Annotated in this window: 54 protein-coding genes and 1 riboswitch; of the genes, 36 read left to right on the top strand and 18 right to left on the bottom strand. The window is 56.0% G+C overall.

Features of this window, described 5'->3' with window-relative positions; all coding sequences use genetic code 11:
- The first annotated feature begins 203 nt into the window (after window positions 1–203).
- From ABLN94_RS22855 to ABLN94_RS22875, 5 genes are all read left to right on the top strand, one after another.
- A complete protein-coding gene (locus tag ABLN94_RS22855) occupies window positions 204–1,244 on the top strand; it encodes a YeiH family protein (protein WP_352996751.1) in 1,041 nt (346 codons plus the stop codon).
- A 72-nt stretch (window positions 1,245–1,316) separates the two neighbouring features.
- Window positions 1,317–1,421: riboswitch (TPP riboswitch) on the top strand.
- Window positions 1,422–1,453: 32 nt separating this feature from the next.
- Window positions 1,454–2,434 (top strand): thiamine ABC transporter substrate binding subunit, encoded by a 981-nt coding sequence (thiB, locus tag ABLN94_RS22860; RefSeq protein WP_352996753.1) that lies wholly within the window; start codon window positions 1,454–1,456, stop codon window positions 2,432–2,434.
- Complete coding sequence (locus tag ABLN94_RS22865) at window positions 2,410–3,957, top strand: thiamine/thiamine pyrophosphate ABC transporter permease ThiP (protein WP_352996754.1); 1,548 nt, start codon at window positions 2,410–2,412, stop codon at window positions 3,955–3,957. Before thiB ends, ABLN94_RS22865 begins: the two co-directional genes overlap by 25 nt.
- Window positions 3,944–4,636, top strand: coding sequence for an ATP-binding cassette domain-containing protein (locus ABLN94_RS22870; RefSeq protein WP_352996756.1), 693 nt, complete (start codon window positions 3,944–3,946; stop codon window positions 4,634–4,636). The genes ABLN94_RS22865 and ABLN94_RS22870 overlap by 14 nt, the downstream gene beginning before the upstream one ends.
- Before the next feature lie 98 nt (window positions 4,637–4,734).
- Window positions 4,735–5,373 carry a cupin domain-containing protein gene (locus ABLN94_RS22875; protein ID WP_352996757.1) on the top strand — a complete coding sequence of 213 codons (639 nt, stop codon included), beginning with the start codon at window positions 4,735–4,737 and terminating at the stop codon, window positions 5,371–5,373.
- A gap of 22 nt (window positions 5,374–5,395) precedes the next feature.
- Here the strand turns inward: ABLN94_RS22875 and ABLN94_RS22880 are convergent, their stop codons facing one another.
- Complete coding sequence (locus ABLN94_RS22880; protein ID WP_352996759.1) at window positions 5,396–6,601, bottom strand: aromatic ring-hydroxylating oxygenase subunit alpha; 1,206 nt, start codon at window positions 6,599–6,601, stop codon at window positions 5,396–5,398.
- 104 nt (window positions 6,602–6,705) lie between these two features.
- On the opposite strand from ABLN94_RS22880, the gene ABLN94_RS22885 reads away from it, so the two are divergent.
- The 4 genes from ABLN94_RS22885 to ABLN94_RS22900 are packed head-to-tail and all read left to right on the top strand — an operon-like array spanning window position 6,706 to window position 10,645.
- A complete protein-coding gene (locus ABLN94_RS22885; protein ID WP_352996761.1) occupies window positions 6,706–9,141 on the top strand; it encodes an FAD-dependent oxidoreductase in 2,436 nt (811 codons plus the stop codon).
- A gap of 17 nt (window positions 9,142–9,158) precedes the next feature.
- Window positions 9,159–10,268, top strand: coding sequence for an alcohol dehydrogenase family protein (locus ABLN94_RS22890; RefSeq protein WP_352996763.1), 1,110 nt, complete (start codon window positions 9,159–9,161; stop codon window positions 10,266–10,268).
- A 5-nt stretch (window positions 10,269–10,273) separates the two neighbouring features.
- Complete coding sequence (locus tag ABLN94_RS22895) at window positions 10,274–10,438, top strand: hypothetical protein (protein WP_352996765.1); 165 nt, start codon at window positions 10,274–10,276, stop codon at window positions 10,436–10,438.
- Window positions 10,439–10,474: 36 nt separating this feature from the next.
- Window positions 10,475–10,645 (top strand): hypothetical protein, encoded by a 171-nt coding sequence (locus ABLN94_RS22900; protein WP_352996767.1) that lies wholly within the window; start codon window positions 10,475–10,477, stop codon window positions 10,643–10,645.
- Between the two features lie 87 nt (window positions 10,646–10,732).
- On the opposite strand, the gene ABLN94_RS22905 is transcribed toward ABLN94_RS22900, so the two are convergent.
- A complete protein-coding gene (locus tag ABLN94_RS22905) occupies window positions 10,733–11,617 on the bottom strand; it encodes a LysR family transcriptional regulator (protein ID WP_352996769.1) in 885 nt (294 codons plus the stop codon).
- A gap of 162 nt (window positions 11,618–11,779) precedes the next feature.
- Here ABLN94_RS22905 and ABLN94_RS22910 point away from each other — a divergent pair, with 162 nt between their 5' ends.
- The 7 genes from ABLN94_RS22910 (at window position 11,780) to ABLN94_RS22940 (ending at window position 18,808) form a co-directional block, all read left to right on the top strand.
- Window positions 11,780–12,541 (top strand): sulfotransferase family protein, encoded by a 762-nt coding sequence (locus ABLN94_RS22910; RefSeq protein ID WP_352996771.1) that lies wholly within the window; start codon window positions 11,780–11,782, stop codon window positions 12,539–12,541.
- 147 nt (window positions 12,542–12,688) lie between these two features.
- Complete coding sequence (locus ABLN94_RS22915; protein ID WP_352996773.1) at window positions 12,689–13,525, top strand: hypothetical protein; 837 nt, start codon at window positions 12,689–12,691, stop codon at window positions 13,523–13,525.
- A gap of 3 nt (window positions 13,526–13,528) precedes the next feature.
- Complete coding sequence (locus ABLN94_RS22920) at window positions 13,529–14,287, top strand: sulfotransferase family protein (protein ID WP_352996775.1); 759 nt, start codon at window positions 13,529–13,531, stop codon at window positions 14,285–14,287.
- A 97-nt stretch (window positions 14,288–14,384) separates the two neighbouring features.
- Complete coding sequence (locus ABLN94_RS22925; RefSeq protein ID WP_352996777.1) at window positions 14,385–15,623, top strand: Coenzyme F420 hydrogenase/dehydrogenase, beta subunit C-terminal domain; 1,239 nt, start codon at window positions 14,385–14,387, stop codon at window positions 15,621–15,623.
- Between the two features lie 61 nt (window positions 15,624–15,684).
- Entirely contained in the window at window positions 15,685–16,650 is a 966-nt protein-coding gene (locus ABLN94_RS22930) for an ABC transporter substrate-binding protein (protein WP_352996779.1), read from the top strand.
- Window positions 16,651–16,716: 66 nt separating this feature from the next.
- Window positions 16,717–17,745, top strand: coding sequence for an ABC transporter permease (locus ABLN94_RS22935; RefSeq protein ID WP_352996781.1), 1,029 nt, complete (start codon window positions 16,717–16,719; stop codon window positions 17,743–17,745).
- Between the two features lie 13 nt (window positions 17,746–17,758).
- Entirely contained in the window at window positions 17,759–18,808 is a 1,050-nt protein-coding gene (locus ABLN94_RS22940; protein ID WP_352996783.1) for a quaternary amine ABC transporter ATP-binding protein, read from the top strand.
- Window positions 18,809–18,871: 63 nt separating this feature from the next.
- On the opposite strand, the gene speB is transcribed toward ABLN94_RS22940, so the two are convergent.
- The 4 genes from speB to dctP all read right to left on the bottom strand — a co-directional run bounded on the left by speB (window position 18,872) and on the right by dctP (window position 22,830).
- Window positions 18,872–19,837, bottom strand: a complete 966-nt coding sequence (gene speB, locus ABLN94_RS22945; RefSeq protein ID WP_352996785.1) for an agmatinase — start codon at window positions 19,835–19,837, stop codon at window positions 18,872–18,874.
- A gap of 21 nt (window positions 19,838–19,858) precedes the next feature.
- Window positions 19,859–21,139, bottom strand: a complete 1,281-nt coding sequence (locus ABLN94_RS22950; protein ID WP_352996787.1) for a TRAP transporter large permease — start codon at window positions 21,137–21,139, stop codon at window positions 19,859–19,861.
- Window positions 21,136–21,741, bottom strand: a complete 606-nt coding sequence (locus ABLN94_RS22955; RefSeq protein WP_352996789.1) for a TRAP transporter small permease — start codon at window positions 21,739–21,741, stop codon at window positions 21,136–21,138. The genes ABLN94_RS22950 and ABLN94_RS22955 overlap by 4 nt, the downstream gene beginning before the upstream one ends.
- Window positions 21,742–21,813: 72 nt before the next feature.
- Window positions 21,814–22,830 carry a TRAP transporter substrate-binding protein DctP gene (gene dctP, locus ABLN94_RS22960; protein ID WP_352996791.1) on the bottom strand — a complete coding sequence of 339 codons (1,017 nt, stop codon included), beginning with the start codon at window positions 22,828–22,830 and terminating at the stop codon, window positions 21,814–21,816.
- 146 nt (window positions 22,831–22,976) lie between these two features.
- On the opposite strand from dctP, the gene ABLN94_RS22965 reads away from it, so the two are divergent.
- The 4 genes from ABLN94_RS22965 (at window position 22,977) to ABLN94_RS22980 (ending at window position 28,036) form a co-directional block, all read left to right on the top strand.
- Entirely contained in the window at window positions 22,977–23,873 is an 897-nt protein-coding gene (locus ABLN94_RS22965; RefSeq protein WP_352996793.1) for a LysR family transcriptional regulator, read from the top strand.
- Between the two features lie 493 nt (window positions 23,874–24,366).
- Entirely contained in the window at window positions 24,367–25,053 is a 687-nt protein-coding gene (locus tag ABLN94_RS22970) for a hypothetical protein (protein ID WP_352996795.1), read from the top strand.
- A gap of 133 nt (window positions 25,054–25,186) precedes the next feature.
- Window positions 25,187–25,891: an IS6 family transposase gene (locus ABLN94_RS22975; protein WP_352996853.1), complete on the top strand. Its 705-nt coding sequence runs from the start codon at window positions 25,187–25,189 to the stop codon at window positions 25,889–25,891.
- A gap of 801 nt (window positions 25,892–26,692) precedes the next feature.
- Window positions 26,693–28,036: a lipopolysaccharide biosynthesis protein gene (locus ABLN94_RS22980; RefSeq protein ID WP_352996797.1), complete on the top strand. Its 1,344-nt coding sequence runs from the start codon at window positions 26,693–26,695 to the stop codon at window positions 28,034–28,036.
- On the opposite strand, the gene ABLN94_RS22985 is transcribed toward ABLN94_RS22980, so the two are convergent.
- On the bottom strand, window positions 28,019–28,756 hold the full coding sequence (locus tag ABLN94_RS22985; protein WP_352996799.1) for a class I SAM-dependent methyltransferase: 738 nt from the start codon (window positions 28,754–28,756) through the stop codon (window positions 28,019–28,021). The genes ABLN94_RS22980 and ABLN94_RS22985 overlap by 18 nt on opposite strands.
- Before the next feature lie 126 nt (window positions 28,757–28,882).
- Here ABLN94_RS22985 and ABLN94_RS22990 point away from each other — a divergent pair, with 126 nt between their 5' ends.
- Together ABLN94_RS22990 and ABLN94_RS22995 are read left to right on the top strand one after the other, a co-directional pair.
- Window positions 28,883–30,034 carry a hypothetical protein gene (locus ABLN94_RS22990; protein WP_352996801.1) on the top strand — a complete coding sequence of 384 codons (1,152 nt, stop codon included), beginning with the start codon at window positions 28,883–28,885 and terminating at the stop codon, window positions 30,032–30,034.
- Complete coding sequence (locus ABLN94_RS22995; RefSeq protein WP_352996803.1) at window positions 29,950–31,083, top strand: glycosyltransferase family 2 protein; 1,134 nt, start codon at window positions 29,950–29,952, stop codon at window positions 31,081–31,083. Before ABLN94_RS22990 ends, ABLN94_RS22995 begins: the two co-directional genes overlap by 85 nt.
- On the opposite strand, the gene ABLN94_RS23000 is transcribed toward ABLN94_RS22995, so the two are convergent.
- The 6 genes from ABLN94_RS23000 to bhcA form a co-directional block, all read right to left on the bottom strand.
- The gene (locus tag ABLN94_RS23000; protein ID WP_352996805.1) at window positions 31,080–32,174 is read right to left on the bottom strand and encodes a glycosyltransferase family 4 protein; all 1,095 of its coding nucleotides are present in this window, start codon (window positions 32,172–32,174) and stop codon (window positions 31,080–31,082) included. The two genes, ABLN94_RS22995 and ABLN94_RS23000, sit on opposite strands and share 4 nt — an antisense overlap.
- Window positions 32,175–33,314: 1,140 nt before the next feature.
- On the bottom strand, window positions 33,315–33,647 hold the full coding sequence (locus tag ABLN94_RS23005) for a hypothetical protein (protein WP_352996807.1): 333 nt from the start codon (window positions 33,645–33,647) through the stop codon (window positions 33,315–33,317).
- A gap of 475 nt (window positions 33,648–34,122) precedes the next feature.
- Complete coding sequence (gene bhcD / locus ABLN94_RS23010; RefSeq protein WP_352996809.1) at window positions 34,123–35,088, bottom strand: iminosuccinate reductase BhcD; 966 nt, start codon at window positions 35,086–35,088, stop codon at window positions 34,123–34,125.
- Between the two features lie 113 nt (window positions 35,089–35,201).
- Complete coding sequence (bhcC, locus tag ABLN94_RS23015) at window positions 35,202–36,365, bottom strand: 3-hydroxy-D-aspartate aldolase BhcC (RefSeq protein ID WP_352996811.1); 1,164 nt, start codon at window positions 36,363–36,365, stop codon at window positions 35,202–35,204.
- 42 nt (window positions 36,366–36,407) lie between these two features.
- Complete coding sequence (gene bhcB / locus ABLN94_RS23020) at window positions 36,408–37,376, bottom strand: beta-hydroxyaspartate dehydratase BhcB (protein ID WP_352996855.1); 969 nt, start codon at window positions 37,374–37,376, stop codon at window positions 36,408–36,410.
- Window positions 37,376–38,566 carry an L-aspartate--glyoxylate aminotransferase BhcA gene (gene bhcA, locus ABLN94_RS23025; protein WP_352996813.1) on the bottom strand — a complete coding sequence of 397 codons (1,191 nt, stop codon included), beginning with the start codon at window positions 38,564–38,566 and terminating at the stop codon, window positions 37,376–37,378. The genes bhcB and bhcA overlap by 1 nt, the downstream gene beginning before the upstream one ends.
- Window positions 38,567–38,735: 169 nt before the next feature.
- Here bhcA and bhcR point away from each other — a divergent pair, with 169 nt between their 5' ends.
- Window positions 38,736–39,584, top strand: coding sequence for an HTH-type transcriptional regulator BhcR (gene bhcR / locus ABLN94_RS23030; RefSeq protein ID WP_352996815.1), 849 nt, complete (start codon window positions 38,736–38,738; stop codon window positions 39,582–39,584).
- Here the strand turns inward: bhcR and ABLN94_RS23035 are convergent.
- From ABLN94_RS23035 to ABLN94_RS23045, 3 genes are all read right to left on the bottom strand, one after another.
- The gene (locus ABLN94_RS23035) at window positions 39,565–40,434 is read right to left on the bottom strand and encodes a bifunctional allantoicase/(S)-ureidoglycine aminohydrolase (protein ID WP_352996817.1); all 870 of its coding nucleotides are present in this window, start codon (window positions 40,432–40,434) and stop codon (window positions 39,565–39,567) included. The two genes, bhcR and ABLN94_RS23035, sit on opposite strands and share 20 nt — an antisense overlap.
- A 232-nt stretch (window positions 40,435–40,666) precedes the next feature.
- Complete coding sequence (locus ABLN94_RS23040; protein WP_352996819.1) at window positions 40,667–40,960, bottom strand: DUF1330 domain-containing protein; 294 nt, start codon at window positions 40,958–40,960, stop codon at window positions 40,667–40,669.
- On the bottom strand, window positions 40,953–41,645 hold the full coding sequence (locus ABLN94_RS23045; protein ID WP_352996821.1) for a GntR family transcriptional regulator: 693 nt from the start codon (window positions 41,643–41,645) through the stop codon (window positions 40,953–40,955). Before ABLN94_RS23045 ends, ABLN94_RS23040 begins: the two co-directional genes overlap by 8 nt.
- A gap of 102 nt (window positions 41,646–41,747) precedes the next feature.
- On the opposite strand from ABLN94_RS23045, the gene ABLN94_RS23050 reads away from it, so the two are divergent.
- From ABLN94_RS23050 to ABLN94_RS23080, 7 genes are all read left to right on the top strand, one after another.
- Window positions 41,748–42,350 carry an amino acid synthesis family protein gene (locus ABLN94_RS23050; RefSeq protein ID WP_352996823.1) on the top strand — a complete coding sequence of 201 codons (603 nt, stop codon included), beginning with the start codon at window positions 41,748–41,750 and terminating at the stop codon, window positions 42,348–42,350.
- Entirely contained in the window at window positions 42,322–43,149 is an 828-nt protein-coding gene (locus tag ABLN94_RS23055) for an alpha/beta fold hydrolase (protein WP_352996825.1), read from the top strand. Before ABLN94_RS23050 ends, ABLN94_RS23055 begins: the two co-directional genes overlap by 29 nt.
- Complete coding sequence (locus tag ABLN94_RS23060; RefSeq protein WP_352996827.1) at window positions 43,146–44,081, top strand: flavin reductase family protein; 936 nt, start codon at window positions 43,146–43,148, stop codon at window positions 44,079–44,081. Before ABLN94_RS23055 ends, ABLN94_RS23060 begins: the two co-directional genes overlap by 4 nt.
- A gap of 6 nt (window positions 44,082–44,087) precedes the next feature.
- Window positions 44,088–45,125: an LLM class flavin-dependent oxidoreductase gene (locus ABLN94_RS23065; protein WP_352996829.1), complete on the top strand. Its 1,038-nt coding sequence runs from the start codon at window positions 44,088–44,090 to the stop codon at window positions 45,123–45,125.
- Between the two features lie 14 nt (window positions 45,126–45,139).
- Window positions 45,140–46,603 carry an aldehyde dehydrogenase gene (locus tag ABLN94_RS23070; RefSeq protein ID WP_352996831.1) on the top strand — a complete coding sequence of 488 codons (1,464 nt, stop codon included), beginning with the start codon at window positions 45,140–45,142 and terminating at the stop codon, window positions 46,601–46,603.
- A gap of 66 nt (window positions 46,604–46,669) precedes the next feature.
- A complete protein-coding gene (locus tag ABLN94_RS23075; RefSeq protein ID WP_352996833.1) occupies window positions 46,670–48,337 on the top strand; it encodes a BCCT family transporter in 1,668 nt (555 codons plus the stop codon).
- A 68-nt stretch (window positions 48,338–48,405) separates the two neighbouring features.
- Complete coding sequence (locus tag ABLN94_RS23080; RefSeq protein WP_352996835.1) at window positions 48,406–49,854, top strand: NAD-dependent succinate-semialdehyde dehydrogenase; 1,449 nt, start codon at window positions 48,406–48,408, stop codon at window positions 49,852–49,854.
- A gap of 187 nt (window positions 49,855–50,041) precedes the next feature.
- Here ABLN94_RS23080 and ABLN94_RS23085 read toward each other — a convergent pair whose 3' ends face one another.
- Window positions 50,042–50,962, bottom strand: a complete 921-nt coding sequence (locus ABLN94_RS23085; protein ID WP_352996837.1) for a LysR family transcriptional regulator — start codon at window positions 50,960–50,962, stop codon at window positions 50,042–50,044.
- 113 nt (window positions 50,963–51,075) lie between these two features.
- On the opposite strand from ABLN94_RS23085, the gene ABLN94_RS23090 reads away from it, so the two are divergent.
- The 4 genes from ABLN94_RS23090 (at window position 51,076) to ABLN94_RS23105 (ending at window position 53,684) form a co-directional block, all read left to right on the top strand.
- A complete protein-coding gene (locus ABLN94_RS23090) occupies window positions 51,076–51,690 on the top strand; it encodes a nitroreductase family protein (RefSeq protein ID WP_352996839.1) in 615 nt (204 codons plus the stop codon).
- 8 nt (window positions 51,691–51,698) lie between these two features.
- Window positions 51,699–52,652 (top strand): DMT family transporter, encoded by a 954-nt coding sequence (locus ABLN94_RS23095; RefSeq protein WP_352996841.1) that lies wholly within the window; start codon window positions 51,699–51,701, stop codon window positions 52,650–52,652.
- 502 nt (window positions 52,653–53,154) lie between these two features.
- Complete coding sequence (locus tag ABLN94_RS23100; protein WP_352996843.1) at window positions 53,155–53,385, top strand: type II toxin-antitoxin system CcdA family antitoxin; 231 nt, start codon at window positions 53,155–53,157, stop codon at window positions 53,383–53,385.
- A complete protein-coding gene (locus ABLN94_RS23105; protein ID WP_352996845.1) occupies window positions 53,385–53,684 on the top strand; it encodes a CcdB family protein in 300 nt (99 codons plus the stop codon). Before ABLN94_RS23100 ends, ABLN94_RS23105 begins: the two co-directional genes overlap by 1 nt.
- Window positions 53,685–53,732: 48 nt before the next feature.
- Here ABLN94_RS23105 and ABLN94_RS23110 read toward each other — a convergent pair whose 3' ends face one another.
- The gene (locus ABLN94_RS23110; RefSeq protein WP_352996847.1) at window positions 53,733–53,879 is read right to left on the bottom strand and encodes a hypothetical protein; all 147 of its coding nucleotides are present in this window, start codon (window positions 53,877–53,879) and stop codon (window positions 53,733–53,735) included.
- A gap of 27 nt (window positions 53,880–53,906) precedes the next feature.
- On the opposite strand from ABLN94_RS23110, the gene ABLN94_RS23115 reads away from it, so the two are divergent.
- Window positions 53,907–54,356: a tetratricopeptide repeat protein gene (locus ABLN94_RS23115; protein ID WP_352996849.1), complete on the top strand. Its 450-nt coding sequence runs from the start codon at window positions 53,907–53,909 to the stop codon at window positions 54,354–54,356.
- A gap of 9 nt (window positions 54,357–54,365) precedes the next feature.
- Window positions 54,366–54,755 (top strand): hypothetical protein, encoded by a 390-nt coding sequence (locus ABLN94_RS23120; protein WP_352996851.1) that lies wholly within the window; start codon window positions 54,366–54,368, stop codon window positions 54,753–54,755.
- The last annotated feature ends 303 nt before the right edge of the window (window positions 54,756–55,058 follow it).

Here is a 55,058-nt window from a genome sequence, read left to right on the forward strand (position 1 = left end):
CGAAGCCCTGATCAACCAGGAACTCGGTGAGCCCTTCCGCCGCGACGCAATGAAAAAACCCGTCGCCGTCGCAGGCATCGACGCCGCAGACATGACACCTCAAACAGAGGCGTAAAGTACCTAACGGCCATCCGGGTCATAACGTGACCCGGATGGTTATGGACCAGGCCCGCAGGCCATCCGATTTAGACAAAGGAAACAAGATGCAAGCGTTGAGTGCATCCAAATCACCCTGGACCTGGGCGCGATCTTTCGTGCAGACAAACGGCCACGGAATCCTTGTATCCGTAGTTGTGGCGGTCGCCGCTAAATTTTTGTCCGAGCACTACGGCGCTCCGGCGATGCTGATGGCACTTTTGCTGGGTATTGCGTTCCATTTCCTTTCCGAGGACGACGCCGGTGGGTGCCGCGCTGGCATCGAATTCACCGCTCGTACCGTGCTGAGATTTGGCGTTGCCTTGCTGGGCGCTCGGATCTCGATTGAGCTGATGATGAATCTCGGCGCTGACCTGATCGTCGTTGTCATCGCAGGTGTGATCCTGACGATCCTGTTCGGCCTTCTGGGCGCACGGGTGCTTGGGCGAGGCTGGCGGTTCGGGGTGTTGACCGGCGGTTCGGTTGCGATTTGCGGAGCCTCTGCCGCGATGGCCTTGTCTGCCATTTTGCCAAAGAACGAACATTCCGAACGCAATCTGATCTTCACCGTGTTGTCGGTTACCGTTTTGTCGACCATCGCGATGATCGCCTATCCGATCCTGACCGAGGCCTTCAATTTCGATGACGACATCTCGGGCGTGTTCCTGGGCGGTACAATCCACGATGTGGCTCAGGTGGTAGGTGCGGGCTTCTCGGTCTCGGACCAGACGGGCGAGGTTGCCACGCTGGTTAAGCTGATCCGCGTTGCGATGCTGGCTCCGGTTGTTCTGGTGATCTCATTCGTGGTGCGTCGCCACGCAGAGTTTAACGAGGAAGGTGGAAAGCGCCCGCCTATCCTGCCGATGTTCGTGGTCGGTTTTCTGATTTTTGCGGCTATGAACTCGATGGGTCTGATCCCCGAGGTCGTCTCGACAGCTATGGCCAGCCTCAGCCGCTGGGCTCTGCTGATATCGATTGCCGCAGTGGGGATGAAGACTTCGCTCAAGCGGATTTTGGACGTGGGCGGTCAGGCCATTGCGTTGATCGTAGCCGAAACCGTCTTTATCGCCGTACTTGTACTGGTTGGCGTCTACCTCGTGCATTACTAAAGGCATCGGGCCTGATGTCAGGCCTGATGCTCGTTAATCCGGTTGTCTTTTGGTCCATTCCGACCTACTCACAACCTCACCTCGGGGTGCGTGGCCTGCCGCGCTGAGATGCCTTTGGCGAACCCGTTGAACCTGAACCGGCTAGAACCGGCGGAGGGAAAGGTAACGGTTTCATCCACCCTTGCCCTCTCGCCGCAATGGAGGATGACATGAAACATCTGATGATTGCTGCGGGACTTCTGAGCGCAACTGCGGCCGTTGCCGCCGACAAGCCTCAGCTGACCGTTTATACCTATGACAGTTTCGTTTCGGACTGGGGCCCTGGCCCAAAGGTTGAAGAGGCCTTTGAGGCGGTGTGCGACTGTGATTTGAACCTTGTCGGTGTCGAGGATGGTGCGGCTTTGTTGTCCCGCATCCGGCTTGAGGGTGAAAATTCGGACGCGGATGTAGTGCTTGGTCTGGACACGAATCTGATCACCGCAGCAAAAGAGACCGGTCTTTTTGCACCCAACTCGGTCAGCGCTGAATACGCGCTGCCGATTGAATGGTCGGATGACGTATTCGCCCCCTACGACTGGGGCTATTTCGCCTTTGTACAAAACGCGGAATCTGCTGCGCCTGCCAATTTCCGTGAACTGGCCGATAGTGAAACCAAGATCATCATTCAGGACCCGCGGTCATCAACACCCGGCCTTGGGCTTCTGTTGTGGGTCAAGGCAGCCTATGGTGACGAGGCGCCCGAAATCTGGGCAGGACTTGCCGACAACATCGTGACCGTCACCAAGGGTTGGTCCGAGGCGTATGGATTGTTTCTGGATGGTGAAGCAGACATGGTCCTCAGCTACACCACATCGCCTGCCTACCACCTGATCGCCGAGGATGACGCAAGCAAAGCAGCCGCCGCCTTTGACGAAGGTCACTATATGCAGGTTGAGGTTGCAGCAAAGCTGGCCGGGGCGGATCAGCCGGAGCTGGCAGATCAGTTTCTGGAGTTCATGGTCTCGGATGCCTTTCAGGAAATCATTCCGACGACAAACTGGATGTATCCGGCAGTGACCCCGGCTTCGGGTCTGCCCGAAGGGTTCGACACACTTATCACTCCGAAAAAATCCCTACTGTTTAGCCCGGAAGAGGCTGCAGAAGTGCGGGATCAGGCGCTTGCGGAATGGCTGGGCGCGCTCAGCCAGTAAGCCCTTGGCCGGGTGTTGGCGCGGCGGCTCTGGTCGCTGCGCTGATACTGGGTACACTGGCGGCAGTAGCTCTGCGTGCGGATGCTGCGGGCGGGTTCGGTCCAGCTGACTGGGCTGCCTTGCGCTTTACGCTGGTACAAGCGGTGCTGTCTGCGGTGTTTAGTGCTGCGCTTGCCATTCCGGTCGCGCGCGCACTTGCCCGGCGGCGGTTTCGCGGGCGCAGCGCTTTGATCGCGCTGTTGGGGGCGCCTTTCATCTTGCCGGTGATCGTCGCGATCCTTGGTCTGTTGCAGGTCTTTGGACGCGCCGGCTGGATTTCGGATGTGCTGGGCTTTTTCGGTTTGCCGCCGTTGCGCATCTACGGGTTGCACGGGGTTGTCCTGGCGCATGTCTTTTTCAACCTGCCGCTGGCCACCCGGTTGATCCTGCAGGCGTGGCAGGAAATCCCGGCCGAGCGGTTCCGTTTGGCCGCGCAGTTGGGTTGCGATGGCATGGCGATGTTTCGCCTGATCGAATGGCCCATGCTAAAGCGCATCCTGCCCGGTGTCCTGGCTGTGATCTTTGCGATCTGCCTCACCAGCTTTGCCGTTGCGTTGACCCTGGGTGGAGGACCACGCGCGACGACCATCGAACTCGCCATATATCAGGCCTTTACCTATGATTTTAATCTCGGCCGCGCGGCGTTGCTGTCGGCCCTGCAACTGGCCTTGACCGCCGCCGCCGCTTTGGCGGCTTTGAAATTCTCACGCGGAGACGGGTTCGGCGCCGGGTTGGACCGCGCCGTTCGTCGTTGGGATGGCGGCGCGCCCGCCCTTGATGCGTTTTGGATAATTGCTGCGGGGGCATTCCTATTGCTACCCTTGGCCGCGGTTGTGATTTCGGGCTTTGCCGGGTTGTTTGAGACGCCGTCTTTGGTGTTTCGCGCCGCGCTGACGTCGGTTCTGGTGGCTGCGGCCAGCACCGCGATCCTGCTGCTGCTTGCGCTACCCATGGCGACGGCTGTTGCGTCCGGTCGGTACGGCATTGTTGAACTCGGCGGCATTCTGGGACTGGCGGCATCGCCTTTGGTGATCGGCACCGGCCTGTTCATTCTGATCCGGCCAATCGCCAACCCGACAGTGTTGGCACTGCCGGTGACAGCATTGGTGAACGCGGTCATGGCATTGCCGTTTGCCCTGCGTATCCTTGTCCCTGCCGCCCGCGACGGGGTGGCCCGGCAGGGGAGGCTGGCGCTGTCGCTGGACATGGACAACAGAACCTTTTTTACCCGGATACTGCTGCCCCGCCTGCGGCCGCAAATTCGGTTCGCGGCGGGTCTGTCTGCTGCGTTGTCTATGGGCGATCTGGGTGTGATCGCGCTGTTTGCCGACCCGCAGATCGCGACTCTGCCACTGCAGATTTACCGTTTGATGGGGGCCTATCAAATGCAGGCCGCTGCGGGTGCGGCTCTGCTTTTGCTCGTGTTGTCGATGGGCGTATTCTGGCTGTTGGATCGGGGAGGGCGCCTGCATGCTGAAACTTGAAGGCTGTGTGGTCGAGAACGGGAGCTTCTCGTTGCGGGCCGATTTCACGGTTGAGACCGGCTCCAGCGTGGCCATCGTCGGCCCATCCGGAGCAGGTAAGTCGACGCTGCTTGAGGCGATTGCCGGGTTCCGTGATCTCACACAGGGGCAAATCCTTTGGAACGGCAAACGTATCTCTGACCTCACTCCGGGCAAACGCCCGCTGGCAATGCTGTTTCAGGACGGCAATTTGTTTCCTCATCTGACGGTCGAGCAAAACATCGCCCTGGGCCTGCACCCGACCGGGCGATTGTCGACCCAAGATCAAGCGGAAGTCCAAACTGCGCTAGACCGGGTCGCCCTGCCTGGTCTGGGCGACCGAAAGCCCGCGGAATTGTCCGGCGGTCAACAAAGCCGTGTGGCATTGGCACGGGTGCTGGTGCAACGCCGTCAGACATTGCTGTTGGACGAGCCGTTTGCGGCGTTGGGGCCGGCGCTGAAGGCAGAAATGCTTGACCTGGTTGCCGGGTTGTTGTCCGAGACCGGAACCACGCTGCTTATGGTCAGTCACGATCCGCAGGACGCGCGTCGCATAGCCGACCAGACAATTCTAGTGGCCGATGAACGCGCGCATCCGCCTGCGCCGACATCAAACTTGTTTGAAAACCCCCCGCCCAGCTTACGCAACTATTTGGGATAGGGACAGTAAACTGCTGAGCCTGCGCGGGCTTTTCGCAGCCAAAATGTTGCTGACACGGACCGCCCGGAATATACGTTGTCTGGTCAAGGAGATACACGATGGCTGGCAAGTCTGGAAAACAGGCACGTCCTGATAAAAAAGACGCCATATCGGGTGCCGCCGTCGGGCACGAAATCCGGGCCATGCGACGGGCAGTGGGAATGACGCTGAACGAATGCGCCACAGCCGCGTCCCTTTCAGTTGGATTTCTCAGTCTTGTCGAGAGGGGGCAGAAGCAACCCTCGTTAGAAGCGCTGCAAAGGATCAGCGCCGCGCTTGGGGTGGAAATTGGCTGGTTGTTTCCACCGTCGCCAAACGATGACCCAATAGAAAACAAATACGTCGTGCGCAAAGGCTTCCGACGGCGGATCGACTATTCAAGGTTATCGGGCACCGAGTATTTGGGGGAAACCGATTTCCTTTTGTCGCCCTCGGTCGACGGGCAACTGGCAATGTCGCTTATGCAATTCGCCCCGGGCGGTCATTCCGGGGATGATCCGCTGAGCCACGAAGGAGAAGAGGTGGGTTACGTGCTGGCGGGTCAGCTTACACTCGAAGTGGAAGGCCACACATTCGTATTGGAAGAGGGTGACAGTTTTGGTTTTTCAGGGGAAAAGCCGCACCGTTACATCAACGCGGGTCAGGTCACGCTGCAAATTATCCATACGAATACTCCAGTGATCATGAAACCTCGCTGAGACGGGGGTTCAGACGCGGCCTTTATTCGTCAGTGTAGTTGTCGCTTTCCGCCATAAACTCGATGATCTTCCGGGAATAGGCGAGTGTTGGACCCTCCCAATGGGGGGACAACCGGCCACCGTCGTAGCCAAAGCATCGACGGCCCTGCTGTAACCCTTTCAGCACCGAGATATCCTCGACATTCAGATCATCCCACATCTGTATCAAATCTTCGCGTTCTTTCCGGTATTTATCGCCGGTTGCGGCCTCATCGCCGATGACAAAAACATGCAGTTCTTCGCGACATCTGTCTGGGGCCTCGGGGTAGGCGACCAGTACAGTGAACTGGTCCGGATATACTTCGACTGCGAAATGCGGCATGGTCAGGAACCATTGACCCTTCATACTGTCTTCTTCGGAAATCCCCGGATAATGCGGTAACCCTACGCCTCGCCCTTCCTCCATCTTGGGAAACCGATAGCCGTTGACAAAGGTGCTGCCGCGCCACTCGCCGGACCAGCGTACATCCATCGGAGCAAAGTCGATCAATCGGGGATGCAGGGCAAAGACGTGATAGCCCTCCATGTAGTTTTCATAGACCAGTTTCCAGTTAGCCTCGATTTGAAAATCCCTCTTTCCAGCCCAACGAATGGCCGAGAGATCATAGCCGTTTAGCTGTTCCAGAACCGGTGCCATCCAGACGTCCAGCGGGTCCGCATCCCCTGAGACGTTTACAAATAGACAGCCAAAGAACTCTTCAACGCGAACCGGGATCAGGTTCAGCTTTTCTCCACCATCCCCTTTTATAACGCCGGATGCATTGGGGCCGTCGAAATGCGGACGGGATCGCAGCTTGCCGTCGAGACCATAGGCCCAGCGGTGATAGGGGCAGGTCAGGGTGGCTTTCTTGCATGGTTCGGTCACCAGTTGCATGCCTCTGTGGCGGCAAACATTCTGGAATCCTCGGATCATGCCGTCACGATCATGAACCAGCACAATCGGAGTGCCTGCGATCTCGATGGGCGTCATACTACCGGGTTCCGGCAACTCTGCTCGGGCCCCTGCGAAGACCCAAGAGCGGCGGAAGATCAGTTCTTGTTCCATCTCGAACCACTCTTCGGACCAGTATGCCGCGTTGGGCAGACCAGCGGCGTCGTCAATTGAGCGAAAGACCTGAGCATAGCCGTCTTCACCCAGAATACGCTGCATTCGGGCGCGATTGGATTCCCTGTGTCTGGTGCCGTCCATGGGGCCCTCCGAATCAGTGAGATAAGAAAAATATACCTATGGAAAAATATTGGACAAAAATTTTTCCTTCGGCAATGGTTCAGGTGGTAACCATGGAGTGTGCGATGATGGACTCGGCTCGGGTAGTTGTAATCGGTGGCGGCAATATGGGGGCCAGCGTCCTGTACCATCTGGCGAAAGAGGGTTGGACAGACATCGTTCTGATCGAAAAGGCGGAATTGACCTCGGGCGCGACTTGGCACGCGGCTGGACTGGTTAGCCGGATGACGCCTGGGCATGCACTGGGCATCTGCCATGACTATGCAGTGGATCTGTACAAGACCATTGAAGACGAAACAGAGCAAGGCGTCAGTTGGCACAATTGTGGCTCACTACGCGTCGCTGCGACCGAGGATCACCGATCCTGGCTGATGCATACCCGCGACGCCGTTTTGGCGCGGGGGCAGGAGTGCCAATGGCTCAGTCCGGCTGAGATCGCGAAGCTGAACCCGATCTATGACACATCGCATATCATCGGAGGTATTTATACGCCCGATGACGGCCATGTTGATCCGTCCGGCACCTGTCAGGCCATGGCCAAAGGCGCGCGCCTGCGAGGCGCAAGGATCATGCGGCGCAACCGGGTCACGAACGTGCAGCAATTGCCCTCGGGCGAGTGGAAAGTGATCACCGAGCAGGGCGATATAATCTGCGAACATGTGGTGAATGCAGGTGGTTATCACGCGAGGCAGATCGGTGCATTCAGCGGGCTCGACCTACCGATTATTCCGATGCAGCACCACTACGTCGTCACCGACAGCGTGCCGGAGTTCGCGGCGATGGATCACGAGATTCCGGTCACCCGTGACGACTATTACACCGGTTATCTGCGGCGCGAGCAGGGCGGGGCATTGATCGGGCTGTACGACACGCATGATGCGCTGGCCAAGTGGCGCGGCGGCTGCCCCTGGGACAGTGAGAATGAGCTGTTCGAGCCGGACTACGAACGGATCACGCCGTGGTTGGAGAAGTGTTTTGAACGCTATCCCAGCCTGATGAACCTGGGCATTAAACGCATCGTCAACGGAGCGATTACCTATACGCCGGACGGGCATCCTCTTGTGGGTCCGGCTCAGGGTCTAAAGAACTACTGGCTGGCCTGCGGTGCGACTGTTGGCATCGCGTGGGGGCCGGGTTTGGGCCGAGCACTGGCGCAGTGGATGGTGCACGGCACCGCCGAAATCTCGATGCGCGGCTTTGACCCGCGGCGATTTCATGGCTTGGTGGACGAGAATTTTACCTATCAGCGTGCGCGTGAAAATTACATGACACGCCTGTCGCTGCCATATCCACAGCTGCAATATGAAACCTGCCGAGAGCATCGTGTCTCGGGCGCGCATGACCGAACGAAAGCCTTGCATGCCGTGTTCGAAGAGGCCGGTGGCTGGGAACGTCCCCGCGTTTATGGTGACGCTGCATGGGGCGGCAAGGAGCCGCAAAGTTGGAAACGCGGGCCGTCATGGCAGGCCGCCGTGACCGAGGCGCGAGCTGTGCATAGTGGCGTTGGCCTGGGTGATTTTTCGGCCTTTTCCAAGTTTGAGATCACTGGGCCAGAGGCCGAGGCCTATCTGAATCGCCTCTGCGCCAACCGCATGCCCAGGAAGGTCGGTGGCACCTGTCTGACTCTGCTGTTGAACGAACGCGGCACGATCGAAGGCGAAGCCACTATTGCCCGGTTGGGTGAAAACCGGTTCTGGTTCGTTACCGGCGGTCCGTCAGAACGCCGGGTCTGGGATTGGATCACAATGCATCAGCGCGGCACCGAAGATGTTACCGTAAGCAATCTGTCTGACGATTGGGGCATCCTGACTGTGGCCGGTCCGAAAGCGCGCGATGTGCTGGCGCCCCTTACGGAGGCCTCGCTGGAAGACAGCGATTTCGGATGGTTGAAAGCGCGTGAAATCACAGTGGCCGGAGTGCCCGTTATTGCATTGCGACTGTCATTCTCGGGCGAACTCGCATGGGAACTGCACGCCCCAAATGCACAGCTTAGCGCGCTTTGGGATGCTATCTGGGCCAAGGGTCAGATCCACGGCATCGTGCCATTCGGTTCCAAAGCGTTGGAGTTGATGCGGATGGAGAAAGCCTATCGTGGCGGTCATGAACTGGCCAATGATGCTACGCCGATACACACCGATCAGATGCGCTTTGTGAAAATGGACAAAGAGTTTATCGGCAAACAGGCCCTGTCGCGGTTGGCCGCAACCGGCACAAGCTCGGTCATTGCTTATCTGGATATTGACATGGAGGGCACGGATGTTCTGGGCGGTGAGGCGGTGTATCGCAACGGGGACAAAGTTGGCTCAATTTCATCGGGCGGCTATGGACCGGTGTCAGGCCGCAATCTGGCCTTCGCCTTTGTGCAACCAGAGGCCGCGTTACCCGGCACAAAGCTGCAGGTGATGGTGTTCGGAAACCTCTATCCTGCAACCGTGTTGTTCGAGGCTGTTTTGGATCCGGAAAACCTTCGCCTGCGCGATGTCGCTGCGGCTTTCGCCTGAAACCCGAGGAGTGGATCATGACGTCAATTCCTGAGACGATGCGCGCGGTTGTTCTGGTTGGTCACGGCGGGCTGGACAAACTGGAATACCACGAGGACTGGCCCACCCCGACACCCGCACCCGGCGAAGTGCTGATCAAGGTCGGTGCCTGTGGGCTGAACAACACGGATATCAACACGCGCACCGCTTGGTATTCAAGAACCGTCACCGACGGCATCACGGATGCGGGCAGCATGTGCGGTTTCGACAGCGCAGACGAAGCGACGGGAAGTTGGTCGAACACGCCGCTGACTTTCCCGCGCATTCAGGGAGCAGATGTCGCTGGCCGCATTGTCGCGGTGGGTGAAAATGTAAGTTCCAGCCGGATCGGTCAACGGATTGTGATCGACCCTTGGCTGCATGGGCATGGCGATTGGCATTTGCCCGAGAACACCGGTTATTACGGATCGGAGTGTGATGGAGGATTTGCGGATTACACCACGGTCCGCGCGGACAACGCCGTTCCGGTCATCAGTGCGCTTTCGGATGCGGAACTGGCGAGCTTCCCCACCGTTCTGACGACCGCCGAACATCTGGTTTGGCGCACCGGCCTGCAACCCGGCGAATGGGTTGTGATCACCGGTGCCTCGGGTGGTGTCGGCACAACAGCGATCCAGCTATGTCTGGCGCGCGGGGCGCAGGTGATAGGTGTCGCGTCCGAAGCGAAAGCCCGGACTTTGTTGGATTTGGGTTGTGCGGCGGTGATAGATCGAAATGTCCCTGATCTTGAAAATCAGATCAGGGCTGTAGCCGGAGGGCCGGTCGATGTGGCGCTGGACGTGGTCGGAGGAGCAATGTTTATGCCGTTAATCAATGCCTTGCGGCAACGCGGACGCTATTCGACTTCGGGTGCAATTTCTGGACCCATGGTGGACTTCGATCTGCGCCAACTTGTTTACAAAGACATCCAGATGACCGGAGCAACCATCAGCCCGCCAAATCTGTTTCCACGTGCCGTTCGGATGATCTCATCAGGCGTTTTGAAACCTATGCTCGCAGCGTCTTACCCTCTGCGCGACCTAGCCAAAGCGCAAGAAGCCTTCATTGCCAAAAAGCACACAGGCAACATCGTTGTGACGATGGAATAGCCGAAATGCGCATCACCAAGATCGACGATACGGAGTTCATATCGAACTTTGTTGGGGACGGTTACGCAATGACCTACGGTCGGCAGGTGAAACTGTACCATCGCCTAGTTCGACTGGCTGATGAGGACGGAAACTCGGGTGTTGGAGAAATCGCGCGACCTGCGGTGTAGCCGCTTGATGTGATAATTGCGCTCGAGAACGAACTCTTGCCTAGTCTTCAAGGCCTGTCTCTGGGTGATCTGCCGGACCCGCTTGCAAAGTCGTGCAGTGGCAGCAAGCTAATGCAAGTTTTGGTGTTTGCAGTCGAGTTGGCACTGCGTGACTCTATGATGGCAACGGTCGATCTGACCGACCCAATCGACACGCTTACAACATGATTTGTGCTCATCTCCGGGCCGGATCGCACACGCACCGGGGCAGGCCTTGGTCCGGCACAGCCAGAACAGTTTGACGTCTATGAAAGGTCAACCGGAGTGGTTCTGCAGGTCCGTCAGAAACTGCATACAAATCTGGGCCGATTTCTTGTTTTGACCTTGCCGGGTACACCAAGCCCAAAGGTAGTTGTCGGTAGAGTACCAGTTGCCTCCTATGGTTTCGAGGGCGCCTATCTTTTGCAAACGTTCGAAAAACCCGCGCCAACCAAGCGCCACCCCTGACCCGGCAGCAGCGGCCTCCAGCAAGTAGACATAGTTGGTAAAGCGTTCCACTGATGAATGGGGCAGCACGACGTTGTGGTGTCCGAACCACCCATCCCAAGTCGCCCAGCCAACACGGCCCTGCGATACATCGAGGAAGCGTAGATTGATCCACCCCTTTACCGGCCCGCTCAGAACATCCTTATGTTTGGCGATATAGTCCGGTGATGCGATCGGGATCACGTCTTCGATAAGTATTCTCTGAGACCGGCTACCAGAACCGTGATATTCGTAACCTATAACGATATCCGCATTGGGCTCCTCGGGTGCGGCCATAGCCTCATAGTTAGAGGTCAGCACGTTTATGGTGACATCTTCGCCCAATAAGCCACGCAACCGGCTGTAATGTGGCATGATCAGCAGATGACTTACCGAATACGAGCACGCAATCGTCAGAGAGCGGTTGGACTGTGTCAATCGCTCTTCGGCGTCGCGCAATCCCCTCAACGCGGATGCGACGGCTTCGTGATAAGTGGCCCCTTCTGCTGTGAGTGAAATGCCCCGACCGTCACGGTGAAACAGCGCGAGCTTCATTCGTTCTTCGAGATTGCGGATGTGCCGACTAACTGCGGATTGCGACGTGTTGAGTTCGGACGCAGCCATGGTGACGCTGCCAAGACGCGCTGCCGCCTCGAATGCGATCAGGGGGCTCATGGATGGGACGCGGCGAAGAGAAGTCATATCTAAATTGATAACAATAATAAACGACAAAGCAATGGATTGCCGATGAGATCCGATGCAGGCTTCAATCAGGCGCAGGGTTTGGGCCCTTATCCCTGCGATCTGCTTTAACTGCTCGGACACATGAGGGACGAAATGAACAAGATTGTGGTTTTATGGTCCACTCCACGCACCACGTCGACAGCATTCGAATGGATGATGCGCATGCGGGGCGATATGGCCTGTTTTCATGAACCGTTCGGCGAAGCTTGGTACAAGGGCGACGATGCCGCCTGGCCGCGCCTGACAGCAGATAGTGAACGGGTCAAAGGCCTTTCCGTACAGAGCGTTCATGACTCGATGCTGGAAAAAGCCTTGGAAATGCCCGTCTTCTCCAAGGACATGCCCCATTTTCTTCCCCCGGACGCAAGCGATGGCTTCCTAGCACCGTTTACGCACAGTTTTCTCATTCGAAATCCGGCAAAATCGATCCCTTCTATCTATAAGAGGGGCTCAGATTGGGTTGTCGCCGAGTACGGGTTCGAGGAGCACCGTCGTTTGTTCGACCGGATCGCCGACCGTGATGGCGCGCCGCCTCCGGTCATAGACAGCGACGATCTGTTGGAAAACACCGAGGGTATCGTGTCGGCTTGGTGCCGCGCCGTCGGTATCGAGTACCTTCCCGGAGCTTTGTCGTGGGAGCCCGGTGCCCGCCCCGAAGTTGGCTGGTACGACAACGGATCGTGGCATGACAGCCTCAGCGCATCAGACGGTTTGAAGTCGCAACCGCGCACCTATGGCAGCATCGAAACCCAGCCCGATCACATCAAAGCGATCTACGATCAGGCATTGCCGCACTATGAGCATCTTTACCAGTACCGTATTGGGGCAGATCAGACCCAAGTCGCGATGGCTTAAGGCTGGCATAGATCGCCTCGCCACATGAATTTGCTTGGACTCTTGTCATTTTTGACAAGAGTCCATTCACAAAAAAGCAATGGATTTGTCACGCGGTTTTGCCTCAGATTTCAGATTGATGCACCCGCTTGAACAGGAGGGTAACCCATGAATAGTTTCGTAAAGCCTGCGCGCTGGACGGATCCAAAGCGCAAGTTGTTTCTTCAGCAAGTGGGCTTCACCTGTCCGCCATTCGATTATTGCGCGGCGCCGTCCGACTTTATCCGGATGGCGCCAGAAACGGTGGGGGTGCATGGCCGCATGCTGCATGTACCGGGGTATCAGCATGGGCTGGATCAACGAAAAAAGAACTTTGGTCTTCTCGAGGAATTTGTCGAATGCATGGCTCTCAACAATGCCGACGTCTGCGGTCAGGTTGGGTCGAACTGGGTGCATGCCAGCGGGTTGGGTGTTGAGGGAATTCGCCAGCATTGCGAAATGCTGAGCGACAAGTACGAAACACCCTTTCACATGGCGGGTTATGCGATGGTAGAAGCCTTGCGTGAAATAGGGGCCGAGAAAGTGGCGTTGAATGCCTGTTACCATCCTTCCGCATGGTATCAGGGAACGGTCGGCTTTCTGCAGGAGGCCGGATTTGATGTGGTCTGGGCTGGAAATTTCTATGATCAGGGATGGTTCAAAACACAGGAGGAGGTTGACGACTGTGTCTGGTGTTTCGATGAGGATCTGATCTGGAAGTCCTTCGACTACACCGCCGAAAAGGCGCCAAATGTGGATGCATATCTGATCAACGGCATGTCCAACTACCGCCGCCCCAGCGATGGGGTTGCGCGCCGCCCTGTACATCACACGGCCGAGCTCGAAAAACGTCTGGGCAAACCTGTCGTTGGGCACGATACGGCCCTGTATTGGCGTCTGTTCAAAACGTTGGGTCTGGCTCCGACCACTTATCACGGTCAACTGTTGGCGACGCTGGAGGCATAGCCCATGCATAAGATCATAGCACTTTGGGCTATTCCACGGTCCACTTCGACAGCGTTCGAGCACATGATGAAGCAACGGGGTGATCTCGATTGTCTACACGAACCCTTTGGTCAGGCTTGGTATCAAGGGGAAGAGCCCATGTGGCCACGCTTTCCTGAAGGCGGCGAGACCATCTCCGGCCTTTCATTGGAAAGCGTATGGGAAGACATCCAAGCACGTGCCGAAAAAGGGCCGGTCTTCATCAAGGATTTTCCGCATTATATCAACCATATGTGGGATGCGGAGTTTCTGTCGCATTTCACCCATGCATTCCTGATCCGCAATCCCGCCAAAACGATTACGTCGATGTACGACAAATGGCCGGATTTCGATGAGCTCGAAATCGGATTTCCCGAACAGCGTGCATTGTTCGACCTGCTGACCGCCATTCAAGGCAATACGCCTTTCGTTATCGACAGCGACGATCTATTGGAAAACCCCGCTGCTGTGACAAAGGCGTTCTGTGAGGCGGTCGACATCCCCTTTATCGAAGAAGCCCTAACTTGGGAGGCCCGGAACGACCCTTCTGCCCATAGTTGGTGCGAAGGTGGCGCATTCCACACCAACTTGGCGAAATCTACCGGTCTTCGACCCCAGAAACGCAAATATGTCAGCCTAGACAACACGCCACGCCGGGTGCAGCGCATCTATCACAGAATGATGCCGCATTATCTGCACGTGCATAAACACCGCCTACGGTTGCCACAATCTGAAATGGTTTAGGCGATATCTAACAGTGAAAGCTGGACAACAGGGGGGTAGTTCAAGAATATTTGTTGAGGTCTCTCACGACCCCTAAGAGGAAGACTTCAGAGGGTAAATGCCAAAGACAGATCCCCGGACCCGATTTGAGAAGATCCTTAAGGACGATCTGTGTGTTGGATGTGGTTTGTGCCAATCCCTACTAGGTACGGAAAAAATTCGTATCGACAAGGCTGTGGACGGTGACCTCAGACCTGTGGTGTGCAGTGAACTGGATGAGGCCGATGTCGATCTGGTGTATGACACTTGTCCGGGTACCCGATGTGAAGGGATCCCCAAGGCTGATATTTCCTCTGCCCCTTATCATAATCTTGTCTGGGGGCCGTACCACAGTTTGACCCTCGCATGGGCCAGCGAACCCGAAGTGCGGTTTGAGGGTTCAACAGGCGGCGTGTTGACGGCTCTGGCCCGGTTCCTGCTAAACTCCGGGCGGGTCGCCTTTATCCTGCATGTAAAAGCGTCCGAGGATGAACCGAGTTTTGGAGCAGCGACAATTTCCACAACGGTTGATGAGGTTCTGGCCGCGGCTGGGTCTCGCTATGGCCCAACTGCACCATTGATAAATCTGACCGCCGCTCTGGATCGTGACCAGCCTTTTGCCGTTGTTGCAAAGCCTTGCGATCTGAACGCTATCCGCAACCTTGCGCACCGGGATGCGCGGGTGAACCGACTGATCAAATACATGCTGACGCCAGTCTGTGGAGGCTTCATGCCCGATCAGGCGATGGGGCGATTTCTGTCCGACAATGGCATTGACCGGGATCAGGTCTCCGCCCTGCGTTATCGCGGGCGCGGCTGTCCGGGGCCCACGACCATTGAAATGGCAGATGGGACACGGCGAGATTTCCACTATCTCGATTTCTGGGGTGAAGATGAAAGCTGCTGGTCACTACCGTTTCGCTGTAAAATCTGCCCCGATGGTATCGGTGAAGGGGCCGATATAGCAGCGGCTGACACGTGGCCGGTTGCGACACCTGACCGAGAAACCTCAGCCACCGACCCAGGCACCAATTCGATCATCGCGCGAACAAATCGTGGGGTTGAGTTGTTGGAGGCTGCGATTGCTGCCGGATACTTGGACGATGGTGGGCCCGTCGACATAGAGTTCATGAACAACACGCAGCCCCATCAAATTACCAAGAAACGAAATATGCGTGCCCGGTTTAACGGCTTGAGGCGGGCGGGGCGATTGGTGCCAGAAACCTTTGGACTTCGTCTGGATGCGCTGTATCTTGAAAATTCGGCCCAGCAGAACCGGGAACAAGAAGAGGGGACCTTTGTAAGAGCCACAAGATGAACAATACCAAGCTCGAAGGGCCGCAAAGTGCCCGGGGCATGACCAACTAGGGAGAAAATCTATGAAACTGAAACTACTCGCGGCTAGTGCCGCGGTTTCTATTGGCGTTTCCGGCACGGCGCATGCTGATTGCGGGGACATCTCAATCACCGAGATGGATTGGGGTTCAGCAATTATCGTCACGCAAGTGAGCAAGTTCCTTTTGGAGCAGGGCTATGGCTGTTCTGTGACGGTCGTGCCGTCGGCAACGACGCCGGCGCTGGCTTCGGTGGCGGAAACCGGTGAACCGGATATTCTGACCGAGTTGTGGACTAATGGGGCGCCGGCCTATCCCGGCTTGATCGAAAGTGGCGCCATCATCGAACGCGCCAAGGTACTGTCCGATGGCGGGGTCGAGGCGTGGTGGATCCCCACCTATCTGGCCGAAGCGCATCCGGAACTGACCACGATGGAAGGCATCCTAGCCAACCCCGAACTGGTCGGTGGACGCTTCCACAATTGTCCGGTGGGCTGGACCTGTCAGCGGGTCAGCTCGAACATGGCAAAGGCGGCTGGATTTACCGATGCGGGGATCGAGGACTTTGTCCATGGCTCGGGCGAGACACTGGCCGCGTCCATCGCTTCGGCCTATGACGCGAAAGAGCCATGGTTCGGCTATTACTGGGCACCGACTTCGATTCTGGGCCGCTATCCGATGGTGCAGGTCGATGTGGGCCCGCATGTCCCGGAAGCGCATGAGTGCAACAGCCAGGAAGAGTGCGCCGAACCGGTGCTTGGGGCCTTCCCGGCCAGCGATGTGACCACGGTTGTGACCAACACCTTTGCGGACTCTCATCCCGAAGAGACGGCGCTGATGGAAAACGTCCAGTTCACCAATGAGATGATGAACGGTCTGTTGGCCTGGCAGGAAGAGAACAACGCCTCGGGCGAAGAGGCTGCGGTGTATTTTCTGACCAACTTCCAGGACACTTGGGGCGAATGGCTGAATGACGACGCGCGCGCGAAACTGTCGGCACTGCTGAAATAACAATAAACTCGCAAAATGGCCCGGGCGTCCCAATCGGGCGCCCGGGTTGGCAGGGAAGAGGATGACATGGCTTTTTACGACCGCATGTTCGATGCGTTGGGACTTCGGGAATGGTGTGACGCATCGGGCAGCGGTGCCAATTTATCAATGGCGGACCTGTTGGCACAGGCCAACGCAAAGAATGGCGACAACGGTCCGGCTTTTCCGTTTCCATCTCTTGATGCGCTGAATGAGGCCTGCCCGGCGATCCCGCAATCGCGGGATTTTGTCTCGGCGGTCGAGGATGGGTTTCTGGCCATCAAGGACGCTTTGAAATTCGTGCTGGACCCGCTGACGCAGCCGCTGTCATGGATGCTGGAATGGGCGCTCATTGCGGTGGATGCGGTGCCATGGTGGATCATGCTGCCGGCGCTGTTCGTGCTGACGTGGTATGTGTCGCGCTCGGCCATCGTGACCGGGTTCGTGATCTTCGTCTTCTTGTTTCTGGGCCTTATCGACCATCTGGAACCGGCAATGCAGACGCTGTCGATCGTGCTGGTATGTACCGGGCTCTGTATTCTGCTCGGGGTGCCCATAGGCATCGCCATGGCCAAGTCCGACAGTTTCCAGCGTATGATCCTGCCAGTGCTTGATCTGCTGCAAACGCTGCCGACCTTCGTCTATCTGATCCCGCTGATCTTCCTGTTCAGCGTCACCGAGCCAAAGCTCTACGGCATCGCCATCATCGTCTATGCCATCGTACCGGTGATCCGTCTGACCGATCTGGGCATCCGTCTGGTTGATAAGGATGTGGTCGAGGCCGCCAACGCCTTTGGCATGTCGCCGCGGCAGAAACTGTGGGGGGTAGAGCTGCCGCTGGCGCTGCCCAACATCATGGCGGGCGTGAACCAGACCATCATGATGAGCCTTGCGATGGTGGTGATTGCCTCGCTGGTCTCGGCGCCGGGTCTGGGCGTGCTGGTGCTGCGCGGCATCCGAAACCTGGAACTGGGCGTAGGCCTTATCGCCGGTCTGGGCATCGTGCTGCTGGCCATCGTGCTGGACCGGGTGTCCAAGGCGGCGCTGGCGCGCGTCTCGGCCGCGCAGAAACACTAAGGAGGGACTGGACATGAGTGCTGAACCAAAAATCTCGATCCGCAACCTCTATAAAATCTTCGGCGCGCACCCCAACCGCGCGATGGAGCATGTGCGCCAGGGGATGGGCAAGACCGATCTGCTGGAGAAAGAGGCCCATGTGTTGGGCCTGCAGGACATCAATGTCGACATGCAGGCCGGCGAGATTACGGTGATCATGGGCCTGTCGGGCTCGGGCAAATCGACCCTGATCCGACATCTGAATCGTCTGATCGAACCCACCGCGGGCGAGGTCTGGGTCAACGGCAAAAATGTGCTGGACTATGACACGCTGAAGCTGCGCGACATGCGGCTGAACACGATGTCGATGGTGTTCCAGAAGTTCGCCCTGCTGCCGCACAAGACGGTCGCCGAGAATGCCGGTATGGCGCTGGCGGTGCGCGGCAACAGCAAGGATGAGATCGTCGCTGCGGGCAAGAAGTGGCTCGCCCGTGTGGGTCTTGCGGGCTACGAGAATCACTATCCGCACCAGCTGTCGGGCGGCATGCAGCAGCGGGTGGGCATCGCGCGGGCGCTGGCCTCGGATTCCGAGATCATGCTGATGGACGAAGCGTTCTCGGCACTGGACCCGCTGATCCGCACCGACATGCAGGATCTGCTGCTGGAGCTTCAGAAAGACCTGCACAAGACGATCATCTTCATCACCCACGACCTGGACGAGGCGCTGAAACTGGCCGACCATCTGGTGATCCTGAAGGATGGCTACGTGGTACAACAGGGCGAGCCGCAGCATATCCTGCTGAACCCGAACGACCCCTACATCGAGGACTTTGTCAGCGACATCAACCGCGCCCGCGTGCTGCGCGTACGTTCGGTGATGAATGCAGATGGCACGCATGAGGGTGAATTCGACGGCGATGTGGACGCCAATGACAACCTTGAGCACCTGATCTCACTATCCGGTGGCGACACCTACAAGGTCTACCGGGTAATGAGCGACGGAAAACAGGTCGGCATTCTCAACATGAAAGAGCTCGTCCGCGCGCTCGTCCCGGCACATGTCGAACAAAGAACTGTGATGTGATCTGCGCATTCAGCCCGGCGCACACCCTTTGGGTTTGGCGCGCCGGACTGACGGGGAGGGGACTTATTTCCGGTTGTGGAATATGAAACCGATGAAGTTCAGCAGCAATTGGGCTGCCAAAATCTGAGTGCTTTCAGTCTGGTCATAAGCCGGGGCAACCTCGACAAGATCAATGCCAACGACGTCGCCGCGTTTGCTCAGACCTTGAACGATTTCCAGAACGTCGTAGTACTGGAAACCGCCGTGGCTGGGTGTGCCCGTCCCGGGTGCAATCGAGGGGCAGAACGCGTCGATGTCGATAGTCACGTAGTAGCGCGCACCTTCCGGAATGCGGTCCAATACGCCCTCGGTTCCCAGTTTGCGCACCTGCCGGACCGATAGGATATCCGATCCTCGAGCGCGTGCATCTTCATAGCCTTCTTTGGCTGTCGAAGACACATTGCGAATGCCCAATTGGGTCATGCCCGAGACGTAATCTTTTTCGATCGCCCGGCGCATTGGGTTGCCGTGACCTTCGGTGACACCTTTGCGTTCATCGACAAAATCCAGATGCGCGTCGATCTGGACCACGTGAATTGGGCCATTCTTTGCGCAATCTTCTTCAAAGGCGCGGATGCAGGGAATGTTGACCGAGTGGTCTCCGCCGATGGTCACGGGCAGAGCGCCCGCGTCCAGAATCTTTTTCACGCCGTATTCGATGTTGGCGTGACTTTCCTCGGTCTTGGTGTGGATAATGTCCGCATCGCCCAAATCAACGATGCGCACGTCACTTCCCAAATAGGTCGCGTCGTCCTCGTGATCATACGCACCGGCGTGTCCAAAGCTAAAAAGGGTCGAGGCCTCGCGCACAGCCCGTGGGCCAAACCGGGCACCGGACCGGAACTGGCAGCCGAAATCGAACGGTGCGCCGAGGACGGCAACATCGGCGTCGATCTTGTCCCAGTTCTCGACATAAGGTTTCTTGCCAAAGGTCGCGATGCCCACAAAAGGCAGGTTCAGACGACCAGATTCATAACCATGTCCCGACATGATTTCTCCGTTTCTTGTGGTTTAACGATAAGCCAGTTCCGGAAGGAACAGCGCGATTTGAGGGAAGGCTACCAGCAGGCCTGTCACAATCAAAAGGATGATTAGGAACGGGGGTACGCCGCGCACCACCTCGACAAAGGGACGGCGGAAGACGGCGATGGCTGTGAACAGGTTGCAGCCAAAGGGTGGCGTGGCCGCGCCAATGGCGACCTGTAGGGTGATCAGCACGCCGACCAGCACCGGATCAAGGCCGCTGGCCTTGATCATGGGGGCGAAGATCGGGACGAGGATCAGGATGACTACGATTGAGTCCACGAACATGCAGCCGACAAAAAAGGCGACGTTGATCGCAAGCAGCACCATCAGAGGGCTGGCCTGTTCCAAACCCAATGCAGCGATGATTGTTTGCGGGACCTGCGCAAAACTCAGTGTCCAGCTGAATGCTGCTCCTGCTGCGATCAGGATGAAGACAACCGAGGTGATCGCTCCGGTGGACAATGCGATATCGTACAGATCGTTCACCTTGATCGAGCGGAAAATCACTACCTCAAGAATGACAGCGTAGAGCACGCAGATTGCGGCTGCTTCGGTCGGGGAAAACACACCGCCATAGATGCCGCCGACAATAATCGCAGGGAAACCCATCGGCCAAAGTGCCTTGCGCAGGGCAGTGAAGCGTTGTCCCCAACCTTCGCGCGGCAACACGGGGATATCGTGGCGATAGGCGTAGACCATGCAGTAGGCCGAAAACAGCACCACGATCAGCAATCCCGGCAAGATGCCTGCGATGAAAAGTTGCGAAATCGACGTGCCCGAGACCACCCCGTAGATGATCATGCCGATCGAGGGAGGGATCAGATAGGCCAGATCGGCGGCGTTCACGATCAGACCGATCGAGAAGCTGTCACTGTAACCTGATTTCAGCATCCGAGGCCGCATCGCGCCGCCAATGGCGACCACGGTGGCCTGTGTCGAGCCGCAGACTGCACCGAACAGTGCACAGGCCGATGTGACGGAAATAGCGAGGCCGCCTTTGATATGGCCCATGAAGCTCATCACCAGATCGATCAGGCGATTGGCTGAGTGGCCGCGCGTGATGATGTCAGCGGCGAGAATAAACATCGGCACTGCAATCAGTGCGGCAGGTTTCACACCCCCGATCATCTGCTGGATCAGGATCTGCATATTCATGTCGGGGAAATAAACGAGGAACCCCAGCACCGCCGCCGAAATCAGTGGCATTTTCATCGGAAAGCCTGCAAGAAGCAGAACAATCATGACGACTAACATCAACTCGGTCATTTGTTTGCCTCCGTGGATTCTTCGTAGCGTTGGATCGCTGCAGCGGTTTCGGGGTCTTCGTAGCTATCGACTTCGAGGTAGGAGACGTAGACGTCTTCCTCAGAGAAGTTCAGATTGCGGATCGCTGTCAGCAGATACTGAAAGGACGCAAGGGTCAGGCCAATCACCACCCAGACGTAAGTCAGGTAAAGCGGTAATTGCAGCGCTGGGGTGATCCGGCCCCGTGACGCGACTTTCTGGACATATTCCAGCGCGTACCAAGCCAGAACCGCCATCACTAAGGCAGTAGTTGCTGCGATCACGACCATCAGGCCCTTGCGCAGTTTGATCGGCAGCGCGTCATAGATTGCGGACATGCGGATATGGATGCCCTTGCGGGTGGCGTAGCCCAGACCCATGAAGGTGACAATGACGATCAGGAACTCGTTTAGTTCCTCGGAAAAATAGATGGACTGGTCGAACACATAACGGCCAAAGACATTGGCAATGGTGTTCACGGCCATCAGGATGATCCCCCAGCCCAGGATCCAGATTTCGATCCGTCCGATGACGGCGTCGATCTTTCCCAAAAAGCCGAAAGGAGTGGAAGTCGTAGTCTGCATGATGTCCCCCCTTTTTTGAAAGCCCCACGCGCAATGCGCGTGGGGAAGTTTTGAGTGAGTGGTGGGGAGGGATCAGTTGCCCGCGAGTTCCGCTTGCAGCGCGTCCAATAGTTCCTGACCGCGCGCGCCGACGGTGTCGACATAAGCACTTGAGGTTTCGGTGCTGCGGGCGCGGAAGGCGTCACGTTCTTCTTCGGTCAGAACGACCAGACCGATATCGGGCTTGGCTTCTTTGATGATGTCCAGACGCTTCTGGTTAAAGTCGGTGACGACCCCATCAATGAAACCGGTCATGTCGGCCATGGTATCACGCACCAATTGCTGACGGTCAGGGCTGAGGGTTTCGAACCAATCAGAGCCAGCGACCACAGTTGTCACTAGTTCCTGCTCACCGGCCCAGACCAGGTGGCTGGTCACTTCGTAGAACTTCATCTCTTCGATGGTTGGGATCGGGTTGACTTGACCATCAACGGCGCCCAGTTGCAGCGCGCCGAATACTTCGCCGAACGGCAGCGGGGTGGGGCTGGCACCCATGTTCTTGTAGGTCTCAAGCAGGATTGGCGACACCATGACCCGCATCTTGAAGTTGTCGAAGTCTTCGGGCGTGCGGATTTCGCGATTTGTCGTCCAGACCTGCGGGCCTTCGGAATACATGGTCAGTACTTCCAGACCGCGCTTGCGGAAATCATCGTTCAGCGGACCGTAAATAGTTTCTGAAGTGCTCAGCACATCCGAGATCGCTGCGGGGTCAGATGGCAGCAGGTAGGGCAGGAGGAATACCTGACTTTCGGGTACAACGGTGCCGAGGTTGCCGATCGAAACATTGGTGAACTGGATGACACCGTCTGCAGCCTGCTCAACCGTTTCGGTTGGCGTGCCCAGCGTTCCCATTGGGTATACGGTTACGGTCACTTCGCCGTCGGTGGCGGCTTCGATCCGGGATTTGAACTCCTGTGCATACGCGTCCATGATCGAGCCCGGAATCTCTTCGATGGCGAATTTCCAGTCTTCTGCCAGAGCGGCAACCGGCGCCAGCCCGAGCAATGCAGCAGCGGCTGTGGTCTTTAGGTGTCGTAGGGTCAGTGTCATGTCGGTTTTCCCTGTTTTCTTTTTGGGTTTGGATTTCAAGGGAAAGGACACCACAGAAGTTTACACAAAAAAATATCATCTTGTTTATGTTTGCATGAATTACTTTTATGTTATACGTATGGCGAACTTGGAAAGGTGGTCAGGCATTGAAACTGCTCAGAAATACCCTGCTCGAGACTTTTGTGACCGTCGTGGAATGTGGTGGATTCACCGACGCGCAATATGCGTTGGGTATAACGCAATCTGCGATCAGCATCCGAATCCGTGATCTGGAGACGGCACTCGGATACCGAGTTTGCGAACGCGGGCGCGGCGGGTTTCGCCTGACTGAACGGGGTGAAATCGTATATCAGAGGGCTGGGGATATTCTGCGCAGCGCCCGCGATTTCGACGCGGAATTGCTGGAATTGCGTGGTACGGTTACCGGCGACCTGCGGATCGGGATCGTGGATGCCGTCAACACGCTTTCAGAACTGAACCTGAATCAGGCCTTCAAGCGGTTTCTGGACCGGCCCAACGAAGTTCAGCTTGAGGTCGTTGTCGCGTCGCCTACGGAACTGACGCAGAAACTGATCACCGGGGATCTGCATGTGGCAATTGCACCGTTCCGCAACCATGTCTCAGACCTGACGTATACTGAGCTGTGCCAGGAAGAGCATCGGCTGTACTGCGGACAAGACCATCCCTTATTTGATCTGCCTGATGATGAGATCGATCTGGATTTGATTTCGAAGCATCAAATTTGTCAGCGTTCCTACAACATGCTGGTGTCACCCGTACTTCAGACGACACAACCGAAAGCCGTTGTCGCGAACATGGAGGCGATGGCGATGATGATTGAAACTGGACACTATTTGGGCCCGCTGCCGGTTCACTTCATCGAGAACTGGGCGCGCCGATACCAGCTCAGAGAACTTGCCCCAGAGAAGCTGAATTGGAAATCGACGTTCTATCTGGCGACACGGCCCTCGCTTGCGCACAGAAGAGCGGTAGGGCTTCTGGTCCAAGATATTGTGGCATCCTGCGGACCCAGCGAAACTTAGTAGGACTTTTCCGCCTATGGAGTGCAGACAGAGCTGTGCAAACTCGTAAATCTTGAGATTCAAATCTGTTTTAAATCAATGGGCGGTAATCCAAAATTTTGAGACTCCCCAAAAAACGGGGTTGGGTTGGCTACCTCTAAGCGGCCCAAGCGGTGGCTTCAAATACTGGTCTGGGTGTTTCTCACCACCGCGAAACTGGCATTGTTCTTGTTCACTTCTCAAGAGACTAAGGTCTTTGCGAGCTTCTTGCGTCGGAAAAAAGTCGTCTCAGTTATTGAGCACGAAAGCCTGCACTATAAAGCGCGGGCCTCGGAAAGGGGGGAAAGCTTTCGCTCTACGCCTCACCGGCAACATGAGCAATGGAGAACCTTATGTCAATTCAATCAAGAAAGGCTACCGAGGTTCACTGAAAGACAGGTAAGCTTTACGTCTAAAGCGGTACAGACCTTATTTGCTAACGCGATGATAAAAAGCACTACGCACTGGCTACCTTATGAAGTTGGAGCCCTTTTTCGCGCCTACATCCCAGGCCGAAGGCAACGAAGGAACACTGTCCGATATGATAAACGCCGATACAGGCACAAACACGCTTGGCTGGTTCGAGAAGTACACCAACCGGATAGATGTTGAGGCCGGAGAAACCGGTCATGGCACCGACGGTTCGGACTACATGATCGGCGGCGAAGGCAGTGACACGACCAACCTTTATGGTGGGGCCGGAGATGATTTCATCATTGGTGGCGGTCCGTCGTTCACCACGATTGATGGCGGGGATGGCAATGACACCATCCTGATCCGGAAAGGCGCGTGGATCACCAATGCCCATGGTGGTGACGGCGATGACGTGATCATCCTGAATGCTGACCAGTCAACGGAAGCCGGTTTTGCAAACCTCTATGGCGGTGAAGGCAGCGATACTTTTGTCATCACCGGTCCGGGCAGTAAAGGCGCCGGTCAAGCTATCCGCGATTTCGACGCTGATGACTCGATCATCATTGATCTGGAAGGGTTCGGGATTTCCTCGTCGGACGAACTACGGTTCGAATGGATGGGAAGCACTCACTGGATTACGGCGAATGGCCACAAGGTCATTGCGATACAGGGCGTGGATGAAACCCACGACATCATGCAGCAAATCAGGGAGTTGACACCTCAGCAATCGCAAGGCTGGGGTCTCTGATCTGCATATACAATCAGACGCCCCAGCCGGTTTAAATCGGCTGGGGCTTTTTGTGACCTCGGCAGAACTGAAGGGTTTTGTCAGAAGAACTTGGATTGAGACGGGCAGGGTGCTCTCGTAGCCTTCGCGTAAGATTACACAATCGCCATTCAAGTTCTTCAAGACCAGTCCCGAGGTCATTCGTCTGGCAGTGATGTTGTACGTTCGGTTCCCATTGTCGCTTCGAAACGTGGAAGACCTATTGCACGAACGCGGAATTGAGGTGAGCCACGAAACCGTCCGATATTGGTGGAACAGGTTCGGCCCGATGTTTGCCTCCGAGATCAGACGAAAGCGAGTCCAGCAACTGCGCGCATTCTCGAAATGGAAGTGGCACGTGGATGAGGTTTTTGTGAATGTGAATGGTAAGAGGCACTACCTCTGGCGGGCCGTAGATCATGAGGGCGAAGTGCTGGAAGCAGTCGTCACCAAACGCCGAAACAAGCAGGCGGCATTGAAATTTCTTAAGAAATTGATGAAGCGGCACGGCAAAGCTGAAGAAGTAGTCACCGATCGCTTCGCTTCTTACAGGGCGGCACTCAGAGATTTGGGTGCTCTCGAAAAACAAAGGACGGGCAGGTGGCTCAACAACCGCGTCGAGAATTCGCACCTCCCGTTTCGACGACGCGAACGCGCGATGCAACGTTTCAGTCACATGCGAAGTTTACAGAAATTCGCCTCCGTCCATTCCTCCGTCAACAACCACTTCAACCAGAAAAGATCGCTGGCCAGCAGAGATACCTTCAAGCTGGCAGGCACCGCCGCTCTCGCCGAGTGGTGCGAACTTGGTGCGGCATAAAGGACAGCCCTAATGGCCTAACTGAGACTGGTTCGAATTTGTCTGACAGCTGTGAAAACTCGTAAATTTTGAGATTCAAATCTGTATAAAACCAATGGGCGGTTGTCTAAAATAACGAGACTCCCAAAAAGGGAAAGGATTGGCTACCTCTAAGCGGCCCAAGCGGTAACTTCAAATACTGGTCTGGGTGTTTCTCACTACCGTGAAATTGGCATTGTTCTTGTTCACTTCTCTAGTGACTAAGGCACTTTGCAAGTGCTTGCGTCGGAAAAGGGTCCTCTCAGTTACTGAACACGAAAGCCCGCGCAATAAAGCGAGGGCCTCGGAAAGAGGGTAAAGCTCTCGCTCTACGCCTCACCCGACAACTTGGGTGTCGGAAAGACTTATGTCAATTCAGTCATGAAAGGCGACGGAAGTTAACTGAGAGATAGGAAACTCTACCTCCAAAGCGTACAGCCATAAGTCCTTACCGCCGTCACCGATTAATTTGTCCGCTGCGATTGCATTCGTCGGGTTTCGGTCGATTGCAGAACTTGGCGGTTTGATTGGTGAACTCACAGGTTGCGGACAAAGCCGACGTAAGCAATTGTTGGAGAAATGTGTGCTGAGAACAGTTGAGGTGCCAAATACGCCTGCTTCTGTAGCGCAGAAATTTATACGAAGCGGCCATCGACTGGCAAACCTAGCCGAAGCTCGAAATCCAAGTGTCGCGAGGTGCGTATCTGAATATTTAGCATACGTTGAGGGTCGGCTCTTTCGTCATCCGATGCTGGAGTTCAGCAGAGTCTTTCCGATCCGGACATGACAGACAAATTAGAATTGGCTAAGACGTTTGTCATGAATCGTAATCTGCTTTCCGGCTGGGCGAAGCTCGTAACAAGCAATGCAGCCGCAGGCGCATTGACCCTGGTCGGTATCGCCATCGCCGCACGAGCGCTGGACGTCGAAGAATTCGGGATCATCGTGATCCTTCAGGCCTACGTACGTGTCATCGATGGGTTGTTTAACTTTCAATCCGTCAACGTCCTTACCCGTTTTCTCGCCGAAGCCGAACATGGTGAAGAGACGGCGCGATTTAGAGGACTGGTAAAGGCGGGTATATTGGTGGACGGACTAACCGCGGTGGTTGCCACGCTCGTCGCCGTCTTGATCCTGCCGCTGATCGGAACGTATTTGGGCATTCCGTCAGAATGGACTTCGGTTGCAATGCTATACAGCCTTGTGATCCTTACCCGAATATTCGGCGTTTCAGAGGCGGTACTTCGCTGCTTCAATCTTTTTTGGACGATCGGTTTGCGGGGCACATTGAGCGCACTTTTGGTAGTGCTTTGCTCCCTTGGTGCTTGGTGGGTGGAAGCGGGAGCAGCGACGTTTCTGGCAATATGGTTGTTGGCGGAGGCTATAGCGAACATTGCCTTCCTGATTTGGACTTTCATTGCGCTGCGGCGTCAGGGCGTCAACGACATCTGGGGCGCTAAAGCATGGGAGGCAATCAACCAATCCAATGGATTCTGGGGGATGCTTTGGCAGACGAACGTAACGTTCGGGATAAGAATTCTGAGTCAGGATGCCGATGTCGTCGTAGCGGGAGCCGTTCTGGGACCGACTGCTGCCAGTTTGCTCCGTGCCGCAAAGTCGGTAGCGGGGCTAGTTAGCCAGCTTGGCCGACCACTGCAACAGGTTGTAAGCGCACCAGTATCCCGGCTGTCGGCACAGGGGGAATTCTCACGCATGTTGCGCTACAGTGCCCGAACCTCCGTGTTGGCCGGGATGGCAGGGCTACTGTTGACGCTTTTAATGGCCTTCTTTGCCGACTGGGTGCTGCAGCTGTTTTTCGGGCGATCTTACGTTGGGGCCGACACGATTACGGTGATTCTGGTTTTGGCACGTACTATCTATCTCACTGGTGTAACGATGATGCCAACAATGCTTGCTATAAATATGGGCAAAGAGTTTTTGTATAGCGTCGTGGTTGGAACCGCAGCGTTCTTCTTCGTAATGGCGGTAGCCATTGGGCCGTTAGGACTGCTTGGCATCGTCATCGCTCACGTCGCATTCGAAGCGGTGTGGTCGGCCACAGGGTGGCTTTGGACTTATCGCCGCGTTTCTGATTTGAATGCGAAGCAGCTATCGACTGCCACCTAAAAACTGGCCTGCAAGTCGTTTTAATGCGCGGGCGGGTTGTCGCTTTTCAGCGTGCATGAACAAATCTGGATGAACCACATCGACATAGCTGGCCGTGCTCAAACCGGTCGAGAAAAGCTTTGCGGCGACCGAGGTTTCCCTCCGCACATAGAGTAACATGTTCTGCCGGTACCACCATGGAATGCTTTTATCGTTCCAGATCAACGGCCGGATTGCATCGATGGCATCGAACCCTTGCTCGTCGAACAGGCCAGCCCAGTAGCTCTGCCAGCGCTCGTTCTTGTGTCCGGTCCCGCCCTGATGAAGGATCGCAGCAGAGAAAAGTACGAGATCACTCAAGTTGCACAGCTCCGCGACTAGGCTAGGTCCGCGAGTTGGTGTGAGATGTTCGGCAACTTCCAGGGACATAACGAGATCAAAACGCATATCCACCTGGATCGGCTGCTCTAGATCCTGTTGCTTCACGATCAAAGGATCAACCTCCATCTGTGACGCAGCAACCCATGGCCCCTCGAAGCCTAGTACTGACTCCGCTCCAAGCTCCTGGGCCGCAGAAAGCCACGTTCCAACGCCGCAACCAACGTCGCAGACACTTTTGATCTGGCATATGTTGAATAGATGCGAGAGAATGATGCGGGCAGTCGGCCGAGTTTGCGAGTCGCGCTCTGCATGAAACGCGGTTCCGTATGACCTTGCGGAAGAATTCGAAGAGAGTGGCATTGCGATTGTGAGCCATCGGTAGAGTTGAACAACGTGATCGTGAATATCGCAAGATTGCTGCCTAGGCCAGTGCGACGTTTTATAAAGGCGCGCGTGCTGCCTCCTTTGTTCCGCAGTATTCGTCAATTGACCGATTCGAAAGTAAGTCGACCGCCAATCGTCAGGCTTGGCGTTGCAGGCAAGGAATGTTTCGTAGGCTATTACGATGTGCAACCCGTATCATCCGACGGCGAAGCGATCCTTGCGCACGTAACAGGCGTTTCCCTGCGAACGGCACAATCCGACGATACCGTGTCCGTGGGGTACTTTCGGCGCGACGGCGGAGATTTCGTCAATCTTGCGACCACGACACTATGGTGCTGGCAGCTTGGTGCGCGGTTGCGCTGGTGGCCGTCGGAACGGCGCGCGCTTGCTTTCAACGCGATTGTCGGGGGTGTTCCATCATTCTGTGTTGTGCGCGAGGGGGCAGAGCCCGTTAGGCTGTGCGACCGTCCGCTATTCGATGTAACAGCCGATGGCCAGATGGGTATCGCGCTGAACTTTGGCCGGCTGGCCTGGGCCCGCCCAGGCTACGGATATCCGGCGCTAAAGGATCCTTTCGCAGACGAGGCGCTGCCCCAACGCGACGGCGTTACAATTGTAGATATGCAGAGCGGACTTGCGGAACTGGTTTACCCGATGGTCGATTTTGCGCGGCTTCTGACCGACGGCGACCGAGACGCGTTTCACTATCTTAACGCAGCGTCTTTCAGCCCGACGGGCAAGCGTTTCAGCGTTCTTTACAAGCGTATCCCGTCCGAGAGCGACATACATAACTGGCAAGTCGATGCCGTCATAGGTGAATCAAATGGGTCAGGGATACGGCGTGTTCCGCTTCCTGGGCGCGCCTCGCACTATTGGTGGCTAGATGACGATCACATCGTCTACACGGCGATATCGGGCTGGCGCGGTTCTTACTGCCTTTTCGATCTCCGCGATGGCAGCATTAAGGCGCTTCACCCTGAAGCGCCGGGTGTGGATGGCCACCCCAGTCTGCATCCCAAAACAGGCCGCTGGATCACCGACACATATCCCGATCTGTTCGGAGAACAAGTCCTGCGTGCTCTAGAGCCCGACGGATCTTCAAAGATCGTCGATCGCTTTCCTGCGAATCCTTCGTACCGCGATGAATGGCGTTGTGACCTGCACCCCCGATGGTCGCGGGATGGTCGATCGGTTGTTATCGACTCGACTCACAATGGCCCGCGCGCGCTCTACGTTGTGGATCTGACGGAGTGACCGATGCTCCGGACATCTCAGTTGTCATGGCCGTATACAATGGCGAACATTTTTTGCCTGAGACGCTTCAAAGCGTTTTGAAACAAAGCCACGCGGGCTTCGAGTTCCTGATTGTCGACGATGCGTCAGATGATATGACACCCGATCTCTTGGCACAGGCAGCCGCAACGGATGGCCGAATTCGGTTGATCCGAAATGAACGCAATCTGGGTCTCACGGTCTCATTGAATGTTGGCTTGCGCGCCGCCTCTGGGAAGTACATTGCACGGATTGATGCCGATGATGTCTGCCTTCCGGATCGCCTGGCGCAGCAGTTAGCGTTCATGGAGGCGAATCCGGATCACTCCGCGGTCGCATGCGGCCATCACGTCATCGATGCGTCCGGCCTAACAATGCGCACAGTTAGCGGCGGGCTTGATGATTGGCAGATAAGGTGGCTCGGCGGTTTCAATCCGCCCGCGCCTCATCCGACCTATTTCTTTCGGCGCAGCTGTTATGACGGCTCAACAAACCTCTATGATGAAGCGTTTCGGACCGCGCAGGATTTCGAACTTTGGTCCCGCCTTGCACTGCAGGGGAAGACGCAAGTCCTGCCTGATGTCCTCGTCAAATATCGGCGCCATGCCAATGCAATCACAGTGCTAAAGCGGCGGGAGCAAGCCACCAGTTGCGCTATTATTGGCCGTTCCAACCTTGGGCGGCGGCTGCCAGCCGATATCGTATCCCAACTTGAACCGCTTATCTCCTTGTTTTCCTATCAATCCGAAGCCGACCGATCGACGATTATCGCGGCCGTTACCGGCTGCGACGCGATGCTTGCTCATGACCTCGGCTCAGCCCCGACAGCACGTCACCGCAGATGGGTGCGTCGGATGACGGCCGGATTGTTGGCAGAGACAATTCTGTCCCGGGCCGGTGGGCTCAGAAGCATTTCAAAGACGTTGATGTTCCTCTTTTATGCCCGTCGGTATTTGCCCGGTCTTTTCGGAGCGGTAACTTCAGACCCAATGATGGCATTGAAATCGCTTAAAAATATCGCCCGCTACTAAGACGCTTTAGATCGAGGCGCGTCGCCGTATGCCGCAAATGTCTCCTCGGCGACACGCGACCACGAATATTTCGTCCTGCATTCTGCAATCGAGCGTTCAATGAAAGCTGCACGCCTATTTGGCTGCCACCCGCTGATCTCACTGATTTTTTGCGCCCATGGACCGGGCTCACCTGGTGGCAAGTGAAATCCTGTAACTCCATCGACGATCGCTTCATGAAGTCCCTGGCACTTCGCCGCAAGCGACACACCACCGGACGCGGCGGCTTCTGTCGCAACAAGCCCGAATCCTTCGAATTCGCCATTTGCAAGGACAATGTTTGGCGTAACCACGCAAAGCGCGCGAGCGTAGAGATCGGCCATATCGCCGGGATCCTGCGGCCCGAGATAGTCGACCCGCGGAAGGTTGAGGGCATCGGCTTCGCTCTCAGACCAAATTGTGCCTGCAACCTTTAAGGTGATATCTTCGGGTAAGAGTGGAAGCACGTTCAAAATGAACCATGAGCAGCCTTTCCTTTCGACCAGTCGGCCGGCGAAAAGTATGAAGTTCTCGGGCTTGCGAACGCTATGGACCGGCCGGGAATCGGTCGCAAGCGGCACGACGACAAGATCCTTAAACCCGTGTCCGGACGCACATTTCGAAGTGGCCACAGAGTTGGAAATCACGCGCGCAGATTTAAGACATCGCGCGCCAAGCCAGAGATAAGCTCCATAGAGCCTGCCCTGGACCCCACCGCGCAGAGAATAGCTGACATCAGTGCCATGCGCCGACAGCACGATGCGCCAGCGCCGCGAGCGGATGCGTGCAGCGAAAGCTAAAGGCCATGATGCAATGTCAGCGACATGGACTACGCCCGTCGGTTTTCTTGTGAACAGAATTCTTAAGAATGTTAAAATGCCAAATTTAAGCAAAGCCGTAGCTGTCGGCGGATCCCCGTTGTCTCGCCCCGGCAGCGCTACGATCTCCACCGGTGCGTACCTCGCAAGCGCGGCAGAGAGCTTTACGGAATAGGTTTCCATTCCGCCGATCGCTGGTAACCATTTGCGTGTCACGAATAGCGTGGGTGCGCACTTTGATTGATGATCGTTCATAGTTTCCCAAGCCTACCGTCGAAGTCCAATGCTGTTGTGTCGGAGAGCGCATGTCTTGTAGTCTCCAAGAATTTGGTAATGCATCACATGCATATAATACATCGGAAATGCGTTTGTTGAGTTTGATGCCCTGTCCTGTCTCCATAAAACTGTGCCAACGTCTGCATAGCTTTACAGGCAGGATTTATCGCCACTGACCGGCGCTTTGCCTCAAGACATAGCGAACTCCTAATAATCGTTAAACTTTGTTTTTACTATATTTTTCGGGTTTATCTCTAGCGTTTTCGCAGATGTTATTTTCATGATGCATGCATCGGGATGCCCGCCTCCTGGTTTCACCCAAAACGTTTCGGTGTTTAACGTTCTCCCGTCTTCCGATATCCTAGTGTCCTTTGCGGCCACCAGCATCCTAATTTTTGCCTTTGGTTTGTTCATCTCAACTCCTGCCTTATTTTCTTTCGCTCGATCACGTTGGAGCCATTGGTTTCAAAGTGAGTACGAAAATCTCTAGCTCTCCTACCCGCGGCGAAGACGACTTAAGATGAACTCAAACCATTTGAGCACGCGGGACCTTCTGCGAAGGCAAGATTATGTTGGCATCCTATGTCTGCTTTTCGGTCAAGTAGTCAGCAACTCACCGTCGACCTCGCCAAGCATGACAGCGATGCCTTGAATTTGGCCGAACCTCTTGATACTTATTTTGGTCGTTTCTGGCGGACATCATACAATGTCCGAAGAAAGGTATATCGTGAAGGTCCAAAAAGTCTTCGGCATCGTCGGCGGTCGCGTCTCGGGTCCGGGTCTAGGCACCCATTGGAACAATTCCTATGTGAGTTTCTGCGACAGCACAATCGGTCACTTTGGGCTCATAGCCGACATTTTCTGCAGCGCGTCATCGTGCGAATCTGCGGCTCAATGCCAGTTTCATTGCAAAGGGAGTGTTCGGCCAGGTACACCATCTGATGTGGAGCGATCAGCTCACTCCAGGTTACACTATGACGGTTGGGTCAGGCTCGTGTGACGTACATCAACAAACGTTTGTTTTGATAAAGAGTTTGCACTTCGGTTGTGAATCCAACCGGCTACAAACAAAGACCTACATAAGCAATATTATGGTCCATAAGCATAATGCCGGCTAAATCAGTCGGCACCCAAATCGGGATCGTCGTAACGGAGCTGTCTGACGAAGCCACAGAAGAAGTTTCTGGTGGAATGGCCGGTCATGGCCTTGGATCCATTAGACATGACAATCACGTCAGATGGGTGTAGTCGATACGCCGAGTGTCCCCACCCAAAGAAAGAAAGCGGAGCGCTATCGCGCACCGCTTTTGCTTTTTTTAAGGTTACCTCCGGCGTGGGCGCGATTTCAGCCCGACCGAATGGTTTGGTTTCGAATAGAATTTTCTGTTGGCCGAAGGTCGAAACATCCGCGCCCGCTAACGCCGCGAAATTGACCAGACCATATGGCGTCACTCCCAGGGCATGCTATGGGTGAACTTGCCCATACCGATCAATGCCGGGTCAACCTGACGACCTTCCGCGGCACACGTTAGGTGTATTCCGGCTGTCCTCTTCCGCATCCGTATCGGCATAGATCAGAAAACTTGCGCTCCCGGTTACGCAACTAGTTGGCGACAGTCTCTCTGACTTCACGATGATACAGTGTGACCTGAGTTGATAGTCCAAGCATTCGATCAGCACTCGTCTCGTAGGGCTCCTGGTAATGGTAACGATACCTTGAGAACAAGGTGTAATTCCCTTGGCACCCGGGGTTACACTTACCCCCGAATTTCCGGGCTGCCCGCAGGGCTGGTGCACGGAATGGCGTAAACAAAGGGGCAACCTGTCAGCGGCGAAAAGGAGAAATCGCTTCCATCCGTCGCGATGAGCGTCAAATTGGAAAGGCAATAACCGACAAATCGCCGAGGCAGGTTACACTCGTTTGCCTTCAGAAATCGACCTTGATTGCGATCCCTTTCTGAACGGCCAGATCCACCACGGACGCAGCGACTGCGAGATCCTGAAGGCCCACCCCTGTGCCATCGAACAGCGTGATCTGATCATCCGATATCCGGCCCGGGTTTGTGCCGTTGATGACCGCGCCAAGCTGTGCCACGTCGCTTTCTGCGATCAGCCCTTGGGCGACGGCATGTTGCGCTTCACCGATGGTGATGGATTGAGCAACTTCGTCGGTGAAAACACTCGCCTTGGCCAGCAGAGCCGCTTCCACTTCTTGCTTGCCCTTAGTATCAGTGCCCATACAAGCGACATGCGTTCCGGGAGCGACATGATCCGCCATCAGCGACGGTGCAAACGCCGAGGTGATCGAGATGATCACATCCGCCTCCGCCATGCCATTCAGCTCGACGGCTCCAAACGCTACACCGGCATCATTGGCGACTTTCTCGATATTTGGAAGCATCTCGGGGTGGTAATTCCAGCCAATGACCTTTTCAAAGACGCGCTGTTCCAATGCCGCTCGCAACTGGAATGCTGCTTGGTGGCCAGCGCCGATCATGCCGATAACCTTGGCGTCCTTGCGAGCGAGGTGTTTGATCGACACCGAAGACGCCGCCGCGGTACGCAAGGCTGTCAGAAGGTTGCCGCCCACCATAGCCGACGGTTTTCCGGTGTCAGGGTCAAAGAGGAAAACAGTAGACTGGTGGTTGATCAGCCCGCGTTTTTCCAAGTTGTTTGGCCAGTATCCGCCCGCTTTCAAGCCAAGCGTCAGCCCCGCTCGATCAAACCCACCCTTGAAGCCATAAAGTGCATCTTCGTGCCCGATGGCTTCGCGCACGACCGGGAAGTTATAGGCGTCGCCAGACGCCATTGCTGCAAAGACCTTTTCCACGGCATCAAAGGCCACTTCGCGGGTCATGAGGTCAGCAATTTCACACTCGGGTATGATCAACATGTCTTTCTCCGTTCAGAATTCGTGCGCCCGCGTGCTTTTTCCGAAGGGGGAATGCACACGGGCGGCTATCTGGCTACATCCGAGCCAGACCTTCCGGCCTTAAAAAGTCCGGTTCAATAAGCGCGACCGCGGGCGGATACAGGCCAAACGCATTCCACTTTGCCGTTCCGAACGCCAACGTACCAATCGTGCACGTTTGCGGTCGGGTCACAGTGCCCGGGCACCAGCTTGAGCTTGTCGTTGACTTTCAGCACCCCATTCGGGTCCATGACAACGCCATGTTCGTCCGAGCACTTGATGTACTCGACATCGTTGCGCCCGAAGACGACCGGCAGACCGCTGTCAACCGATTGGGCCTTAAGACCTGCATCGACGATTGCTTTGTCCGCTTTGGCGTGGCTCATGACGCTGGTCAAGATGAAGAAGGCATTTTCCCACTCGCCCTGATCAATGCGGTTACCCTCTTTGTCCAGGATGCGGCCGTAATCGGCGTCCATGAATGCGTAAGACCCGCATTGTAGTTCATTGTACACGCCCGAGTTGGACTCGAAGTAGTATGAACCGGTGCCGCCGCCCGAGACCAGCTCGCACTCGATGCCTTCGGCTTTGAGGCCTTCGACAGCGTCTTTCACCATCGCGATTGCGGTGTCGAGCTTCTCCTTGCGCGCCTCATAGCTGTCGAGGTGCTGCATCGCGCCCTGATAGGCTTGAATGCCGGTGAACTTAAGGTTGTCGGCGGCTTCTACCGCTTTGGCAATTTCGATCACTTCCGGTGTCGTTGTCACACCGCAACGTCCGGCGCCACAGTCGATTTCGACGAATACCTCCAGTTGTGTTCCATGATCGACCGCCGCGCCCGAAAGATCCGCGACATTGTCCAAATCATCGACGCAAACGATGATACGGCTACCCAGCTTTGGCAGGCTGGCAAGGCGGTCGATTTTGGCAGGGTCGCGCACCTGGTTCGACACCAGTACGTCCTTGATACCGCCGCGAACGAAAACTTCCGCTTCAGAAACCTTCTGACAGCAGACGCCAACGGCTCCACCGATTTTTTCCTGCAGCTTCGCCACGTCCACCGACTTGTGCATTTTGCCGTGCACGCGATGGCGCATGCCGTGGGCTTTGGCATAGTCGCCCATCTTCTTGATGTTGCCTTCAAGCGCGTCGAGATCCAGTACGAGGCTGGGGGTCTGGATATCTGCTTCATCCATTCCAGGCTTGGCCGGAATGTCATAGCCTACTTCGAATTGGTCGAGATTGGTCATATCTTTCATTTCCGTATTCCTATGTCGGGGCTGATGTCTGTTGGGTTGCGGTCAGGCATTGAGCCAAGGCAGCTTGTCCAGATCGACATTGCCCCCGGTTATGATCAGGCCGACACGCTTGCCTTTGAAAGCGTCCGGGTTCTTAAGGATCGTGGCCAGCGGAACGGCCGAGGATGGCTCCATCACGATCCGCAGGTGCTTCCACGTCAGTTTCATCGCATCGATGATCTCTTGCTCTGAAGCCGTGTAGATTTCAGAGACATGGTTAGACACGAAGTGCCAGGTGAGGTCCTTCAGCGGAACCAGCAGTCCGTCGGCAATCGTTTTTGGGGCATCATCGGCGATGATGTGACCGGCCTTGAAGCTGCGATAGGCATCGTCGGCTTGTTCGGGCTCTGCCGCGATGATTGCAGTTTCAGGAGCAAGGGTAGACAGGGTCAGGCAAGTACCTGACACCATGCCGCCGCCTCCGATGGGCGCGACCACTGCATCCAGACCATCGGTCTGCTCGATGAACTCGCGCGAACAGGTGCCCTGTCCGGCAATCACTCGCGGATCGTTGTAGGGATGGACAAAATCCCCTCCCGTGGCCGCCTGAACCTCGGCAAACGTCGCCTCGCGAGACGAGGTGGAGGGTTCGCACTCAGTGATCTTTCCACCATAGCGACGAACTGTGTCTTTCTTTGCCTGCGGCGCGGTGCGTGGCATAACCACGTTGCAGGGGATGCCCCGCTTCATAGCCGCATAGGACAGGCACGAGGCGTGGTTGCCCGATGAATGGGTTGCGACGCCTTTTCGCGCCTGTTCCTCGTCCAGTCCGAACACCGCATTCGTGGCGCCTCGTACCTTGAAGGCGCCGGGCTCCTGAAAGTTCTCGCACTTGAAGAACAATTGCGCCCCGGTCAGTTCGTTCAGGTAGTCCGAAGTCCGGACCGGAGTGCGGCGGATATAGGGTTTGATCCGTTCATGCGCGACGAGCATGTCCTCATAGGTCGGGATGTACATGTTACAATCCTTCATCATGCAGCGTCCTTCTGAGCGGCAGCTGGATGACCACGGTAATATTCCTGTGCAGCCGCTACGCCGGAGCCCAGTTCGATGTTCAGGCCCAGATCGGCCATGCACATTTCAGCAGTGGCGATGCCGGACAGGGCCATGACATCCGTCAGGCTTCCCAAATGCCCGATGCGGAATACCTTGCCGGCGACTTCCCCAAGCCCCACACCAAAAGCAACGCCGTATTTGTCGGCAGCATGGGTGACGATATCCGTGGCGTTGAAACCGTTCGGCGTACGGATCGCGCTTACAGTGTCAGAATACACCGACGGGTTCGCTGCGCAAAGCTCCAGTCCCCAGGCGCCCACGGCGGCGCGAACACCTTCGGCAATGCGGTGATGGCGGGCAAAGACGTTTTCCAGACCTTCACTCAGCAGCATGTCGCAGGCCTGGTTGAGGCCGTTCATCAAACCAACTGCGGGCGTGTAAGGATAGGCGTTGTTGGCATAGCCCTTTGCCATGTCGTGCACATCAAAGAACGTGCGGGGCAGGGTGCCAGTCTTGGTCGCCTCCATTGCCTTCTGGCTAAAGCCAACAATGGCCAGACCCGCGGTCAGCATGAACCCTTTTTGCGAACCCGTGACGGCAACATCGACACCCCATTCGTCAAAACGGAAATCCATGGAAGCGATAGAGGACACGCCGTCAACAAACAGGAGGGCCGGGTGCCGGGCCGCATTCAGCGCCTTGCGCACGGCGGCAATATCCGATTTCACACCAGTTGCCGTTTCGTTATGCGTGGCAAGAACAACTTTGATTTCGTGGTTCGTGTCTGCGGTCAGAATTTCTTCGTAACGGTCGGCCGGCAGACCTTCGCCCCAAGGTGTTTCAACGATTTCGACATTCAGCTCGTGACGCTGGCACATGTCGATCCAGCGGTGGCTGAACATACCGTTGCGCGCCGCCAGAACCTTGTCACCAGCGGACAGGGTATTGGTCAAGGCCGTTTCCCAGCCGCCAGTCCCAGTAGACGGGAAGATGAAGACCTCGGCGCTGTCGCTTTTCAGAACTTTACGTACACCTTCGCGTGCAGGGTGCAGGATCTGCCCGAACAGCGGCGAGCGGTGGTCGATCGTGGGCATATCGCACGCCTTGCGCAGGCTTTCAGGGATATTGGTCGGACCCGGGATGAAAACGGGGTTTTGAAAGCTCATGGATGGTCTCCTTCCGTCGTTAACGACACAATAAGACCCCGGCGTTCGACCCGATATATTTTTGAAAAAACCTTTCAAAACACATAAGGCGCAATTTAATTTATAGTTGTCAGTATGTTGTATTTTTCATATGGTGAATTAGTCTTTCACAAATGATCAGATGGTTTTTATGGATTCTCAAGATAATGGTTCCGGACCCCGTCGAAAAGCCAGGGGAAGGCCGCGGGGATGGGATGACAAGACAGCGCAGAATACGATCAAATCCTTGGATCGGGCGATGGAGGTTTTTGAGTATCTGAGCGAGGAACAAGGCAAAGCTTTATCTACGCTGTCCGAGGAAATGAGTCAGTCTCCGGCTACCGTTTATCGTATTCTCGTGACGCTTGAAGGCAGGGGATTGGTTGAATTCGATCACGACGAGCAGGTCTGGCATATTGGCCCCAAAGCGTTTGTCATTGGTTCACGCTTCTTACGACGCACCAGCCTCGTAGATCGGGCCAGGCCGGTTATGCGCAAGCTGATGGAAGCCACGGGCGAGACCGCCAATCTGGGTGTTGAAAAAGAAGGCTCTGTGCTTTTCCTGAGCCAAGTGGAAACGCATGCCAGCATTCGCGCATTCTTTCCGCCCGGCACGCTGTCGCCGATGCACGCATCGGGGATCGGGAAAGCGTTGCTGGCTCATATGGATGAAGACAGGTTGGACCGACTTTTGGCCGCGGTGGATTTACAGGCCTTCACGGACCGGTCGATTACCAGCGCTGAGACGCTGAAAAAGGACCTCGCATCTATCAGAGCGCAAGGCTTCTCGGTGGACAACGAGGAAAAGAACACGGGTATGCGATGCATTGCAGCTCCGGTCTTTGACATCAATCGCGAGGCGATTGCCGGTATCTCGGTGTCCGGACCCACCAGCCGGGTGAGCGAGGCCGAGATTGAACGGCTAAGCCGCCCCGTTATCGAGGCGGCTCATCAGTTGACTCTGGCCATCGGCGGGACAGTTACTCTGCCGCGGTCCTAAGGCGTTGATTTTGCGGATATGCGGCAGGTCCCGGTCGCAGTGCCATGTGCCGGTTTACATCCTTGTAGAGCAGATAGCGAAACTTGCCCGGTCCACCCGCGTAGCATGCCTGCGGGCAGAATGCGCGTAGCCACATGTAATCGCCGGCCTCCACTTCGACCCAGTCATTGTTCAACCTGTAAACTGCTTTTCCTTCCAGAACATACAGACCGTGTTCCATCACATGGGTTTCCAGAAATGGGATGACGGCGCCTGGCTCGAACGTCACTATGGTTACATGCATGTCGTGACGCAAATCGCTTGGGTCCACAAACCGTGTCGTGGCCCATTTGCCATCTGTCCCCGCCATGGGCGTTGGTTCGATGTCGTTTTCGTTGAGGATCAGAACATCAGGCTTATCCAGCCCTTCGACCGCTTCGTAAGCTTTCCGAATCCAGTGGAACCTCAGTGTTTCCTCGGCACGGTTGTGTAAGGTCCATTCACTTGCAGGAGGCAGATAAGCATAGCCGCCCGGGGTCAGTTCATGGGTCTCGCCCTGAACACTCAGGGTCGCTGTGCCTCCGACGACGAACAGAACCCCCTCGGCTTCGGGGTCGGTTTCGGGTCGATCGGAACCACCGCCGGGTTGAACTTCCATAATATACTGCGAAAATGTTTCGGCGAACCCACTCAGCGGACGTGAAATGACCCACAGGCGTGTGCCTTCCCAAAATGGCAGAAAACTGGTCACAATATCCCGCATTGTGCCCTTAGGAATCACGGCATAAGCGTCAGTAAAAGCAGCCCGATCAGTTAACAGTTGTTCCTGTCCGGGATGCCCTCCGTGCGGTGCAAAATACTTGGTGCTCATGTATGCTCCTGAAGATATACTACTTGCCCTAAATATGGTCCGGGCTAAGAGCATGAACCACCCGCAAAAATGCAACAGCTCTATTCAGGAAGATTTGAAAAATCCGCACTTCGCAAGCGACAAGACGTACGTGGAATGGTCCTCCGCATTCGCAGAGAAAGGCGTCCAGTAGATACCGGTTGCAGTGAGAGCGATTTCCAAAACGACTACACCGTACATGAAAGGGCTCCACTCAAAGGCCTTCGATCAATGCGATATCTGCCATACACGCGGCTTCGCGTTTCGCGCGGGCGGCGCGATATTCATCTGAGGCGTAGCAGGCACGGGCAACCTCAATGCTATCAAACTCAATAATGACACGTCGCTGCCAGACTTGGCCTTCGAGGGTTTCCGCTTCGCCGCGCGCCAGAAACCGGGCTCCGAATTTGCTGAACGCCTCGGGCGCAAGAGCCTGATACCCCTGGTATGCGTCAGGGTCGGTAACTGTGACGTTTGCTATCCAGTACCCTTTACGTGGCTCAGTCATCTTTTGCGCTTTCTTCTGAGGCGAACAGGCGTTCGGCAATTGCTGTGGTGTCACTCAGGTGGCGTTCAACCGCGGCGCGGGCGGCGGCAGGGTCGCCGGAGGTGATCGCGTCACAGATGTCTTCCATATAGGTAATACCGGGGCGTTCGCGGTCAGCTGACGACAGTGTCATCATTCTCAGGCGGCTGATCCGGCCATTCAGTCGCTGAACAACGTCCCAAGCGATGTAGTGGCCCGCGCCATCGAAAATCTCTGAATAGAAGTCGGATGTCGCACGAAACAAGGCGCCGGGAGTTTTGTCGGAAAATCCGCGTCTGAGGTTTTCCAACGCTTTGCGTAGACCACGCGCCCGATCCGGAGTGATATTGCGGGCGCAGTTCTCCGCCGCCGCCGTCTCTAACATGCGACGGATATCGTAGATTTGGCGCGCATCCTCCCAACTCATGACCGCCACGATCGGGCCACGGCCGGGAAGAATTTCGACCAACCCTTCGGCCTCAAGATACCGGATAGTCTCGCGGATCACGGTTCTGCTGACGCCCAGTTGATCGCACAACGGACGTTCGACAAGCCGTTGTCCTGGCTGGAAAATACCTTCGATGATCGCCTCTCGCATACGTTCCTGCACCATGTCGCGCAGGGTCGCAGGCGGGTGATCTATTTTTGTCAGTTTTGGTGCACTCATGTTGGGCAAGTTATCGGACCGTTCAATTTCCTACAAGGTATGATTGACAGGTGATATGATGGTATACCATATTCCGACCTATCGAATCGCAAGGAAAGAATCATGCCCGCTGAAATCCGCAAAACACTGCTGCATGTCGAAAACACCCTGATCGAAGGGGGTAAGATCGCTGAGACACCGCTGAAGATGATTGCTGCGGTTGCGGTGATCCGGAACCCGTGGGCAGGGCAGGGTTTTGTTGAAGATCTGAAACCCGCGATCCACGATTGCGCACCCGGCCTGGGTTCGATGCTGACCGACATGGTGCTTGAGGCCGCTGGCGGTGGAGGCAAGGTCGAAGGTTACGGCAAAGCCGCCATCGTGGGTGTGAACGGTGAAGTAGAGCATGGCTCGGCCCTGATCCACACTCTGCGCTTTGGAAATTTCTACCGCGAAGCAGTGGGTGCAAAATCGTATCTGGCCTTCACCAATACCCGTGGCCCGGCAAATGCCTCGATGCAAATCCCGCTGATGGATAAGAACGATGGCGGTCGTCGCAGCCACTATCTGACCATTCAGCTGCAAGTGGCAGATGCACCCGCACCGGATGAGATCATGATTGCTCTGGGTGCATCCATCGGTGGCCGTCCGCATCACCGCATTGGTGACCGGTATCAGGATCTCAAGGAACTGGGTCATGACGTCGACAACCCTGCAGCTGTCTGAGCCATTCGGTCAGATCGCATACCGCGAGGCCGGGCTTTCCCATTCAGGGAAGGCCGCGCCGGTGGTTCTGATCCACGGCGTTGGCATGCAATCCGCGGCGTGGGGCCCTCAGATCGAGGCGTTTTCGAAGACGCACCACGTCATTGCGCTGGACATGCCGGGGCATGGGGGAAGTGACCGGATTCCATCTGGCTCTGACCTGCCGGTGTTTCTGGATTGGCTACTGGCCGTTCTGGATGCCCTCAAGCTTGAGCGGGTCAGTCTGGCCGGACATTCCATGGGCGCGCTGATCGCAGGCGGGTTTGCCGTGTGCCATCCGGAGCGGGTTGCTCGCGTGGCCCTGTTGAACGGCGTGTTCTGTCGGGACGAGGCCGCAAGCAGATCCGTCGTCGCACGGGCCGAACTGATCGGAACCGGGTCTTTCGATCTGGAAACGCCTCTGCGTCGCTGGTTTGGCGATACGCCGATCGAACAAGCCGCACGCGATGAGGTCGCTAACTGGCTGTCCGAGGTGAACATTGACGGCTATGCTACTGCCTACGGGGCCTTCGCACGCGGCGATGCGCTATATTCAGACGGGTTCAGCAAGATCAGATGCCCGCTGCTGGCGTTGACCGGAGATGACGATCCGAACTCGACCCCAGCCATGTCGCAAGCGATGGCCGACGCCGCCCCCTACGGACGCGCTATTATTATCGAAGACCACAGGCATATGGTGAACATGACGGCTCCGAACGTGGTCAATGCCGCGCTGACGGACTGGTTGCACACGCCATCTGAACAGGGTGAACTGACATGATCGAATTCGACCCAACAACACTGCAAAACCCACGCGCCCTGCGCAGTGCCTTTGGCTCATTCATGACCGGGGTAACGGTTGTGACGTCACATGACGACGCGGGCAACCCGCTGGGATTTACCGCAAACTCTTTCACCTCGGTGTCGCTGGATCCACCTTTGGTTCTGGTTTGCCTAGCGAATACCTCCAGCAATTACGAGACCTTCGCAAAAACCTCGAAGTATGCCATCAACATCCTGTCCGAGGCACAGATCGAGGTGTCGAACACCTTCGCCCGCCCGGTCGAAGACCGTTTCGCAACTGTCGAGTGGCAACCCGGCCCGCATGGCTCACCCATTCTGGATGACGTGTCTGCGTGGTTCGATTGCGCCGTGCACAAGACCGTGGATGCAGGCGATCACCTGATCCTGATTGGTGAAGTCAAAGCTTTCAATCAGGACATCGCGCCGGGTCTGGGCTATGCCCGCGGCGCCTATGTTACCCCGGCGGCTGAGGCTAAGGCGCTCAGCAAACGCTCGGATACGGTTGTCTCGGCTCTTATCGCACGGGACGGCAAGGTTCTGCTGCAGGACGATGGCGGTGGCCACCTGACAATTCCGAAAACCGACAACGTCTCAGAAGGCGCGAACGCCGCGCTGGCAAATCTGATCAGCGAGAGCGGTGTGACGGCAGAACCGGGATTTATCTACTCTGTTTTTCAGGATGAAGCGCGCAAACATCAACACATCTCATTCCTGTGTCAGGCTGACGAAGGCGAACCGGCAAACGGTGTTTTTACTGAAATCACCGAGTCCACTTTGATGGATGTTGCCGATCCGGCCATCTGTACGATGCTGGAACGGTTCGCGGCCGAAAGCCACATGGGGAATTTCGGGGTGTATTACGGCAACGAGGTGAGTGGCGAGGTCAAACCGCTCACCGCTGGGAGTTAAGTTGACATGAAATTCTCACTCTTTGCGCATATGGAACGGATCTCGGACGATCAGGACCAGAAGCAGTTGTATGACGAGTTCATCCAATTGTGCAAAATCGCTGATGACGGCGGTATGCACGCGGTTTGGACTGGTGAACACCACGGGATGAACTTTACTATCGCGCCGAACCCGTTCCTGAACCTGATCGACGTGGCACGCCACACCAAGAACGTGCGTCTGGGCACCGGCACTGTAATCGCGCCGTTCTGGCATCCGATCCGTCTGGCGGGTGAAGCGGCGATGACCGACATCATCACCGAGGGCCGTCTGGACCTGGGCATCGCGCGCGGTGCGTATAGCTTTGAGTACGAGCGCCTGATGCCCGGCATGGACGCCTGGGAAGCTGGTCAGCGTATGCGCGAACTGATTCCCGCAGTGAAAGGACTGTGGGAAGGCGACTATGAGCATGATGGTGAATTCCACAAATTCCCCAAAACCACTTCGGCCCCGCAACCGGTGCAGGAAGATGGCCCGCCGATGTGGGTGGCAGCGCGTGATCCCAACAGCCACGAATTTGCTGTTTCGAATGGCTGCAACGTGCAGGTGACCCCCCTGTGGAACGGCGATGAAGAAGTCTCTAGCCTCATGACCAAGTTCAACGATGCTTGCACCAAGTTTCCGGATGTACAGCGGCCCAAGATAATGCTGCTGATGCACACCTATGTGGCATCTGACGACGCGGATGTGAAACAGGCCGCGGTCGAGCTGAACCGGTTCTACAACTACTTCGGCGCCTGGTTCATGAACAAGCGCGACATCTCGCAGGGTCTGATCGAACCGCTGAGCGACGAAGATATCGCCGCGCATCCATTCTACACCCCCGAGAATATGGAACGCGATCTGGTCATCGGCACCGTCGATACCGTCATCGACCGCCTACGCAGCTATGAAGCGTTGGGTTATGACGAGTATTCGTTCTGGATCGACTCCAGCATGCCGTTCGAGCGGAAGAAAGCCTCGCTTGAGCGCTTCATCAAAGATGTCATGCCAGCGTTTCAGTAAAGGGGTGTCCTAAAATGCAGCAGTTTCAACAGTATATTGACGGCACCTTCTCGGATGGTGTGACCCAGTTCGACAGTCTGGACCCGGCTACCGGCGCAGTCTGGGCAAAGATGCCTGAAGCCAGCGCGGAAGATGTCAATCAGGCTGTTGAGGCTGCTGAGCGCGCGTTTTTCTCGCCGGAATGGGCGGGGATGACGCCGACAGCGCGTGGCAAGCTGCTGTCCCAGTTGGCGGACTTGATTTCGGAGAATGCTCCGCTTCTGGCTGAGCTGGAAACTCGCGACACCGGCAAGATCATTCGTGAGACGTCGGCGCAGATTGCTTATGTCGCCGATTACTACCGATATTACGCCGGGCTGGCCGACAAGATCGAAGGGGCGCATCTGCCCATCGACAAGCCGGACATGGAGGTCTGGTTACGTCGCGAACCCATCGGTGTCGTGGCCGCTGTGGTGCCGTGGAACTCTCAATTGTTCCTATCGGCAGTGAAGATCGGCCCGGCACTGGCAGCAGGTTGTACCGTAGTGTTGAAAGCCTCGGAAGAGGGGCCAGCACCGATGTTGGAATTTGCCCGCATCTTTGATCAGGCCGGGTTCCCCAAAGGCGTGTTGAACGTCATAACCGGCGGGCCGGTTGCGGGCGCGACCCTGACCAGCCATCCCAAAGTCGCTCATGTCGCCTTTACCGGAGGGCCGGATACCGCGCGTCACATCGTGCGGAATTCGGCTGAGAACCTGGCCTCGACCTCGTTGGAGTTGGGCGGCAAGTCACCGTTCATTGTGTTCGAGGATGCCGATATCGAAAGCGCTGTAAACGCGCAGGTCTCGGGGATTTTTGCAGCGACCGGCCAAAGCTGCGTCGCTGGTTCGCGGCTTGTGGTGCAAGCTTCGATCAAGGATAATTTCCTCGCGCGCCTTAAAGAGAAGGCCGAGGCGGCGGTGATCGGCACCCCTGATGATATGGCGACCGAGGTCGGCCCGCTCTGTACCCTGCGCCAGCGTGACAATGCTTTGGACCTGATCAAGCGTTCCGTGGCGCAGGGGGCCAAGCTGATTACCGGCGGCCATCCCATCGACCGCGACGGATTTTACTTTCCGCCGACCATTCTGGATTGTTCCGACGTGCCTGACGCGGACAGCCTGACAAACGAATTCTTCGGTCCGGTTCTGTCGGTCGTGTCTTTCGAGACCGAAGCCGAGGCCGTCGCCATCGCGAACAACACCCAATTCGGGCTTGCCTCGGGCCTGTTCACCCAGAACCTGACCCGAGCCCATCGCATGATCCGCGCCATTCGAGCCGGGATCGTCTGGGTCAACACCTATCGCGCCGTCAGCCCCATCGCACCGTTTGGGGGCCACGGCCTGTCCGGCCACGGGCGCGAGGGCGGCCTGCAGGCAGCGCTGGATTACACCAAGATCAAGTCAGTCTGGTTGCGCACCAGCGACGATCCGATTCCGGATCCGTTCGTCATGCGCTGACGCAAACTTTCCCGCTGCGTGAAGGGACACGCAGCACGTTCGTCAATCAATGGGAGGAATACGAACATGGCTGGAACTCCAGCCCCCAAAAATGGTGACCACCTGGTCTCGGATAAGGGGGTATTCAAAGGGCTGCACAATGGGATGAGCATCGCATCCAAAGCGATGGTTGCAGCCTTTGTTCTCTTCACTATTCTCAATGTCGACTTCGCCAGCAGTGTCTACAAAGGCGTACGTTCGTGGGTCGAAGGGGCGCTGAGCTGGTACTACATCAGTTCGGTCGTTATCCTGTTCTTCGTCTGCCTGTTCCTGATGTTCAGCCGGTTCGGTTCGATCCGTCTAGGCGACGATGACAGCCGCCCGGAATTCAGCAACTTCTCGTGGTTCGCCATGTTGTTCTCGGCAGGTGTCTCGATCGGCATCCTGTTCTTCGGCATTGCCGAGCCGCTGTTCTATTTCGACAATGCGGCAGGCTGGGGCTATCCGAACAACCCGTTCGCGGATGCCGCCGGACACACGGAAATGAACGTACAGCGCGCGGTTGACGCAGTTGTAGTCACGAACTTTCACTGGGGCCTTCACGGCTGGGCGATCTACACCATGACTGGTCTGGCATTGGGGTATTTCGCGTTCCGCAAGAAGCTACCTTTGACCTTCCGGTCGGCGTTGTACCCAATCTTGGGTGATCGTATTTATGGCCCGGCGGGTCACGCGGTTGACCTGCTGGCCGTGTTCGGCACGGTGTTCGGTATCGCGACCTCGATGGGTCTGGGCGTGACCCAGATGGCCGAAGGTCTGAACGTGCTGTTCAACACCGGCACGGGCACCACACTGAAGGTAGTATTGGTCGTCGGAATCTCGATCGTTGCCACGCTGTCCGCCGTGTCGGGTATCGGCAAAGGCATCCGGATCCTGTCCGAATGGAACATCATTCTGTCGATCCTGCTGGTGCTGTTTTTTCTGTTCGCAGGTCCGACGCAGTGGCTGATCGGTTTCTTTATGAACGCAGTGGGAGACTATGCAACCGGCCTGTGGTCGATGGGTTTCTGGACCGCGTCCGAGCCGGGTGATGTTGCCTGGCAGGGTGGATGGACCATCTTCTACTGGGGCTGGTGGCTGAGCTGGGCACCGTTTGTCGGCATGTTCGTGGCACGTATCTCGAAAGGTCGCACCATCCGCGAGTTCATGCTGGGCGCCATGTTCGTTCCCACCACGATGGCCTTCATCTGGATTTCGATCTTTGGCGGCAACGCGCTGTTCATCGAACTCAACGCAGCCGATGGCATTGGCTCTGCCGGTCTGATCGACATGGTCAACAGCTGGAACCTCGGCGGTACGCTGTATGGAACCATCGAGCTGCTGGCGGCCAATGGCACACTGTCCTGGATCGTCTCGGCGCTGGCCACGTTCCTGCTGGCCACGTGGTTCATCACCAGTTCGGACTCGGGCACGCTGGTCGTGACCACGATCCTATCCATGGGCAATGCCCACCCGCCCAAGCTGCACCGGATCGTCTGGGGCACAGCGCAGGGTCTCGTAGCGGCTGTTCTGTTGATCGCAGGTGGTCTGTCCGCCCTGCAAACAGCGGCAATTGCGGCGGCGCTGCCGATCTCGATCCTCGTTGTTCTGATGGCCTGGGGCGTGATCAAATCGCTGGTCGAGGACAGCTCTGCTGCGTCGAGCCCTGCTATAGCACCGGATGGCACCGCAATAGACGGCGACCTGCACGCCTAAGACACCACTCACACCACAACAAACGGGCGGGATCAGTCTCGCCCGTTTTACTCTGACCGGAGACACCCATGCTGCCTTTGAACCGATCCGACCTTTTGATCGACACCGCATACCTGAACGGAGAATGGGTTCAGCGCGAGACCCGTTTTGATGTGACGAACCCTTCGACTGGCGCGCTTTTGGAGCGGGTTGCCGATTGCTCCTCCGACGATGCGCACGCGGCAATCCAAGCGGCCGAGCAGGCGCAGAAAGACTGGGCGCGGCGTACCGGGAAGGAGCGTGCGGCAATCCTGCGCAAGTGGTTCGACCTTATGGTTGCCCATGTTGACGATCTGGGTGCGATCCTGACGGCAGAGATGGGCAAACCGCTGGCCGAGGCCAAAGGTGAAATCCTCTATGGGGCCAGCTTTGTTGAATGGTTCGGCGAAGAAGCAAAGCGCGTCTATGGTGATACCATTCCGGGCCATCAGCGCGACAAGCGTATCATGGTCATCAAACAACCCGTCGGCGTTGTCGGGGCCATTACTCCGTGGAATTTCCCTAATGCGATGATTGCCCGCAAAGTTGCCCCGGCATTGGCGGCAGGCTGTGCGATGGTTGTGAAACCTGCTGCGGAAACGCCTCTGTCGGCGCTTGCCATGGCGCGGCTAGGGGAAGAGGCCGGTATCCCGCCGGGCGTGTTTTCTGTGGTTACGTCCACGGACGGAGTTGGGGTCGGCAAAGCCTTTTGCGAGAACCCGATCATGCGCAAGATCAGCTTCACCGGATCGACCCGCGTCGGCAAAATCCTGATGGAGCAGGGGGCGGCGCAGATCAAAAAGCTCTCATTGGAGCTTGGTGGTAACGCGCCCTTCATCGTGTGCGACGATGCCGATCTGGACAAGGCGGTCGAAGGAGCGATGATCTCGAAATTCCGCAACGCTGGGCAAACTTGCGTCTGCACCAATCGCATCTATGTGCAGGACAGCATACACGACGCCTTTGTCGAACGGCTGAGCGCTGCTGTTGCGTCCTTGACAGTGGGCGATGGCTTCGTAGACGGGTCCGTCATCGGGCCGCTTATCACCCCAGCCGCAGTTACGAAGGTGTCCGAACACATCGACGACGCAGTCGCCAAGGGGGGGGCTGTCATAACCGGCGGCGCTGCACATGAACTGGGCGGGACGTTTTTCCAACCGACGGTGATCACCGGTGTCACGTCCGATATGGCCGTCGCGCGGGAAGAGACATTTGGCCCTCTGGCCCCGGTATTCCGGTTTACGGACATAGCCGAGGCGATCGCAGCAGCCAATGACACCGAGTTTGGTCTGGCGTCCTACGTCTATACGCAGAATCTGTCGCAGGTCTGGCGGTTCATGGAAGAGCTCGAATACGGAATGGTTGGCATCAACACTGGCCTAATTTCCACCGAAGTGGCCCCGTTTGGCGGGATCAAGGAAAGCGGCCTGGGACGTGAGGGCTCAAAGTATGGGATCGACGACTACCTTGAGCTGAAATACTGCTGCTTGAACGTTTAGAGCAATACTTCTGTTGATGGTCGAGGTTACGCCTCACCATCTCGATTGGCATCGGGCAGTTCAAGGACGAACACCGGTAGAAAAAGCGGGCAGAGACGTAGGCCTTTTACCGCTTCCAATCCAAGAAGCCGCGCCAGATCTATTTGGAACCGTCACTCCCGTTTGGTCGGGGCGAGTTATCAGGGCATCATGGTCCAGAGACTTCGGGCTTCGCGTCTGATTTTCGTGACAGTTCTTCGACCAGAAAGTCGAGGAAAACACGCACTTTTGAATCTACGTAGCGTCGGGACGGATATACAGCATAAAGCGCGGTTTCGTTTGGTTTCCAGCTTTCCAGCGCAGCGCACAGACGGCCCTTGGCCAGATCATCTGCAACATACATGTGGGGGATCAGGCTAAGGCCGAATCCAGCCCGCAGAGCATCGCGAACAGCGATGCTTGAAGACACCCGGTAGCGGCCTCTGATCGCCACGTTTTCGGTTTTGTTGTCTCGGCGGAAGGACCACTTCGTGGCATGACCCGACAAGCTGAACTGAATGCAGTTATGGCGGGTCAAGTCCTGTGGGTGTTCGGGCCATCCATACTTTTCGAAATAGGATGGAGCGCCGCACAGGACATGATCCATGGTTTTCAATTTGCGCGCGATAAGGCTGGAATCTTCCAGATTATCGCTGCCGCGCAGGGCGATGTCGAAGCCTTCCTCGATCAGATTTACACGGCGGTCATCTAGATTCAGATCCAGCGTCAGATCAGGATATTGATGCAGAAATCTTGGAATGGCGTCCGAAAGGCTTACAAGCGTGACGGTCATCGGAGCGCTGACGCGCAGTGTTCCACTGGGATGGTCCTGACCGGCCAACAGTGTGCCTTCAGCTTCTTCCAGATCATCAAGCACGCGGGACACACGTTCAAAATACAGCGTTCCGGCCTCGGTCAAGCTCATCCGGCGCGTCGTTCGATGGATCAGACGCGTGTACAGGTGCGCCTCTAGCTCGTTGATATTTTTGCTGACCGCGGCGGGGGACAGGCCTAGATGGCGGGCGGCGGCGGCAAAGCTACCGAGGTCGGCAACAGTTCTAAACACGGTGAGGGCGGTCATACGGTCCATGATTATTCACTATCAGTGAATTCTTTAGCTATCAATTGTCGTATTATCTACCATGCGGAAAGGGCGTAAATCTCTAGGCGAGCCTGAAATTCAGTCAGACAGGAGAGCCTGACATGACCCCCGCAAGAACTCCAGATCACCCAATCGCTCCATTGTTTCTGTCGCGCTGGTCACCACGCGCATACGATGCCTCGGATTTGCCGGTAGCGGATTTGCTTACCATCCTTGAAGCAGGCCGTTGGGCACCATCTGCCTACAACGTCCAACCTTGGAGGTTCCTCTACGCCTTGCGAGGCGACACGTATTGGCAGAGTTTCCTCTCTCTGCTCGATCCGTTTAATCAGCGATGGGCGGGCGAGGCTTCGGCCTTGATTTTCTTACTATCGGATACGGTCATGCCGGGTGATGAAACCCGCCCTATGACGCGTTCGAAATACCATAGTTTTGATGCCGGTGCGGCCTGGATGCAAATTGCATTGCAAGCAACCTCCTTAGGATATGCGGCACATGCAATGGCAGGTCTGGATTTCGAGAATGCGTCGAAAGTGCTGGGTTTGTCTAAACGCTTTAATCTGGAAGTCGGGATTACGATTGGACGCCGTGCCGAAGCTGCAAATCTGGCGGACGATTTGAAAGCACGAGAAGTACCGAGTGGCCGGCGATCGTTGGAGCAGATGGCCTTCGCAGGCCCCTTTCCAGAACGTTTCAATGTGATCGCGGCGGAATAGGGGGCATCATGTCGGCACATCAATCCTCTGGTTCAGCTTGGCAGGTTCATGGCCTAATGTTGGGGGCGGCCTTTCTGGTGGCAACGTCATTCCCGGTCGTGGCGGCAATCACAGGCCACCTCGACAGTGGAGTCCTCACCTTTATTCGCTTTGCCCTGGCAACAGCGCTGTTTGGCCCCGTCGTTGCCTGTCGATACGGGTTGAGTCGACCAAACCTTCGCGATCTGCTGCGCTATAGCCTTCTGAGTTTTCTTTTGGTTACGTTTTTTTGGTGCATGTTTACATCTCTCCGCCTGACGACCCCGTTGAACACGGCGGCGATATTTGCCTTGAACCCATTCATCACGGCAGCCGTTGCCGCAGTGTTGCTGCACGAGAAGATGTCGTTATCAGCGCGTGTTTTGCTGCCTATCGGAGCTGTTGGAGCGACTTGGATCGTCTTCCGGGGTGATCTTTCGGCGTTCTTGTCGCTTCGGATCGGTGCCGGGGATATCTTTTTTTTAGCCGGTACGATCGCGTTGGCCACGTACACGACATTGGTAAAAGTCTTGCATCGGGGTGAGCCGATGGCCCAAATGACATTCTGGATTCTTGCAACGGGCACGATTTGGTTGTTCCTGTTGACGTTCTCCAAATTGAACGACATTCAATGGGCCACCGTCCCCGGCAGCGTCTGGGTTGGGATCACCTATCTTTCGATTTTCACCACGATCGTAACGTTTTTTGTGTTTCAGTGGAGCACCACAAGGATCGGGCCGACCCGCGTTGCGGCCTACACCTTTCTGAATCCGGCGTTGGTGCTGCTCATTGGCCTTACTTTCGGAGACATACAGCCTCCTCTGACAACATGGCCCGGCGTGTTTCTCGTGGTAGGCGTTACAGTTGCACTTCAGACAAACTTGACGGGCGGTGCCCAGAAGCCGAGATCGCGATCTGGTAAAGCAGCAAGAAACTGGCTCTGACCAGTGTTGTGTAGACCAGATGCGATCATGTCGAAGGTCAACAATTCAGTGTCGGTCGCACACGGGTTTCCCGAATGCTCAAAATCCGCAAAGCGTCCGACAAATGCAAGGTCGTTTTCCTTAGCCAAGTCAAACGCAGCTACAAAAAGGTGGGTGTGGCAACATTATAGTGGGAGTTTGAAGATCCTAATGTCATAATGCCATAATGTCTGCGCCGAACATGCGCTCCAAGCAATCGGACGCTCCGGATAGGTTCTGGCCGGGATCTTCGGTCAACCCAGATGCCGTCAAAAAGACCCTGACGACCATGGAAAAGACAGCATCCATGATTGGCTTTGACCCAACTAAAAACTGGTAGCCGGTTCAATGGAGAAAATCTTTTTTTCGGGCATCAAAGCCAGAACTTTGGGTCATTGGATCTTAAATGTTGCGTTGCATGTGTGCCCACATTTGACGCGCATGTTTTGTGCGGGTATTTTTACCACAAATTGAGGTCCATCGCATGAACACACATTCCAGAAAACCGACCAATCTGTCGCTTGACAGTGTTTTGCTGGCCGAGGCCAAATCACTGAAAGTGAACCTTTCTCGCGCAGCGGAAGAGGGGGTGCGTGCAGCAGTAGCAGCAGCAAAAGCTGAACAGTGGAAAGCGGAAAATGCTTCGGCTCTTAAAAGTTCCAATTCCTATGTTGAGAAGAATGGGTTGCCTTTGGATAACTTTCGACAGTTCTGATGCCGAAATACGATGTATTCCCCAATCCATCCGGTGATGGTTTTCTGTTGGACGTCCAGACGGACCTCCTGAGTGATCTGAATACGCGTGTTGTGGTGCCGCTACTGCCAATATCGGAAGCCCCGAAGCCTGCGACTCGTCTCAATCCGATTTTCGAAGTCCAAGGTGAACGAGTTGTCATGGTAACTCAGTTTCTGGCGGCCATACCCCTTGGGGTCTTGAAGCCCCAAGTGGGAAATTTGGGCGACGAGTTCGACCAGATCACAATAGCTATCGATATGCTCCTGCAGGGTTTCTGACTGTTAAACCATCAAGCCAACTGGCCCTTGTTATTAACATAAGATGGATTATGCGCCTTTCTCGACTTTAAGGGCAGCGTCATTATTACTGATGAAGTTTACGACCTCATCAACGATGAGGGTGAAAGGCGAAAGGCATATCTCTTTGCCGTCGAGCTTTATCAGAACGAGTTTTTTGAGCAGGCTGTTCATCATTTCAGATCTCTAGCAAAAGATGGGTATTTGCCGGCGCAATATGCTCTCGCGCGCATGCTGGAAACCCCAGAGAGTGATGAGATCGCTCGGGATATTGATGAGGCACTCCACTGGTACACTGAAGCGGCAAATGAGGGATATGCGAACTCAATCTACCACCTGGGGGCCGGCTATTACCAAGGGGGAAGCTTTGGGCAAGACGATGCACTTGCTAGTGAATGGCTCTCTATTGGGTCGCGCAGGGGCGATGTGAACTCTCAAGCGCAATTGGGTTTGATGTATGCGAATGGAAGGGGTTTCGAAAGAGACCTCAAGAGAGGGATGATGTGGTTGCTCGTCTCTCTTCGGTTTGGTCACGACGATGAGAGACAAGTGGATGTCCTCAATAAAATTGCCGCCGCACTTCCTTATGAAGACGTCAAGCAGGCCGAACATATGGCCCAAGAATGCATCATGGGCTTCTTTGAGCATTGCTGAGGAAAAAAGATGAATAATATTGTTAAGTTGTGTGCCCTCGTCTACTCATTGGGTGTTTCCGCCCAGGCTGAAGGGGTGTGGCCTCCGGAGCCTCTCGTTCGAGATCGCGAACCTCATGTTCTGAAGATCGACGCCAATACGGTGCTCTGCGAGGTCCAGTGGGATGGTCACAGAGAGAACGGAGAGATTCTGGATATTTCCGCAGAGGCGGACCTCTATATCGAGAGTGTCTTGATTTCCATGTCGGGTGAGTATGTGTTCATCAGCTCCGACCCGGTTCAGGTGTTCGGGCCAACGCAGCATTTTCAATATATCGACGATGGTGTGGAAGTGGAGCTTACGCTTTTCGGCCATGCGTCAGACTCTGGAGATAAGCTCCTTGAGCTCAGCGAAGTATGACACTTGTCCTTTGAAGATAAAGTCAGGAATGATTTCTGGGGTCGTCTTTTTTGCCCTTAGTGGGCTTGTAATGATCTTTGAAGGGCCTCTGTTTGTCGGATTTTCCCAAGCACGGCCCTTTTTCCTTTTTGGCAATGACGCGAATGAACCATTGCTCAATGACACAGGAAACTCGCTTTTTCTTCCGCTTTGGGGCTCTCTGCGGACCTCGGAGGCAGCGCGGCAATCCTCTGATATGGTGCCTCGTCAACGTCGGGTTGTCGCTTTGGGAGGGCATGGCGGATCGGAGGATCAGTCATGGAA

This window comes from Ruegeria sp. SCP11 (assembly GCF_040329455.1).
Lineage (GTDB): Bacteria > Pseudomonadota > Alphaproteobacteria > Rhodobacterales > Rhodobacteraceae > Ruegeria > Ruegeria atlantica_E.

Bases quoted from the DNA above. Each gene is read 5' to 3' on its own strand.
- ABLN94_RS22855 (WP_352996751.1), top strand. From the start codon at position 204: ATGCAAGCGTTGAGTGCATCCAAATCACCCTGGACCTGGGCGCGATCT.
- thiB (WP_352996753.1), top strand. From the start codon at position 1,454: ATGAAACATCTGATGATTGCTGCGGGACTTCTGAGCGCAACTGCGGCC.
- ABLN94_RS22865 (WP_352996754.1), top strand. From the start codon at position 2,410: ATGGCTGGGCGCGCTCAGCCAGTAAGCCCTTGGCCGGGTGTTGGCGCG.
- ABLN94_RS22870 (WP_352996756.1), top strand. From the start codon at position 3,944: ATGCTGAAACTTGAAGGCTGTGTGGTCGAGAACGGGAGCTTCTCGTTG.
- ABLN94_RS22875 (WP_352996757.1), top strand. From the start codon at position 4,735: ATGGCTGGCAAGTCTGGAAAACAGGCACGTCCTGATAAAAAAGACGCC.
- ABLN94_RS22880 (WP_352996759.1), bottom strand. From the start codon at position 6,601: ATGGACGGCACCAGACACAGGGAATCCAATCGCGCCCGAATGCAGCGT.
- ABLN94_RS22885 (WP_352996761.1), top strand. From the start codon at position 6,706: ATGATGGACTCGGCTCGGGTAGTTGTAATCGGTGGCGGCAATATGGGG.
- ABLN94_RS22890 (WP_352996763.1), top strand. From the start codon at position 9,159: ATGACGTCAATTCCTGAGACGATGCGCGCGGTTGTTCTGGTTGGTCAC.
- ABLN94_RS22895 (WP_352996765.1), top strand. From the start codon at position 10,274: ATGCGCATCACCAAGATCGACGATACGGAGTTCATATCGAACTTTGTT.
- ABLN94_RS22905 (WP_352996769.1), bottom strand. From the start codon at position 11,617: ATGAGCCCCCTGATCGCATTCGAGGCGGCAGCGCGTCTTGGCAGCGTC.
- ABLN94_RS22910 (WP_352996771.1), top strand. From the start codon at position 11,780: ATGAACAAGATTGTGGTTTTATGGTCCACTCCACGCACCACGTCGACA.
- ABLN94_RS22915 (WP_352996773.1), top strand. From the start codon at position 12,689: ATGAATAGTTTCGTAAAGCCTGCGCGCTGGACGGATCCAAAGCGCAAG.
- ABLN94_RS22920 (WP_352996775.1), top strand. From the start codon at position 13,529: ATGCATAAGATCATAGCACTTTGGGCTATTCCACGGTCCACTTCGACA.
- ABLN94_RS22925 (WP_352996777.1), top strand. From the start codon at position 14,385: ATGCCAAAGACAGATCCCCGGACCCGATTTGAGAAGATCCTTAAGGAC.
- ABLN94_RS22930 (WP_352996779.1), top strand. From the start codon at position 15,685: ATGAAACTGAAACTACTCGCGGCTAGTGCCGCGGTTTCTATTGGCGTT.
- ABLN94_RS22935 (WP_352996781.1), top strand. From the start codon at position 16,717: ATGGCTTTTTACGACCGCATGTTCGATGCGTTGGGACTTCGGGAATGG.
- ABLN94_RS22940 (WP_352996783.1), top strand. From the start codon at position 17,759: ATGAGTGCTGAACCAAAAATCTCGATCCGCAACCTCTATAAAATCTTC.
- speB (WP_352996785.1), bottom strand. From the start codon at position 19,837: ATGTCGGGACATGGTTATGAATCTGGTCGTCTGAACCTGCCTTTTGTG.
- ABLN94_RS22950 (WP_352996787.1), bottom strand. From the start codon at position 21,139: ATGACCGAGTTGATGTTAGTCGTCATGATTGTTCTGCTTCTTGCAGGC.
- ABLN94_RS22955 (WP_352996789.1), bottom strand. From the start codon at position 21,741: ATGCAGACTACGACTTCCACTCCTTTCGGCTTTTTGGGAAAGATCGAC.
- dctP (WP_352996791.1), bottom strand. From the start codon at position 22,830: ATGACACTGACCCTACGACACCTAAAGACCACAGCCGCTGCTGCATTG.
- ABLN94_RS22970 (WP_352996795.1), top strand. From the start codon at position 24,367: ATGAAGTTGGAGCCCTTTTTCGCGCCTACATCCCAGGCCGAAGGCAAC.
- ABLN94_RS22980 (WP_352996797.1), top strand. From the start codon at position 26,693: ATGACAGACAAATTAGAATTGGCTAAGACGTTTGTCATGAATCGTAAT.
- ABLN94_RS22985 (WP_352996799.1), bottom strand. From the start codon at position 28,756: ATGCCACTCTCTTCGAATTCTTCCGCAAGGTCATACGGAACCGCGTTT.
- ABLN94_RS22995 (WP_352996803.1), top strand. From the start codon at position 29,950: ATGGTCGCGGGATGGTCGATCGGTTGTTATCGACTCGACTCACAATGG.
- ABLN94_RS23000 (WP_352996805.1), bottom strand. From the start codon at position 32,174: ATGAACGATCATCAATCAAAGTGCGCACCCACGCTATTCGTGACACGC.
- bhcD (WP_352996809.1), bottom strand. From the start codon at position 35,088: ATGTTGATCATACCCGAGTGTGAAATTGCTGACCTCATGACCCGCGAA.
- bhcC (WP_352996811.1), bottom strand. From the start codon at position 36,365: ATGAAAGATATGACCAATCTCGACCAATTCGAAGTAGGCTATGACATT.
- bhcB (WP_352996855.1), bottom strand. From the start codon at position 37,376: ATGAAGGATTGTAACATGTACATCCCGACCTATGAGGACATGCTCGTC.
- bhcA (WP_352996813.1), bottom strand. From the start codon at position 38,566: ATGAGCTTTCAAAACCCCGTTTTCATCCCGGGTCCGACCAATATCCCT.
- bhcR (WP_352996815.1), top strand. From the start codon at position 38,736: ATGGATTCTCAAGATAATGGTTCCGGACCCCGTCGAAAAGCCAGGGGA.
- ABLN94_RS23035 (WP_352996817.1), bottom strand. From the start codon at position 40,434: ATGAGCACCAAGTATTTTGCACCGCACGGAGGGCATCCCGGACAGGAA.
- ABLN94_RS23040 (WP_352996819.1), bottom strand. From the start codon at position 40,960: ATGACTGAGCCACGTAAAGGGTACTGGATAGCAAACGTCACAGTTACC.
- ABLN94_RS23045 (WP_352996821.1), bottom strand. From the start codon at position 41,645: ATGAGTGCACCAAAACTGACAAAAATAGATCACCCGCCTGCGACCCTG.
- ABLN94_RS23050 (WP_352996823.1), top strand. From the start codon at position 41,748: ATGCCCGCTGAAATCCGCAAAACACTGCTGCATGTCGAAAACACCCTG.
- ABLN94_RS23055 (WP_352996825.1), top strand. From the start codon at position 42,322: ATGACGTCGACAACCCTGCAGCTGTCTGAGCCATTCGGTCAGATCGCA.
- ABLN94_RS23060 (WP_352996827.1), top strand. From the start codon at position 43,146: ATGATCGAATTCGACCCAACAACACTGCAAAACCCACGCGCCCTGCGC.
- ABLN94_RS23065 (WP_352996829.1), top strand. From the start codon at position 44,088: ATGAAATTCTCACTCTTTGCGCATATGGAACGGATCTCGGACGATCAG.
- ABLN94_RS23070 (WP_352996831.1), top strand. From the start codon at position 45,140: ATGCAGCAGTTTCAACAGTATATTGACGGCACCTTCTCGGATGGTGTG.
- ABLN94_RS23075 (WP_352996833.1), top strand. From the start codon at position 46,670: ATGGCTGGAACTCCAGCCCCCAAAAATGGTGACCACCTGGTCTCGGAT.
- ABLN94_RS23080 (WP_352996835.1), top strand. From the start codon at position 48,406: ATGCTGCCTTTGAACCGATCCGACCTTTTGATCGACACCGCATACCTG.
- ABLN94_RS23085 (WP_352996837.1), bottom strand. From the start codon at position 50,962: ATGGACCGTATGACCGCCCTCACCGTGTTTAGAACTGTTGCCGACCTC.
- ABLN94_RS23090 (WP_352996839.1), top strand. From the start codon at position 51,076: ATGACCCCCGCAAGAACTCCAGATCACCCAATCGCTCCATTGTTTCTG.
- ABLN94_RS23095 (WP_352996841.1), top strand. From the start codon at position 51,699: ATGTCGGCACATCAATCCTCTGGTTCAGCTTGGCAGGTTCATGGCCTA.
- ABLN94_RS23100 (WP_352996843.1), top strand. From the start codon at position 53,155: ATGAACACACATTCCAGAAAACCGACCAATCTGTCGCTTGACAGTGTT.
- ABLN94_RS23105 (WP_352996845.1), top strand. From the start codon at position 53,385: ATGCCGAAATACGATGTATTCCCCAATCCATCCGGTGATGGTTTTCTG.
- ABLN94_RS23110 (WP_352996847.1), bottom strand. From the start codon at position 53,879: ATGATGAACAGCCTGCTCAAAAAACTCGTTCTGATAAAGCTCGACGGC.
- ABLN94_RS23120 (WP_352996851.1), top strand. From the start codon at position 54,366: ATGAATAATATTGTTAAGTTGTGTGCCCTCGTCTACTCATTGGGTGTT.